We start from the raw sequence: 57311 nt of genomic DNA, 5'->3' as shown, positions 1-57311 counted from the left end.
GCGGCTGGGCGGGAGCTTCACGGCCTTTTCGAACCCCTCGATCCACAGCTCCCACAGAACGTCGCCGTTGCGATCGTCGATGGCGAAGTATGGCGCATAACTCTCCGGCTTCTCGAAAAGCTTTTTTGCGACATCATTGTAGTGCGCCATCACGAGCGTGAGCACTTTGTTCAGGTGGTCAGCCGTATCGAAGACGGGCGCCGCCTCGTCAGCAGTCTGGCCCCAGACGACGGAAAGCCATTCGCTTGGCGGGATCATCTCCGGACAAACAAGCACGCCGGCGACAAGACCATCGAGTTCTTCGAGCAGCATAGCCTCCTCGCCAAGGGCAAGGAGTTCATTCTCAAGCTGCCTGAGATGGCGCAGCTCTTTCCGCATGAGGCTTCCAATTCCAGGGAAGGAGATCGTCGATTCTATTGATCGGGTGATCGGCGATGGGGGCGATGATGTCCGCAAGCCAGGCTTCCGGATCGATGTCGTTGAAGCGTGCCGTTTCGATCAGCGTATACATGATCGCCGCGCGACGTCCGCCGTCGTCGGAGCCGGCAAATAGGTAATTCTTTCTGCCCAAAGTAAGGGGTCTGATTGCGCGTTCGGCGGCGTTGTTCGACATTTCGAGACGTCCGTTATGGACGTAGCGGGTCAAGGCCGTCCAACGGGAGGTCGCGTAGCGGATGGCCTTGGCGAAGTCGCTCTTGCCGCTGATCTTCGCCGGCGTCGCGTCCAGGAACGCGCGCAGTTCATCGAGAATGGGATTTGCGCGCTCTCGGCGCGCGTCGATGCGCTCGGATGGCGATCTACCCTTGATGTCGGCCTCGATGGCGAAGAGCCTCGCGATCATGTCGAGCGCCTGTGCTGCCGCCGGTGATTTTGTCTCGACATGCACGTCGTAGATTTTGCGCCTGGCATGCGCCCAGCACGCGACCTCTTTGAACGGCGCCGGCGCCCCCGTTTTTGGATCGGCCTCGTAGAGGTCGCCAAAGCCGGGATACCCGTCCGCGTGCAGATGCCCGCGGCAATCCTTCAGCAAGGCGCGGGCATGCTCCGCCTTGCGGTCCGCCGAATAGAGATAGAAGGCCGCCGGCGGCGCCGTCGACCCATAGGGCCTCTCATCGCGCACCGCCGTCCATAATCGGCCGGTCTTGGTCCTGCCGCGCCCCGGATCGAGCACGGGAACCGTCGTATCGTCCGCGTGAATGGCGGAGCCGGCGCGCACATGGCGCGCGATGCGCTCGGCGAGCGGCGCCAGTAGCGCCGCCATATGGCCGACCCAGCCGGCCATGACCGAGCGGTCGATCGTTACGCCTTCGCGCGCGTAAATGTCGGACTGACGATGCAAGGGGAGATGATCGCAATATTTGGCGACCAGCACATGGGCGAGCAGCGCCGGCCCTCGCCGTCCTTTTTCGATCGGCAGCGTTGGCATTGGCGCCTGAACGATCGTCTCGCAGGCGCGGCAGCTCATCTTCTCCCGCACATGCCGCACGCGCTTGAAGTGCGAAGCGACATATTCCAGCACATCCCGCTCGTCGGCGCCGATCCGGCCGAACTTCGTTCCGCCGCAGGTCGGGCAGACACAGGGCGCGTCATGCGTGATCGTCTCAAGCGGAAGATGATCGGGCAAAGGCGCACGAACCGACGGCTTTTTCGGCATCGATGATGAGGCGCCGCTGTCGGGCGCTTCGCTTTGCGCCTGCCGCTCGGCGTCGCTTTCCTCGATATCGCCGATCAGCAGTTCGAGTTGTTCGATGTCGCGGTCGAGCTTTTCCGACGATCGCCCGAAGCGCGCGCGTCGCAAAATGGCGAGCTGCATCTTCAGCTTTTCGATCAGCAGCGTTTTGGCGTGAACTTCCGCGGCGAGCGACGCCGCAAAGCGCCGTAGTTCGGCGGGATCTTCCGGCAAATCAGCAGTGGCGCACGACATGATTTTGTCTACCACAAAACACGCGTCGGCGCAGCTCAAGAATGCCTGGAATCTATAGGAATGCAGGGCGTTTCGGCGCGTCCGGCGCAAACGTCCGGCGCCAGTCGATTCCTTCGACCAAGAGCGCCAGTTGCGCCGCCGTCAGTTGCAGCGCGCCCTCGATAATCGGCGGCCACACGAACTTACCTTTCTCCAGACGCTTGGCGAACAGGCACAGGCCCGACCCGTCCCAGGTCAAAATCTTCACATAGTCGCCGCGCTTGCTCCTGAACACGAAGGCCGCGCCCGAATAAGGGTCAGCGCGTAGAACCTGCGCGACATCGGCGGCAAGTCCATCAAAGCCGCGGCGCATATCGACCGGCTTGCAGGCCAGATAGACCTTCACGCCCGGCGCGAACTGAAGCATCAAAGATCGCCCAGCGCGGACAGGACGCGACGCAGCGCTTCGGCGTCGACATCCGCGTCGAGCGACACGCGCGCGCCATTCGGCAGGCTGATCTCCATCGCCCCGCGTCGCGCGCTTCTTCGCGGCTCGCGAACCGGCTTCGTCGACGCCGCCAGCGGCGGCGCCAATGCTGGAGCCGTCACGGCGTTCAGTTCCACGAGCGTCACCGGGACAAACGCCGGCGCGTCGCTGTCTCCCACCACAGCAGAGGCGTCAGCCTTTTGCGCTGGCGCGCGCCGCCGATCAAGCCAACCCTCGCGGGCGCGGCGTATCCATTTGAAAACGAGATTGGCGTTCAGACCGTGACGACGCGCAACCGCCGCTACTGACGCCCCGGGCGCCAGCGCCTCACCGACAATGCGCTGACGTTCTTCCAGGCTCCACGATCGCCGTGCGCCGCCATCCTTCGCCGCCGCCATCTGGTGTCCACCTCCTTCCATGGTGGACACCTAATCAACTCCAATTGCACTGCGCTAGGCGGTCACCCGATCACGCTCTTATGTCCGCAGTCAACAAATTTGACGAGCAACTTCTCGCCACTGGAAGCAGCGTCAAAGGAAGGTTGTCGCGCAGGGGTGGGGACTGGATCTGAAAGACGTCGGTGATCAAGCTCTTATGCGCGGGTTGGTTACCGCATTCCCGAAAATGCGTCTGGGGCTGTCCCTATCTTACAACGGGCGTCGGCTGTCGCCGGCCACAAAGCGTGTGAGGGGTATTCCCCTTGCCGTGACCCAGTCCCCGCCCATGCGCGAGTGGAAAATCAATTGTCGCTTCTCAGGCGGTTTGCGTCTCCTTCGCGACGCACCACATGAAGCCAACAAGCTCCCGCGCGATCGCAGCGCAGATGACGGTCGTCTTTTTTCCACGTGCACCGAGTGCGCGGTATCGGGCTGTAAGGCGAGTCTGCGCTTTCCACGCGATCTCCCTTATGCGTGGTGGCGCGGCTTCCATTTTGTAGAGCTTCTCTTTGCCGACCCGTGGCGGATGGCGGTAGGTCCAGGCACTTTCGATCAGCAGATGCCGCACACGACCATTGCCTGCCTTGGTGATGCCGCCGCGCCGAACCGTGTCGCCCGTCGAGCGTTCACTTGGAGTGAGACCGAGATAGCCCATAAGCTGACGAGGATTGTCGAAGCGGCTTAGATCGCCGAGCTCCGTGGCACAGGTAACGGCCACGATTAGATCGATGCCGCGCAGCGTCTGGAGCGCCTGAACCACAGGCGCCAGCGACCATTCAGGTACGAACTCTTTGATCGCCGCTTCGAGCCGCTCCACGCGCTCTTTGGAGATTCTCACGGCTTCGACCATCTCCTGCAGCGCGATCTGATGGGCCGGATGATCGAATTTTTGTTCTTGCAGCCAGCGAAGATGACGAGCGCCCCAAGCGGTCTTGCGCGGAAAGATCCGACCGTGCCGGAGCATGAATGCGCTCACCTGTTGACGATGCACACACAGCGTTTCAACAGCGGCCGCTCTTGCGCGCACGAGATCGCGCATCGCTTCATGGCTTTCGTCCGGAACCCAAACGGCTGTCAGTTCGCCGGCCCGAAGCAGCTTAGCGAGCGCGACCGCGTCGCGACGGTTGGTCTTGACCCGATCGCCCGGCTTACGCGGAATGAGAGAGGGCGCCACTACGGAGCAAGGGAACCCCATTGAAACGATGAGTCGGTGCAGGCCATAGCCGGTCGGTTCTGCTTCATAACAAAAATGCGCCTGCGCGTGCTTGGCGGTAATGCGCTTGATCAAGCGTCGCATGCTGTCGACCGACGAATCCACCTCGCCGACATAACGCACTTCGCCATTGCGTCCCTCAGTGGCGACAGCAATCGCATTACGCGCCTTCGAAACGTCGATCCCAATGAAAATTTCTGTAGACTGCTCCATGGCCCGCCCTCCTGCGCTGAGGATCGGCTCGGACTACCGAGCAACCCTCGCTCGTACAGCGTAGGGCGAGCCACCTCAGTCGCAGTAGCGGACATACGGTCTTACGTCGAAAGAGTTCCTCGAAGCCGGCAAACGGCGCCTCGCCGGCGATACCGAGCGGGCGGCGACGACCGGCGAGGTGAAGGATCTGCGACGGCAGGCCAAGGAGCTGAAGGAAGTCGTCGCCGAGCAGGCGCTCGAACTGCGATTGCTTAAAAAAAGCATGATCGCGGATGGGGGAGACGAGGAATGAGATATCCTCCCTCCGAAAAGCTGGAGATCATCCGCCTTGTTGAGCAGTCGCATCTGCCGGCAAGGAAGACGCTGGAGTAGCTCGGCGTCTCACGCGCCAGCTTTTATCGCTGGTGTGATCTTTACCGATCCGGCGGATTGGAAGCTTTGGCCGACAAGCCGTCCCGACCGTCGCGCGTCTGGAACCGCATCCCCGATGAGAAGCGCGATGAGATCGTGCAGCTGGCGCTCGATGAGCCGGAACTGTCGCCGCGCGAACTTGCGGCGCGCTTCGTCGACACGAAAAACTATTTTGTGTCGGAAGCCTCGGTCTATCGTCTGCTCAAGGCGCATGATCTGATCACGAGCCCTGCCTTCATCGTCGTCAAGGCGGCGGACGAGTTCAAGGACAAGACCACGGCGCCAAACCAACTCTGGCAAACCGATTTCACCTATTTGAAAGTGATCGGCTGGGGCTGGTTCTATCTCAGCACGATCCTCGACGATTTCTCGCGCTATATCGTCGCCTGGAAGCTTTGCACGACGATGAAGGCTGATGATGTCACCGAGACGCTGAACCTGGCGCTGCAAGCCTCCGGTCTTGATCAGGTCCATGTCGTTCATCGGCCGCGTCTGCTCTCGGACAATGGCTCGTCCTATATCTCCGGCGATCTGGCGACATGGCTCAACGATCATAAAATCGAGCACATTCGCGGCGCGCCATTGCATCCCCAGACCCAAGACAAGATCGAGCGCTGGCATCAGACGCTCAAGAACCGCATCCTGCTCGAAAACTATTATCTACCCGGCGACCTGAAGGCGAAAATCGCCGCCTTCGTCGATCACTATAATCATCGCCGCTATCACGAGAGCCTGAACAATCTCGCGCCCGCCGACGTCTACTGCGGACGCGGCGCAAAAATCCTGCGTGAACGAGAAAGGATCAAACGTAGCACCATCCAAAATCGACGCTTGCAACATCAAATGACCGCCGCATAAACTCAATCGTCAGGTGAGCCGCATCCTCCGTTAAATCGCTGCCCCGCCTGTCTCAAATCATTCGACGAGGGACAATTACTGGTCGCGCTATGACAAAAGAGCAAAGCGCGCCGCTCGTGATTACGACCTGCCCGTCGACGAGGAGGAGGGCAGGGGAATCATCGAACTTCTCGCCAGTACGGATGGCTGGCGATATGGTCGCCGCCGCGCCCGAAAGGCATCGGTGAGTGGCCGTTGACACGACATACGAAAGAAGCTTCCATTCGTTGCGGACACGAATAGCTGTTTTCATTTTATCGTCGGCGTCGTCAAGACGTTTTCGCGCTCGGCACAATTCGAGCCCAGGGCTTCGCCCAACTTCATTGCAGGTTTTCTTCATGCCCGGTGTTGCTTGGCGATGCATTTTTAAGCTTCGTCTTTTTCCCGGGCTTTTTTGTGTGTCCTGCCGGTGCGACGAGCGCCTTCTCGGATCCGGCTGCGCTCAGCGGCGAAGACGTGATATTCGCCGCAGGCTCATCTGCCGCAGGCGCTTGTCGCTTGTCGCCACTCTCGGTCGGAGAGAGGCTCGGCGTGGCGCTATTGCGGTTTGGCGTTTCATTTGGAGGCGAAGCTACGGCCGCGGGCTCGCGGGTAGGCTCTAGCGGTCCGGTCGGTTGCGCCGAATCATGGTGTATAACCCCTGCATTGCTGTTGTCTGATCGAGAGCTCTCCGAGGTCGCACCGAGCCCGGCGTCAATCAGAGCACGGAATTGGATGGCTTCCTCTGGTGGTACCGCATAAACGGCAATTCCAAATCCGATTGCCCCAGCAATCATTGCGGTGATGATTATCAAAAGAAGCTCGCGTGGCATTTTATGTATCCTCGAAAATAAATCGTTCCGCAGGCGCACTTCTCATGCGTAGGCGCGTACACCCTCTTACATATTTCTTCCTAATAAAAAGACCTCTGCGAAACTCGCGAAGTCTATTTCAACTGGCGCTCGGGCGTCGTTCTCCTGCGACAAATGCCTCAAATGCGCATAGCGATCACTCGGCATACCTATACTCGACGCGGCCGATAACAGCCGTTCCGGAGGAACAAAGATGCTTGAAACGATCGCAATTATCCTCCTTGTCCTTTGGGTATCGGGCTTGGTTTCCTCTTACACATTGGGCGGGTTCATCCACATTCTCTTGGTGGTCGCGATCATCGTGATTGTTTTGCGTGTCACACAAGGTCGCAGCCCCCTTTAGGGGAAGACTTCGCAGCTTCCAAGAGGGTGTGGAGTGCCGCGTTTCGAAATATCCAGTTGTCTGCGCGGGTCAGTCGAAATAAGCGACCAAGTGGGCGAGGTTATTGCTTGACCGGATCTGCGCGTCGTGAACCGCCGGACCCTCCGAGCCAACGATAAAAGCCTTTCTTGGCAGTCTCGACGATCAGAAGATAGGCAATCACCATCGCCGCGAGTATGGCGTAAAATCGACCGGGTAACGACGCGAACCCGAAATATGGTCCCAAAGGGGTGAACGGTAGCACCGCTCCCATCGCCGCGATGGTGACGGATGTCGCGACCAGCACGGGATGTGCGCGGCTTCTGAAAGGATTGCCGCGCGTGCGGATGATAAAGATCACCAAAACCTGAGTGGACAGAGATTCAACAAACCAGCCCGTCTGAAACAGCGCTTCGTCCGCCTTTAACACGACCAGCATGACGTAAAATGTCAAAAAGTCGAATGCGGAACTGATCGGCCCGATGACAAGCATGAAATTGCGAATAAAGCTCATGTCCAAAACTTGCGGCCTGCGCACATCCTCAGGGTCTACTTCGTCGAGAGGGATAGGTACTTCGGAAATGTCGTAGAGAATGTTGTTGAGGAGGATCTGGGTCGGCAACATCGGCAGGAAGGGGAGAAACAACGCGGCTCCGGCCATGCTGAACATGTTACCGAAGTTCGAGCTGGTCCCCATCATGATATATTTCATGATATTCGCGAAGGTGCGGCGGCCTTCCAGCACACCGTCATACAGGACGTGTAGGTCCTGGTCTAGCAAGATCATGTCAGCCGCTTCCTTGGCGACGTCGACGGCAGAATCCACTGATAGGCCCACATCGGCGGAGTGCAACGATGGCGCGTCGTTTATGCCGTCGCCCAGATACCCAACGACATGACCGCGAGCTTTGAGTGCGAGAATCACCCGATCCTTCTGTGAGGGATTGACCCGACAAAATAGATTGGCCTGCTCTACCTTCACCCGCAAAGCAGAGTCATCCATCTCGGCGATTTCCTTCCCCGTCAGCACTCCCGTCACCGGTATGTTCAATGTGGCGCAAACATGCTGGGTGACCAATTCGCTATCGCCGGTGACGATCTTTACCGTCACGCCGCTTTGCGCGAGCGTCGCGAGCGCCTCGCCGGCGCTTGCCTTTGGCGGATCGAGAAACGCCGCAAAACCTGCGAACACCAATTCGGTCTCGTCGCCGACGACCGCGTGGGGGTGGTCGAGTGGAACGTCGCGCCAGGCAATTCCCAGGACGCGAAAGCCTTCCTTTTCGAGCGCGATGCGCTGAGCGTGTATCCGTGCGAGGGACGGGGCATCGAGAGTAGACTGTCGCGTGATCCCCTTTTCTTCATAGCGGTTGCATAGTGCGATGATTTCCTCAGACGCGCCCTTCACCACCAGCAATCGATCGCCGCTTTTCTCAACAAGAACAGACACACGGCGCCGTTCGAAGTCGAAAGGGACTTCGTCGATCTTTTTGCAAGCGCTCACGTCGATGTTTTCGTGGTCGAGGATCGCGTCATCGAGCGGGCTTTTCAGACCGGTCTCGAAAAAACTGTTGAGATAAGCGAGCTCCAACACGCGGTCGCTGGGCCGGCCTTCAGAGTCGACATGCTGCTCCAGCTTTATCTTCGCTTCCGTCAAGGTCCCGGTCTTGTCCGTGCACAGCACGTCCATCGACCCCAGATTCTGGATCGAGGCCAAACGTTTAACGATGACGCGTTTCTTCGCCATGTGCAGTGCCCCCCGTGACAGAGTGACCGAGACGACCATGGGTAGGAGTTCCGGGGTCAGGCCTACAGCAAGTGCGACGGCGAACAGAAAGGACTCGAGCCATGGCTTGTGGAGCAGCGCATTCACAAGCAGCACGAATAGCACCAGCAAGACGGTGAGGCGCATGATGAGCATGCCGAAGCGATGCGTGCCGATTTCGAAAGCGGTTGCCGGCGGTTGACGACTAATGCTGTCGGCAATGGCACCGATCGCCGTGCCGGCGCCCGTTTTTACCACACGCATTCTGGCGCTGCCGCTGATGACGCTTGTGCCCATGAACACGGCATTGGCGGCGTCCTGTAGTTCGGTCGCATTGGCCGATAGCGCGCCCGGGCGTTTTTCGACTGGATAGGGCTCACCGGTCAAGAGCGCCTGCTTGACGAACAAGTCGCGCGCTTCGAGGATTAAGCCGTCTGCCGGGATCATGTCTCCCGCTGAGAGCGCGACGAGATCGCCAGGAACAACGTCTGTGACTAGCGTCTGCAATGGCTTGCCGTCACGGATCACCGTGGCCCGCACCGACACCGATTGCCGCAAACTCTCCGCAGCTTTTCCCGCGTTGTACTCCTGAACGAAATCCAGCGTTACGCTAAACAGCACCAGTGCAAAGATGATCAGGAAATTGGTGACTTCGCCGGTGAGGGCGGAAATCGCGCTGGCCACGAGAAGCAGGACTACCAGAGGATTCTTGAACCGGGAGAGAAACTGCAGAATTAGCGACTGTTGTTGACGATCACGAAAAACGTTGGAACCAAATGCGGCGAGACGCCTATGCGCCTCGGCGCTTGTTAAGCCGGCTGAATCAGTTGGCGATTCCTCGTCGCGCGTTGCAAGGGGCTTCAGCCACCAAGCAGCCCTCTCAAGCGGCGCTTTGTGCTTCGCTTCAGACTTCTTCCACAGAAGGAAGCGATGCGTCATCCATAAGGCGACGAAAGCAACGAAATAGATGGCCGCGAAATAATACAAGAATCGGGGTGCGACCAATCCCGTTGGGATCGACGCGGCGGCGGCGCTGACGGTAGCCATTATCGGTCCCACCTTCGAAAAGCTCTAACCTCTATCTTAAGGCATGATCGCCAGTCGGCACATCGCGTGCGGCCCCCCGGGCGCCGACGATTCCAACTAATTGACCCGCCCGCAATTGCGCGTAACTTTCTTTTTCTGGCTCCAGCTCTGGGCGGGGAGTCAACTGCAAAAGATCATTGAAATCGCTCAGACGATTCTCGCAGACGCTAGCAAAAAATCTCAGTCTCGGGCCAGAACATCGGGAAGGGCGCCCGCTCGCGCGGCGCGCATGCGTCGCAATGGAAAAAACCTTATAGCATTTAAGAAAGAGGTGCGCGCGGAACGCAAGAATGGCGTGCCTGGCGCCGAAATCAGCAAACGATACAAGGTGAGCACCGCGTACATTTATCAGCTCTAGTTGCGTGTGCATCGTAGACGTCGCCGTGGCCTTCGACGCCGTGAATGTCACCGAGCGCAACAACAAGACCTGGTTGACAATGGATACAACGAAAGGCGCGCTGAAGAGTGCGGCAGGATTCAAATTCGACAAATCTCAGGATATGTGGACGCTCAGCCAGAAGTCAGTGTAGCGCCGTCCGCGACCTCGCCCTGTCACGCGGAGAGGCGGCGGACTATTAGCCGGCACTGGCAAGCTTATATTTGTTGCGCCTTCGAGAAGCCTCGTCAGCGGGGCTGTTTTCGAATGGTCAGATGCGCTTCTCCCATCGGAATGAACAATAACGACACCCTTAGCGAGTAAGTGGCTGTCCCGGGCTGCGTGAACAGGTAGGTCTCGTTGAAATTTAGTTCATGGGTTTTGCCATCCTTCGTCGAGACTCGGGCGCGGTAGGCGATCTCAATGTTGTTACCCTGAGCAACCACACTCGCCGGGCCCACGAGGTCGGCGCGTTGGCCGACATAACGCCCTTCGCCGATTTTCGTGAATCTCCAGACCTTGTATTGCTTCTCGCCGTCGGAATAGGTCGTGTCTTCAATCAGCTTGAATGAGTCTCCATCTGGCGCTCCGCGAATGTTGACCCGTACGCCACGCGTCGATCCGTCGTGGAAATTCTTGAATTCTCCCTTGGCGGTCAATCGCCCGCTGAAGAAGGTCGCCAAATCACGCGACTTCTCTTCTGCGAATGCCGGACATGAAATGATGGCGGCTAAGAGGGACGCACGGCTGAGGCGACGAACAAGACGAGTCCGCCACAGTTCGGGGTCGATCCCCACGTCGCTTGAATTGCCGATGAAGCTCATGAGCCAGCTAAACTCCCGCTGTCGACTCATTGCTCAGACAAACGTGGCAAAATTTTCCCGGTCCTGGTGGTTGGAGTCAAGCCCAAGGCGCAGGGGAGCATTGGAATGGGCGACGACAAATTGTTTTCGTCACTTCTTGGCGCTGACGAAGGAGTATTGCTTACATTGCCAGTCAAGAATCCGCCGACATATGGTTGTCACGGAATTCACCGACATCCTTTTCGTCCGTCGGGATGCGTAAACTCCTATCTAGGGCACGAGAAATCGGCGCTTGATACTTGGGCGCAAGATGGCAATTATGCACCTGACTTAGCATTACAGTTGCTTTTTGAGATGGGCTCGGCGCGCTTCGGCTTGATGTGCTCGTCGCCATAACGACCATGCGATGACAAACGCGGGACGAATTCGTTTTCGTGCGAGACGCGTTGCAATGCGTCGAATTTCCTGTATCGACCAACGGATCAGCTCGCCGTCGATGAAGGCCGCGCAGCTTTTGTCGTCATTACGCTCGGGATCTTTTTTGGGGACGGCGCAGCCGATGCATTGGCGTGAACACGTATCGTCGCCATCATGGCGAAAGCCAGCATGACGAGCGAGACATGACGTCGCCATCCATGCCAGGAGCGCGTCTCGTTGTGATCGAGGCCCAGCTCGGTCTTTGCGGTTTCAAAACTGTCCTCGATCGCCCACCGATGGCCTTCGATTTTCGCCAGCGCTTCGATCGTGGTTCCACTCGGCGCCCATGTCGTGAAGAAGGCGAGATCGCCGTCGACGATCTTGCGACGGATCAGCAGTTCGCGCGTCCAGACCTGGCTGTCGAGCGCCTCGTCGTATTCGACGCCCTCAAGATCGGCGAGCTCGAGATAGGCCCAATCATGCAGCCGCTCGCCTTTCGGGGTCATCGCAGAATCTTCCCAAAATCGTACGCTAAGGCGCTGATGATGGGGCTACAACCGCTGGGGTTGGTAGAAATGCCACAGGTTGATGCGGAGTAAAAAAACGCCCCGCCAGGTCATCCCTGGTCGGGGCGTTCTTGGCTACTTCTGCGCCGCTTCCAGATGCGTCAACGCCTCTTCGGCGTGTCCAGTCGCCGCGGCGGCGTCCTTTTTCTTGCCTTCCGCAATCGACGCCTTCAGATGCGTAATTCCTTCCTTGGTGTGCTCGTTCTTCTTGGCTTTTTCGGCCGCTTCAGCGTGTTTGAGCGCGGCTTCGGCATGCGTGACCAGCTTATCTGCCTTGCCTTGCTTGCCCTCGTCGATCGCTTGCTTGGTGTGGGTGATCGCTTCAGCCAAATGGTCCTCGGCGAGGGCGGCGCGCGGCGCTAACAGCGCGACGACCGCGAGGCCAAGGGAGAGCGCAAAAATTCTGCGGTTCATTGAAACATCCTCCTTAAACCCATTCCTCCCAGGAATGAGCGGGACGGATCATAATCCACGATTTGCTGGAGTCGACTGGGGCATTTGGCACGGCTGAGAACAGTGCGGCTACCAGCGGCAGGCGCACCAACGGCTGAAAGTCAGATCATCTTCACATTTGCCGGATCGTTGAAAAGTCGAAGTCCTCGTTCGGCGGATTTTCCCCGACTCGAATTGTCGTATCGCCCGTGAAGCGATATGGCGGAACCGGTAAATTATAGGGAGCGGGAACGTCACGAAATACGCGCCCCGCAAGATCGTATTTTGAGCCATGACATGCGCAAAAATATCCGCCCAACCAGTTTGTAGCCGGGTCTGAAGCGTTAGGAAGCGGATCAAATTGCGGGATGCAGCCTAAATGCGTGCATATCCCCACAAATACTCCGATTTCCGGCGTCAACGAGCGGTGCCAGTTTTTGGCGTAGGGAGGTTGCTGAAGATATTTCGAATCCGGATCAGCTAGCTCCATCAACAATTGGCGACTTCGAAGAACCTGCAGATTTTCCTGAGTTCGAAACACCACAAAGATCGGTTTTTTTCGCCATAGAATGACAACTTGTCCGCCCGGTTCCACTTGGCCGAGATCGATGTCTACCGGACCGCCGGCCGCGAGAGTTGAAGCATCGGGATTCATCTGGTCGATTAACGGCACTAAGGAGGCTGCCGCCCCCGCGACCCCTGTTACGGCCGTCGCGATATAAAGGAGATCGCGGCGCGTCGGCTTATCTACCGTGACGTTGGAAGGCGGTGGAGACGCATTGACCATGTCAAACCCCCTGGGCTTTGAGGCCTCGGCCACCCAATCCTTTGGACAATAGGGGTCAAAGCGACTTGTGGGGAGCTCCTCAGACGAATTCGCTCCCTGCCATGGCCGCCATTTCAATTCGGCGACGCGATGATGATGGCCGGGCGCTGCGAACTGATTTAACAGCCGCTCATGGGCTGGCGAGGGCAACACACCCGGACGAAGACGCTGAGCGCGAAAACCCTCTTCGCAGGCGCAAAGCTGCCGCGCTCCATATCCGCGAAAAGCGCATGCTTTCCCCCAACGAAGGTGCTGCTCAGCATTCGCAATTTTTTACTGGGTTCGCACGCGGGTGGGCGGGATGCTGCTGCTGACTGACGAGGCAACCCGCGTGTCGATGTCATCGGCGGGATCGTGCGTGTTTCCAAAAGAACGTGTTCGTAGTGGTGGAACGCCAACGGGTCTCGTCGCCAATGGCGACAACGATCAAGTTTGGAGAAGCCGTCCGTATAAGATCGAAAGCATGGCCGATGCTCCAGGACCAATCAGGAAGCGGCGCAAAAACCGCATTTAGCTCCCGCCGCTAATGGCGCAATAACGCCAGAAGAATGATGATCGGAATTGGAACGCCCAGCACCCAGAGCAGAATTGAACGTCCCTTGACTTACGCACCTCTTTGGAATGTGCTTCACCAGCGCGTCAGATGGCTGGCGTCGAACTGCTCGTCACGGTGACGGCCGCCGACGCCGGCTCCCCACCAAGCGGCCGCGGCGCCGAGAACCATCGAGGCGGCCGTCAAAAAGGCAAAAAGGATTCCGCCTTTGCTCGTGGTTTCGTTCGCGGCCCGCACGTTGTCGGCGGAAGTCTTCATCTGTTCGGAAAGCGCGTCGACACGTTTTTCGGCGTCAGCCTGCGTAAGATTCGCGCGCCCGGCAACGACGCGCACCAGATAGGCACGATCGTCGCTGCTTAGATTACCATTGGCTGCTCCTATCAATAAAATGCGCGAAATTTCTTGACGCGCTGTTTCTATTGATCCGCTATTGATCCCTGAGTCGTTTCCATCGCCCCACGCCGGGTTATCGACGCCAGAGTCAATCGGCTCGGCATTGGGCGCGACGCGCAAGGCAAGACTGATCGCGGCCTTGCGAGCGGTTTCACTCGCATCCCGCGCCTTGTCGGATGCAGTTTTCGCCTGCGCGAGAATCGAGTCGACTCGCCTTTCGGCGTCGGCCTGCGAAAGGTCGGTGCTTGCTCATCGGCCCTGCCGACCGTGATCGAGCGATTTCGCGCGCGTTACCTTGTGGGCGCCCGGTGTCGTCCAGATGGATATCGTTCCGGGAGGCGCCGTTATTGTCTTCGCTGAACGGTCCCGAGATAGCCGTGCTTTGCTCAAATCGAAGCGCGCCGGCTCGCCCACGTGTTCATGAGGGCCCACCCGCTCCAACGATCCGAATCGCTTTGCCTACTCCGTCTCTCCCCCTTGTGAACGCCCGCCTCCGGTTGCATGGCGTTTCGTCCTATGGCCGCAGTCGCCGCCCAAAACCCTGCGGCCGCGACGATTTTCCCCTTGGCGCTTAAGCGCCAATTCCTCGCGCACCAAAATCGCCGCGGCTGTCGATTTCGGTTTCAATGTGAGACTGCGAGCCATTCCGCATTTTTATTCGGTCTGAATCGAGACTCGAGTGTCAGATGAAACCGAATTGCTCGCGAGATCTCATTGACCGTCAGATGTGCTGCCGCGTTGAATTTGTTGATCATCAGTCACACACCTGCAGCGATGGAGCTTGGTCGATCGCCCATTCGAGGAATCTCAATTGAAACCGAAAATTTTGAACTCCGGTCTCAAATGAAGCCGAAACTGCAATGACACTGAGCGACGACAACTCCTTGGATAATCACAAGTGCCGGTCTCACATTGAAACCGAAATTAACAACTGCCAGGCACCGCACGACCATTCCCGACGTCCCGCTAGTCTGGCGCCGATAGCTCCAACTCGACGGCCGAAACGGATCCTGCGGCAAATCGCCAAGACGCCGCCTCCAGCTCCGTCTCCCGCGGGCGGAACACGTCTGGCTGGTCCTGATTGACACAGCTCCTAAGGTTCTCCGGCGTTATTCCGATAACGCGGCCGCCCTTCGTCCCTGGGAAGCTCGCCTGCACCGTCTGGTTGTAATGGATGTTAACGACGTGCAGGAACAGCTTGTTGCCGGTGCGGCTGGCCGCGATGTCGAGCCCAGCCGGCGCGGACTTCACCGCCACCCCATGCGTGCCACTGTGCTTCCGGAATAGCCGCGCGATCGACCCGGCCGGCATCATGTAGCTCCTTCCGCGCGGCGTCGGAACCATCACCGCCGTATTCGTCCACCGATTACCTTGTAAGTCGGCTGCGGTGGCGATGCGGACGCGCGCGCCGTGCCGCTGATAGATGTTTCATCGACCGGCCATGATACGCCGCCGAAAGCCACTCATTGAGGATCGGATTGGCGTTGTGGGGGCTCAGGCTGAGGTGCCCCTCCGTGATCGCGATCGGCTTTTTCGTCGCCTGCTCGATTTCCACCACGCGCCGCTCCACCGCATCCGACAGTTCAATCAGTTCCTCCCACGCCCGCGCAGGGTCCTGCTCATAGCGGAGGCCCTTGAGCACCGTGTCGTGCCTCTTGGGGTTTTGCCCCATCATGTGGATGGCGACGAAGTCGATGACTTCGCCCGCCTGCTTTTCCATCTCCGTTGCCCAGAGCTTCCCGTCGCGCCCACGGTCGCCCCACCCAATCAGCTTGATCGAAGAATCGACCTGCCGCATCGCCTTCGCAAACTCGATGGTATGTGCGATGGCTTCCTCCCTAGTGAAGCACGCCGCGCCATATGATGTCTCGTTACCTATCTGCCAGAGCTTCAGCTTCGAATACTGCACCCAGTCCGCCGCCTCTTTGGCGTCGCCGGCGCGCGAGGCAAAGCGCTTCTCGCCATCGCTGATGAAGTTCACGCAGAAGAAGGGCTCGGCGTTGACGCGGCGGCACAAATCGACGAATTCGTCCGTGCCTACGCGATTGGTCTCCCAGCCGCCCCAGACATAGTTGCGCATCGGCGGTCGCTTGACCGCCGGGCCGATCCCTTCACGCCACTTGTAGTAACGGCTGAAGAGACCGCCGAAGCGGATGGCTCCGGGCGCGAGGTCGCACACGGTGTCGACGAAGTCCTCACGCCAGTCGTCTGCGTCATAATCCCAACAGGCTTCGACTGAACTGTCAGTTGCGCCGAGCGGCTCCATGAATTGCATGTAGAGCCACGGGGAAATCTCAAAAAGCGGCTCCGGATCAACAACGATGGCATTGTCCTCAGTGGTGCGGGAGAACGTGGCCGTGGTGAACTCGCGACGCTGAAGCATCATTCATGATAACTCGATCAGAGACTTCGTCCACTCGCCGAAAGCGCCGCGTGTCGGGAGCCATCTTGGCTTGAGAATATCCGATTCCGAATCGAAAAAGCCATTAAACGGGGTCTGCCTCACTTTTCGTGCTGCGTGAGCGCCGATAGCGGGATCATACGCGCTCGCAGCAGCTCAGCGCTTGCGCGGCCATACATGGCCCGCTTGAGCGTTTTTAATCGATTGATCTGTCCCTCGGTTTGGCCATTGCTCCAAGGTTCCGCCACCGCATTGCGGACCGCTTGAATGTCGCTGCGTAACTTACAAGCGAAGCGTTGCATGGCGTAAATTCCTGATCGCTGAGCGTCGTCAAGCCATTTGTCGAGTCGCTTTACATCTTTGCTATGAAGAACGCCCCGAAATCGCATCGCGAGCGGGCGCATGGCAACAAAATCTGGTGAGGCGTTCTTCAGAGCTGCGACTTTGGCTGCTTGCCGCGCCGGCAGCATTCCGCACGGCTTTATGCAAAGCGCTGCGCCAACGATCGGCGAAATGGCCCAACCCGTCGCGGGATCGATCGCGCGAAGCGGAAGCGCCGTCGTAGTCACAGGTGAAACTGTCGGCGTGGGAGTGGTGATTGGCGCGAGCGCTGTACGCTCCGCGCTTCGCCACTTTCCTAAGAGGCGCTCCATATTGGAACGGCTGCCCCGATAGCCACGCTGCTGAATTTCCTCGAAGAGTTGTCTGCCACCCCCGCATCCTTTCGCCCAACGGTCCGCGAGATAATCCCGAAAATAGCGCGGCGATGTTGGCGTCGGCGCGCGCTCCTGGCGTTGAGGCATTTCGTTCGCGTGCGCCCACTTCCTGACGGTGCGCCAGTTAACGCCCATCTCCAGGGCGATGCCGCGAATGTTCCTTCCCTCAGCCTTCAAAATCTGGACCTTTTCAAACATCGCCTGTCGCGAACGTTGGTACGCAAGTCGCTTGAGATGGCGGTCCTCCGCGAACATTTGTCGCCCAGGTGTGCTGCAAGAAATCAAGCCAGAGTCTTCGCCTTCAGCTCTGGGCGAGGAGGGACGCGCCAGGCCTTTATCGGAACGACTCAGCTGGTGCTCGATCCGCTCGCGCAAATTCTGTAGTAGATGAAACCGATCGGCGACCTGGCGTGCTTGTGGCGCGCCGCGGCGTATTCCCTGCGCATAAAGTCCACAGCGGTCCCGGCTGACGACTTCTATATTTGGATGCTGGCGCAGCCAGTCCGCCGTTTCTTCTGCCGAGCGTCCGGGCAGGACGTCGACAACCTCACGTCATTCCAGATCCACCATCACAGTTCCGTAACTCTCTCCCTTGCGCCAGCTCCAATCGTCGATGCCCAACACACGAACGTCGTTGGTCCTGCGGGTCGCGCTTCGCTTCAACTGCCGCAAGAGGGTGTCGTCGCTCGCCGGCATGCCGAGGCGGTTTATCAGCCGCTCGCTTGGCTTACCGCCGGCGCCATGGGCAAATAACTGAAGAAGGCGGCCCACGCGTAACGTCCGGCGCGCATGTCGGGCGGCGACGCCGGGAAGTTGATCGGAAAATGTCTTTCGCGCGCACGACCTGTTCAGACAACGCCAACGCGTCATCAGAACCTTCAATGCGACGACCGTTCCTTGCGCCGCCAGGTCCTGTAAACAGCGCAAATATCGACTGTGCCGCCGTCGTGATCGCACTCCGCATCCGGGACAAGAGCCGATTTCCTGCGCGGCGGCCGAAATTACCCAACGATCGGCATCGCGCTCCACGGCCATAATTCTGACGCCTGGCCCAAGCGACCATGTTGATTTTGCTCGCATGCGGCTGAATACGGGCCACAAAGTCACCAACCGGTAAAAGCACGAAAAGTGAGGCAGACCCCGTTTAATGGCTTTCCCTCGCAACTTCAGCTTCGAGACGAGCTGTCTCACACAGGCGCTCGAATGCTCTTCGCCCTCGCAGGATCGTGTCATCCTGAACAGTGTTGAGGATTTCGGGATTAGCGATCACTCGCGAAACGCCCGCCAAAAGCGCCGGCCGGAAAGCGATCGGAAGAGCTGCGACAACCGCATGGTTGATCCTGCGCTTGATAGGCCGAGCAAGATTGTCAAACTCGGGAAAGATCGTTCCGAGCGCCCATCCGGCCGCGGGCTCACGGCCATTCGCGCCGCATGGCCGCCAAGTGTGCACGAGCAGCGCGCGCATGAGCGCGATCGGCGAATAGTCGAACGAGCCATCGCCGCGAAGAAAACGCTCGATGACCGCCTCGCCGGTTACAGCTTCCTTCCACACATGCGAGAATGGGCTGGTATCGCGCAATGTTTCGCCTGTATCGGGACGCTCGTTCGTATCCGACAATGGCGCGCCGCAAGCGGGGCAGGTGACGCGCCAGGCTTTTTGCCAATGCTTCGGGACCGCGCCGGATGCGCCCTCGCGCGCGTGCCGATCTGCGCAGGACCGGCAAATTTGCGGCGCTCTATCGCGGCAGATTAATTCAGCGGAACCGGCCGGCGTATCAATGAGCGTCATCGCGATGAGTGCGATCGGATCACACCGAAGTTTTTCAGATAGGCGTGCGACCTGCGCCAACCCCAGCCGATGGTCGAGAAGCGAGAGGTTACGCGTGCCGAGCATAAGCCATTTGGCGAAAAACGGCCCCGAGACCCCATAGTAGGCTGCATGCCTCGCCAACCACGACGAGAGCAACTCGTCGGCCACTGGTTTCAGCACCACTGGCAGCGGCCTATGAGCGTCATCGTCGTCGATCATTGGAAAGTCGCCTCGTCTTCACCCACAGGCTTGTAGCGCTCCAGCGCTTCGTCGGTGATCCGTTCGACCCCAGTTTCGATGGCTTCGATCGCCACGTCATTGAGCATGCGGAAAATCCGTGCGCTGACTCCACCGCTGACCAACAGAATGCGCCGCAAGCCTTTCACCGTCAGAACGCTCGGTTCCTTCAGTGGCAGGTTTCGCACGATGGCAAGAACGAGTTGCTCGAACTCTTTGTCCGCTATCCACCTGGTAAAGAGATGGAGTCGAAGCGCCGCGCCAATTGAACGTCGCCATTGATCGCCTGGCGCGCTTCCATGATCCCAAAACAAACCAGAGACAGTTTCAGTTCGTTGCTCAAATAGCGCAGCGTATTGAAAACGACGCGCTGGTCGCGCCAGGACGCCGCGAGAACATTATGGATCTCGTCAAAACCAACACCTGGACCCCGAGGTCATCCAGCAGGCGGACCGTGGTCCTTTCGAGTTCGACGATTGTAGCGCGTGGGTTCAGCGGCGCGCCCAGCACAGCAAGAATTTGCGCGAAGAGACGGCGCTCATTCGGCCGTCCCGCCAGTCGGTCCGGCTTCTCCTGCCCATCGGCGCTGCGCCATCGTGGTCGGATAGTTTCGCGCCCGTGACTTCGAGCCGGGCGGCGTCGTCCAGATGGATGTCGTTGCCAGATGCGCCGTTGTTGTCTCCGCCGAACGGTTCGGGCAGGAGCTGCAGTGAAATCGAAGCGCCAGCTCGCCGACGTTCGGAAGCTCGCTGTTTCGATGATACGTATTCGCGGCGTCTTTTGTCATCACTCTCTCTTGTGAACGCCCCGCGCCGGTTGCATGGCGTTTCGTCCTATGGCCGCAGTCGCCGCCCAAAACCCTGCGGCCGCGACAATTTTCCCCTTGGCGCTCAAGCGCCAATTCCTCGCGCATCAAAATTGCCGCAGCTTTCGGGTCCTCCGCTCTGCTCCGGCCTCGCGCCTTTCCGGCGCTTCTGTTATGGCGTCGACTTTTGCGGCCATCACCGACAGCCATCGCAACCGGGGCAAACGCCCCAACGATGGAGAGCATGATGAAGACCTTCGCGGAATTCCAGATCCTCGGCCGCATCGGCAAGGTTCGTGAAGTCGGGCAGACGACGCGCGTTTCGATCTGCGCCAACTACGCGTTCAAAGACCGCAACGGCGAGACGAAGGACCGGCCCCATTGGAACGAGATCACGATCTGGAGCGACAGCGCCCGCAAATACGTTCGCGACTGTGCGAAGCCCGGCGATCTCGTGGTGGCGCGCGGCACGATGAAGCAGGGCAGCTTCGAGAAGGACGGCGAAACGATCTACACCGTCGACCTCAACTGCGACGACTTCTCAATCCTTGCTTCTGCCAAGACTGACAAGTCCGATACGGACGAGGCTGACACGGCGCCCGAGACGCAAAAGAAAGGCGCCAAGCGCAAGTGACGCGAAGACCGGGGCGGCCGGCGCCGCCCCGACCGCTAACTTCAATCCAGCTCTGAAAACGGGCGAGCGGATAACTGGCCCGATTTTTCCGGCGAAGATCGTTTCCGAGGCGCGGGCTTAGGGCTTGGCATAACCGCGAGGACCCGCGCGTTCGTCCTTTTCCAGAGGCGGCTGCTCAGAAGTTTGTCAGGCAAACGTCCGGGGTCAGGGACTTTGGTCGCCGGGCGCGCGATAACTGCTCCTGCCGAGTTTCTCAGGCAAACCCGCTCGGATCGAAAGCCCTGGGCTCCCTTCTCGTTGCGGCGTTCGCAGGCAAATGTCGCAGACGCATTCGGCGACTCAGTGGGCGCGATAGGTCACCGCCTTGGCGCTCCGCGCGCCTCTGCTCCTCCTCTGAAGCATGTACGAAAGTTTGTCAGACAAACTTTCGAGCCAGGAGCTCCCTTGCTCTGCGGCTCAGCGATCTGTTCCGTGGAATGGACGATGGTCTTCCCGGAAGTTTGTCAGACAAACTTAGTCCCACCCCTGAGAAATTTCCCAGTCGCGCAATGGCCGTCAGATTTGTTTTCTCCGCTGCAACGATTCGCAACCGATTCGTCGAACCGGACGTGACCCAAGCCGAAGAGGGCTTCAGCTTCGTGAAAGTGCTCGTCGTGAACAACGAAAAGGGCGGCGTCGGAAAGAGCACGATCGCCGTTCACCTCGCCTGGTATTTTGCGGAGCATCGAAAGCGCGTCCTCTTTATCGATCTCGACCCGCAGAGCAACGGCACGACGACGCTCTCCGCTCAGATTCGCGAGCCCGAGGCCGCCGCGTTCTTCGCGCGGTCGGTCGCTGTTCCGCCGCTGTCGGCGCCCGGCATCCGCGTCGCGCCCGCCACTCCGGCCTTGCGCGGAATTCTCACGGTGGACGGAAAGCTCATTCAGCAGTTTCGTTCGAACATCGAGGACGCCTCACGCGCCTATGACGTCGCGGTGATCGACACGCCACCGACCTTCGGCGTGCGCAATCTCGCTGCGCTAGTAGCTGGCCATTTCGTGTTGGCGCCGATCGACCTCGACGATTACGCAATCGACGGGATCGAGACGCTTTTGAAGAATATTGTTGGCGTGAGGCAGAAGTACAATCCTAACCTCAATTTTCTCGGCTTGATCCCGAACCGCCTGCAGACGACATCCCCACGCCAGCGCGACAACCTGAAGAGCCTCATCCAAAAATTCGGAACGAAATATCTCTTCGACGGGGTGATCCCGCAGCGCTCGTCGATCGGCGAGGCTCTGGCGGAGAAGAAGCCGGTGTGGAGCCTGCCGAAAACAGCCGCACGCGAGGCCGGGCGAGAAATGCGGATGGTCTTCGACAAGCTCGCCGCCAAAATGGAGCTTGCATGAGCTACGCCAAAAAACTCGACGACGTTGCCTTGCTGCTCGACGAGCTCGAGGGCCTCGAACCGGCGGTCGGCTCTGGCGCGGCGCTCGAGATCGCTTTGAGCCAAATCGAGGAGGACCCAGGGCAGCCGCGTCGCAATTTCGACCAGGCCGCTCTCGAGGAGTTGGCCGCCTCGATCCGCGAACGCGGCCTTCTCCAACCGATCGGCGTCACCAAAAAGCAAGAAAGCGGCAAGCACCGCATCGTTTTTGGCGCGCGCCGATTCCGTGCGGCGAGTTTGGCCGGTCTGAGGACCATCAAAGCCATGATTCAGGCTGGGCAGGCGGATGATCCATATGACCAGATGGTCGAAAACATTCAGCGCGACGACCTTTCGGCCACGGAGATTGCCGCTTTCATCGAGGCGCGTCTTAGGGCGGGAGAAAAGCAAAAGGACATTGCGAGACGGCTCGCCAAGAGCAAGGGTTTCGTCGCCATGCACGCATCGATTGGCCAGATGCCGCAGGTGCTCCGAGATAAGCTTTCAGCGTCACCGCTTCGGGCGGTCTATGAACTCTATCAGCTGTGGAAGCGAGATGCGGCAAGAGTCGAGGAATTCTGCGCGCAGCATGAATCCTTTACGCGCCCGCAAGCCGAAGCGTTCATCGAAGCAGCGTCTGCGAAGCCGAACCAAAACGATGATGCAGAGCCGGCTACAGAACATATTTTCCGCGGAGAACCACCCCTACCTCAGCCGACGAAGGATGAGACGAAACACGGTGCAGCAGGGCTGCCTGAGGGTGAGTTCGTTCCGGCAGCGCAGCGAAAATCTGCATCGGAGGTCATCATGCGTGTGCGCCATGAGCAAAGAGGCGGTCGCTTAATCCTTGGGCGCGTTTCGAAAAGAGGCTCGCACTTCGGGATTGTCGTCTTCGATGACCACGGTGATGAAGCACAAGTGTTGCTCGCCGAACTCGCTCTCGTCGAGATTCGAATGCACGAGCCGCTCTGATGGCGGTCGATCAGATAGCGAACGGCAAAGCGGCTTTTCCATCCCGAAGGGACGAAACGAAGCGGAGCGCCCGGAGGCCGAACGCGCTCCTCAAATAGCGCCGTAGTGAGGCCGGAGGGTGTGGGAAAGGCGCGGGGCAAGAAGGGAAAAGGGCCCGGAGATCGCATCGATCTTCATGCCTGCTGCCGACGATCCGAACGAGCCGAAGAACTCGCCGCGACTCAAGGGTGACCCAATCGGAATCGAATGCTGAGACTCGAAAATGAAGCGCATCGTGTTTTTCGAAGGCGAGTGCAGGATAGGCTTGCCGCCAGCCGTTTTTAAACACTCGCCCTTTGAAGGGACAAAGCAAACGCATGGCGTTTCTGGGATTTCAGATCGACGATGCGCTCGCTGAAAAATTCGCAGCGATGGCGGCGACCGAAGGCGGCAAATCCGCCTTGATGCGGCGTCTCGTCGAGCGAGCAGTCGGCGACGGAAGAGCGCCAGCGCGTGCGATGATAGCGACAAGCGCGTCGCGCAAGGTGACGATCAGATTAAGCGAAAGCGAGCTGCATCTTCTGGCGACCATTTCCGCGCAGCGCGGGATGAACCGCACGCAATGGATCGCGTCTTTGGTGCGGGCGCGGCTCGGTTTTCCGGTGCAGCAGACGCATGACGAACGTCAGGCGCTACGAGCCGTGGCGCGGGAACTGAACCGCATAGGCGGCAACATCAACCAGATTGCCCACGCCGCCAATCTGAATCGGCTGATTGGGCAATCGGTGAGGATCGAGGCTGATGCGATCCGAGAAGCTTCGGCGCGGATCGAGGCCGCTCTCAACGAACTACGCGTTGCGCTCAGGCGAAACGCCGATTATTGGCAGGGTCGTTGATGAGCGGCGAGGGCGACGGCGACCTTGAACTTCCGCCGATCTCCTATGTCTGGCGAACGCCGGTTCGAAGACCGAAGCGTGCGAAATGGGAAACTCCTGATCCTATCGACTCCCGAAGGCTCACGCCCGCCATGCGGGCTAAGCTGCAGCGGATCGTCGCCAAAGCGCCTGAGGTGATGGTCAAGATCACCGGCAAGACCAAAACCGTCGCTCATCTGAAATCCCATCTCGAATATATCACCCGCAACGGCGAGCTGACGGCCGAAACGGAAACCGCCGCGGTGATGCATGGCAGGCAAGGTTTGCGCGACATCCAGGCGTGGTGGGCAGACGATGCGGAACTAGATGGCAGTCGGCGTCGGGATGGGCCGTTGTCTCATAACATCATTTTGTCGATGCCACCCGGAACCGACCCGATCGCCGTGAAAGACGCCGTCCGCGCCTTTGCGATCGAGACCTTCGGCGGTGAGCATGATTATGTCTTCGTGCAGCATCTCGATGATGAACATCCACACGTCCACCTTACTGTGCGCTCGCTCGGCTACGACGGGAGGCGGCTCAATCCTCGCAAGGCCGATCTCGCGACATGGCGCGAACAGTTTGCCGGCGAATTGCGATTGCGCGGCGTTGAGGCCGAAGCGACGCCGCGCCGCACGCGCGGCAAGGTCAGAAAAGCCGAGCGCGGCGTCGTCCACGCGATCAAACAGCGCGGAGAGTGGCCGCGCGTGGAGCGGCTCGCCCGCGAGGAGATCGTGAAAGAATCGCAGAGGGGAAAACGTTCGGCGCGCCCCTGGGAGGCAAAGACACGGGAAAGGCAAGCAGATGTCAGGGAGGCCTATCGCCGCCAGGCCGAGGACCTGCGGCGTTCTCAGAACGCCGCAGACTTCGAACTCGCAAAGCAAGTGGCGCAGTTCGTGGCGGACATGCCCGAGGTCGAAACGAAACGCGATTGGCTCTCGAATGAGCTCGCGAAGGCCATCGGCAAGACCCGGCCGCCGCGAGTTGGAAAAAACAAGGATAGGTGAGGGCCTCGGTCGGAAAGGCTATCGGTGCGCGCCGATCCCCTATGCAGTCGACGGTCACAGTCGTTCGTTGGATACAGCGAGGAAGTTGGTTAGGGGTCGGGCGAGGGAGTCTCGCCGATCAGTTGCGAGTCTTCCCTTATGGACGCGACCTTTGCTCGCTGGTTGCTCCTTCTTCGATTTCGGGGTCGCCGGACGCTTCGGGCCTCGCGCGTCCGCGTCATTCGGCCACCGCCTCTCCTGTGCGTCGCCAGGAAACTTCACGTTGTCGAACTTGGCCATCGCGTGGCGCTCCAAGACTTTCCCCCCGCGCCAGGTATGTAATGACGCGAGCCGGAATTTTCATTTGCCAGTCGTTCGGAAGATGCGCAGCGGCTCGCGCGTCCACTTAGCAGGCGCTCGCTTGAGATCCGCGGCGCGCTTTTCAGCGCGCCTTGGGCATGCGTGTGGGACTTTCACGGCGCTGATCGAACGACCGGCTCAATGGGGGTCAGGCCGCGTGATGAGTCGGCGCAATCGTCAGCTTGAGGCCAAGCGCCTTGATCACTTTCAGCACGGTCGCCAATTCTGGATTGCCCTCGGCGCTGAGCGCTTTGTAAAGGCTTTCCCGCGACAGACCGGCGTCTTGGGCGATCTGCGACATGCCCTTCGCGCGAGCAATTACGCCGAGCGCATGCGCGACGACCGCCGAATCATTGCTTTCCAATGCATCCTCCAGATAGGCCTCGATCGCTTCGGGGCTGTCGAGATATTCCGCGCTGTCGAACGCCGATGTTTTCGTGGCCATCGTCACTCATCCTCAATCTCTGCCGCCAGTGACTTCGCTTGCGCTATGTCTCTTTCTTGGCTGCCTTTGTCTCCGCCGCACAGCAAGACCAGGACCGTCTTTCCGCGTCGCACGAAGTAGACCCTGTAGCCTGGGCCGAAATGTATCCGCAGTTCGCTCACGCCCTCTCCAACGGGCGCGACGTCGCCAGGGTTGCCGAGCGCCAAGCGATCGATTCTCGCGATGATCTTCGCTTTGCCGCGCTGATCTCTCAGCCCTGTAAGCCAATTTTCAAATGCGTCCGTCTTCCGAACTTCGAGCACTTGGGCTGTATCCTATAGGATACTCGACAGGACGTCGAGAGCCAACTGAGGGGACGGTTTCATGGGTTTGCGGGAGCTGGCGCGCGAGATGGCGAATTCCGCGCGCTCGAACAAAGCCATGCGCCCGGCTGGTCGAGTTTTAGCGACGGGGCCGCCGACACGCCACGATAGGACACGCTGGGATCGAAGCGCGGCCCGAGTTACGTCGAGTCAGAGGCCGAGGAATGGAAACGCGGGCGTCAGCGCCGCGGCGAAGTCGCGCAGGTATTTCGTGACGTGCGCCCTTTCGGTGATCGTAAGCAAACCGGCCTTGTCGGCGCGCGTGAAGGGGATGTTCTCAGCGTCGAGTTTCGCGAACGTGCCGGCAGGCAGCGCGGGAAACTCGATTTCGACGCCGCCCATGGCGAGCAGTTTTTCGCGCGTCTTGCCGCCCTTCGCAACGCCCTTGGCGTCGGTGAAGCCGTACCAGAAGGGGAAGTCGTTTGGCGGTTTGCCGTGCTTGAGGTTGATCACTGCGACGTGATCGGCCCTGTCGCCGATCAAGCTCAACCAACGAGCGACGGATTGAGCGGCGCCGACGTCCGGCGAAATGACGTGAAGTAGCGTCAGCCTGTAGCCATGAGCTTCGAATGCGTCGAGAAGGCCGTCGAGTCCCTCGCCGCCGTCGACGATCCGCGTGAGATCGGCCAAGAGGCCGCCGGCGAGATCGTGAACGTAGAGCTTTTCACCAGACTCGATCGAGTCGAGCAGAATGTTGCGTTCAGCATCGGCCCGACCATTGTAATAGCCGACGCCTTCGACCGGATTCTGCACGCGTTCGACAGCGCCGGCGGCGTCGCGGCTGCCGAGAACGCGCGCCGTCGCGCCGACGCTTCCGTCGGCGTCATAGGCCGCGACCCGCTTGCCGTTGGTGCGGAGATGATCGACGAGCGTGCGCGTAAAAACGGATTTGCCCACGCCGCCTTTCTCATTGGCGACGAGGGCCACACGCTTGACGGCGGCGGGCAAGGCCGCCGCGCGAGGACGAGGTTTGACGGCGGCGGCAGTAGCAGTAGCCATGTCCGAATGTCCTTTACTGTCGGGGTTAATTATCGCGAGTTGGCGCGACGCTGAGTCTTGCTCGTTACACATCGTCATCGAAGCGATGCCCAAGAACGTCTTTCGCAGCTTTTCGAGCTTGCGCCGGAGGCTTCGTCGCCAATAGCGAAGGAGGCGTCGCCATCGTTCTCGCCGCATCGGCTGTCCTTGAGCCAGATTTAACTGTCGTCGTTTTTGATTTGGCGGCAACGAACGCGATTTTCTTTTTGCGTCGATTCGCGGGACGCGCGCGCGCCTCGTTGATGTATTTGTTCAATGTACGGGCGGCGATGACAAAGCCATTGCGGCGCATGATCTCAGCGAGTTCCGCGCTCGTATATCCTTTCGCGCGGAAAGCAAGCAGATCCGGCAGCAATTGCGCAACCGCGGCTTTGAGAGGGCTGCGAGAGCGTGCGTTTTTTTTCGGCGGCGCCGAGCGTAACGCCGATCGCAACGCTGAAACCTTATCGGAGGTCGCTAGCCTCGCTTCAACCGCATTGTCGTCCACAGCATCGCCTTCCTTCAACCTTTGCGCGATCGTCATGTTTCTTGCCCTATGCTCAGTTGAAGACGGCGGGAAATGCCAGCTCGGGGTGGCGCGACGATCACGAATCGAATCAAGATGACGTGCGACAAAAATATCGCGCCATTTGCGACGAGATCGCGGCGTGAATCATGAAATCTTCAAATATCGACGCCCTGCAGCGGCGTGCGTGGCGGGCGTTACCGATTCCTATAGGCACGCTCGGTGTGATCCGCGTCTCTGGTTCTTCCAGCGGACTTGCTTGGCGTCTCCCACGACTGCTTGGTTTTTCCCTCGACGATTTCCGCCCGATCGAAGCGGGCGCCACGACGTCGATGATGCGCCATGCGTTCGCGCGCCGCGTCGAGAATGCGCTTGCGCGCTTCGGCGTCTTTGGGGAAGGCCGCAAATGCGATGCGTTCGATTAGGGCGAGATGCGAGCGGGCGTTGCGGTCGTCAGCTCCGCCATCTGAATTCCGCTCAGGTACAGAGCGCCGAGCCGACGCTCCCGCGCTTCTCTGGTTGTGTTCGAAGGCATGCTGCTGGCGATGTTCAGATCGCCCTTGCATCTTCGTTAGCGCGGCGCGATCGAGTTCTGATGGCTCATAGCCTTTCGCCTCGATCCCGCGCGCGGAGGCGGCGAGCCAGGCCTCCCGCCGAAATTCTAACGAGCCCGACAGCTCGATCCTTTCCCAGCCGCGATGCGCGGCGATGGCGACGAGGTCACGGACGATTTCGACATTGGCGATGAGCGTCACCAGGCGGTCACGGCCGGCCTTCGCGATTAGATATTCGCCGTCGCGATCAGCGTAGATTCTCGCTTCCGTCGCGTCGATCCCCACGACGTAATATTTGCGGCGCAGATGCGCAGGTAGAAAATCGAATTCGGCTGCGCCGCCCGTCCCCGAAGCCGCGCGTCGATCAGTGGCGTCGCCCCGTTTGTCGTCGCTGTCTTGCGCAGCTCGCTTCAACTCGAACGCGCGGTCGCCATCTTTGTCGTTCTCAGCCACGGCTCATCTCCAGGCTTCGCTTGCGCCGCTGGCCGCGTCCTGCCGCGCCCTTGGCGCGCGCGTCTTCGCTCTCAAGGGGCTGCGAGGCGCTCGAATTCACGCTCGCCTCAGTGGCTTCCGAATTCGCGTTGTAGCGAGCGGCGCCGTCGATATAGCCCGCGACCCAGTCGTTCAGCGCCCCTTCCGAGACGTTCTCCAGATCGAGCGGCACGTCGCCGAGATTTGTGAGCGCGTCGGCGGGGATCGACGCGGGATCATCGATTTCCGCATCGGTCAACGGGCGGCGAATGACGATAGCGCGCAATTCGGCGACGTCCTGTTGCAATTGAAGCACCTGCGAGGCGAGCGCTTCATGGGTTGGCGCCGGCATCGGTTCGATGATCGGCGGCGGGAGGAGTCGGTCCGTAAAGCGGCGATCTTCGTAATAGACGAGCTTGTCGGCGAGGATCGGCGGAACGCCGGCCATCAACACGAAGGCCTTGGCTTTGGGCGTGAGTTTCAATTCCTGGGGCAAGAGGAGGGGACGCCGATGATCTGAGATCGTCTCGGAGCGGGAGCGATTGGAAAAGCCCCAAGGCCGCGATCGGCTCTTCGCTTCCACCGTCTGCGTTCCGAAACGCTCCGAAAGCTCGACGGCGACGTCGTGCTCCTTTGGGGTAAACACGATTTCGATGGCATGGTTGGTCAGAAAATTCTTGGCTTCGTCCGCGCCGTAGATCGCGCGCAATTGCGAGGGGCTCTGCAAGACGGTCAGCAGCCTAACGCCATAGCCGGCGATGAAGGCGACGCTCTTCGCCAGCACCCCGACATGGCCGAGAGAGGGAAATTCATCGAGAAGCAGCAGAAGCTGGCGCGAATGCGCCGGATTGTGTTGGGGTAGTTCGCGGGCGTTAAGATCGACCACCTGCTGGAAGAAGAGATTGAGGAGCGGCGCCAGCCGGTCGAGATTGTCGGGTGTCACCGCGAGATAGATCGAGATCGCCTCGGAGCGCAATTTGCTCAAATTGAAATCGCTCGCCGAGGTCGCGGCGTCGATGCGCGGATTGAGCCACAGCCCGAGGCGCGCGGTGACGGTCTTGCGCACCGATTGCAGCGTGTTTTCTGAAGCCGCGAGAAAATCATTGAGCGCCGCGACGCAAGAGGCCGAGAGCTGGTCTGGGCCGTCCTTCCGCCCGCTTAAAACGCGCTCGAAATGTGCCTTGACATCGGCAGCCGCTGTGAGCTGACGCAGAATTTCGCCGATGGTGAAAGGCAGTTGCGGCGTTTCGGCGATATAGCCACCAATGGCGATGAAGGCCGAACGCGCCGCTTCCGTCCAGAAGGGATCGCCGCGCGGTTCGGGGGGAAACAGCATGCCGGCGATCCGCTGCAGATCGTCATAGAGATCAGCCGGATCTCGGCGCACGCAAGAGAGCGGGTTATAGCGCGCCGTGCGGCCCTCGGGATCTACGGGATCGAAGAGATAGACCTTCTGGCCATGTGCGCCGCGAAAGCCCGCCGTCTTAATGAAATTCTCCTTCTTGACGTCGAGCACGACGACGCTGTCGCTCCAGGAGAGGAGATTGGGAATGACGACCCCGACGCCTTTGCCGGATCTCGTCGGGGCATAGACGATGACGTGCTCCGTTCCGCCGAAGGTCAGAAGCTTGCCATTCACCTGGGCGAGCAAGAGGCCGTTTTTTGCGCGTAGGCCCGCCGCTTTGATATCGTGCGGCGTGGCGAAGCGCGCGGCGCCATGGAGCGGCCTCGGCCTGGCGCGCAAGATCATGCCGAGCAGGGCGAATGTCGTGACAGCGCCAGCGATGAAGCCGATAGTCAGCCAGCGGTCGAGGCGTTTGTCGACTCCGAACTGCGGCGCCAGGGTCAAAATATCAAAGAGATGCAGGCCGCCGTCATGGGCGCGCAGGCCGATCAACAGCACGTTTGACGCGACAAGGAGAAAGATCGCCGCCGCCAAGAGCGAAAGACCTATCGCGAGCGCCAGCCGCGGCCAGGATCGCTCCCCTTCCGGGCGCGCGATCTTGCAGAAAGCGGAGAAACTTCTAAGCGATCTCGATTCAGAACGCATTTCGGCGCTTGGCCTCGGGATCATAGTGGATTTCCGTGATGCGGTAGCGACCATTGTTGCGACTCATCTGAACGACGATGTCGACCGTGAGATGCAAGAGTCGCCTGATGTCCTCGCGCGCGAGTTCGCGCCCCTCGGCGCTCTCCTTGACGAGCAGGGTGAGCTGCTCGAAGGCGAGCCGCGCGCTATCGGCATGGACCGTGGTGATTGAACCCGGATGACCCGAGTTGACGTTGCGCAGATAGTAGAAGGCCGTGCCGTCGCGCAGCTCCTGCAGCAGGATGCGGTCGGGGCGCATGCGCAAAGCCGATTCCAGCAATTCGCGCGGGCCGATCTTTGCGACGCCGGAGCCGTCCTTGGCGTAGAGCAGACGGACGTGGTTGGGCTGCGGAACGGAAAGCTCCGCCGTGTCCTCAATGGTGAGGATGCGCTCATTATCAGGGATCAAGGCCACGAGGCCTTTGGCGAGCGTCGTCTTGCCCGAGCCTGTCGCTCCCGAAATGACGATGTTGCGCCTGCTGGCGACGGCGCGTTCGAGGAATTCGCGCCAGCAGCCTTCGTCTCTGAGACGGACGAGCTTTTCTTCCTCGACGGATAGCCCGTCGCTCGCTTGGCGAACATCGGCAAAAAGCGAACGGCGTTCGAATTCTTCGAGGGTCATCGTTGCCGCGGCTGCTTTGCGGATCGTGAGGCTCGCCGTGCCCAAAGGCACGGCGGGCGGAATGACGATCTGGCAGCGCTCGCCCATCGGCAGAACGGTTGAGACAATTGGATGGTCGGCCGCGATATCCTGGCGCGTGAAGGCCGCCGCGGCGGTCGCGAGATTCATCAGATGAGAAAAGCTAAGACTTTTTCGCTCATGGCGCGTCCAAGCCTGCGGGCCTTCGGTGAAGACTTCGCCCGGTCTGTTGACAACGATTTCGGTCAATTCGGGATCGGCGAGGAGGTCGGCGATCGGCTCGAGCAATCGCAGCAGCACGCGGCGCTCTGCCGACGGCGCGGCGTCATCCAGCCTATCTGCAGGCAGGAAATCGACCAGAACGGCCGCTCCCTCGCCGCTCATGGTTTCGTGATCCGTTGCGGTCCGAGTACTCCGCCCGCAATTGTCCGGTCGAGAATTTGCGTACGACCTTCGATGATCCGCAGCCGATAAACGGAAGAGAAGTCGAGATCGCGGGCGACGAAGACTGAGACGAGTTCGCCTTGGTTCTTATAGAGCGTCGGCGGAATGTTGATCGATTGTTCGGTAGCGATCGACGCAGCGCCTTGTCCTGAGTTTTGGAGCGAATTGACTTGAACATTGGCCTGTGACAGCCGGGCGCCGGCGATTTGTCCGGCGTCGTTGACGATCGAGAGCAACAGAGCGCCACTGAACCGCTCGAAGAAATGATTGTCGATCTCGCCGTCGAATCCGGAGCGCCCGAGCGCATCGGTCGCCGGACTCGAGAGCGCAACGATCACGCCGGTCGGCGTCTTTGCCCGGGTCCACAACACGAACATGCGCCTTGAGCCGCGTCGCAGAGTGCTTCGGTATTCGCCGACGATTTGCGTCCCTTTCTCCATCAGCACGACTTGGCCGGAGTCGGACATGACGTCACGTTCAATAACGCACGAAACAAAACCGGCCACGTCCGACGACATGGCGGTCTCCAAGACGCAGGGGATGGCGGTTCCTTGCGTCACCACGAGATGACGATTGGGGAGACGCGCCGCCCGCACGCCTTCGATCGCGGTTGGCTTAAGGTTGCTCGCGAGTTCGTTGCGAGCTTCCGTAACGCCATAGCCGTTCGCGTAAATGGAGCCCGTCGGCTCAGTATCTATGCCGGGAAACGGGATCGTCGGCGCGCCGGATTTGGTTTGCTGTGGCCGATTGAAGACGAGCACAGGCGCGCGTCGCGCGCTGTCCATGAGCTCATCGGCTTTGGATCTCTCGACAACAGCCGGCGCCGCGACCGGAAGCGCTACCGGCTCCAGCCGAGCGACCGGCGGGTCGCGCGGACGTTCGAACGCATTCGCCACAGAAATCGTCGGCTTCTGTCGCGCCTCGGACTCGGTTGGCGCGCGCTTCCAGCTCGCCCACAGCACAAGGCCGCAGAGCGTGACGAGACCGACGACGCCCAATCCTTTGCGCCACGGCAGCGGCGCTTCTCCAACGGAAGAGACCGGCGTGATGCGACGCTCCTGATCGAGGGGGCCAGTTGGCGGATCTTCATTCATTGTTTTCGCCCTTGAACATGATTGTGATCGTCATCGCGTCCGCGCCGCGCGTCGTGGCAGCCGGGCGACGCTCGGGCTCGTCGTTCGCGTGATGTGGTTGACGCCCACTGGATCGAAGGCTTCATTGAAGATGCAGAGCACTTCCGCGCCTTGGCGCAGGCGCAATTCGTGCCCGACCGCATGGACCACGACGAGTTCGCCGCGCACATCTTTTGGCACGAGACTTTCGGTCCCATCAGCGGCGACGATGAAAATCGCCGGCACCTCTCGATTGCCCTCAAAGCGCAGCGTCGTCTCCTTGCCGTCGTCATAAACGGCGTCGGGCTCGAGATTCGGCGTCCCTTGCGCCGAATAGCTCCAATTGCGCGGCGCTGTGGCGTTGTGGAGCGCGAAGACTTCATCGACTGCGCGCGCCTCCATCTCGCTGTTCCTCGATGCGGCGGCGTAGCGGCGCGCTTCCGCCTCGTCTCCCGGATAGGCGAAGCGGACCATGAAGTAGCTTTCACCAAGCGAGCTTTCGGCGATTGACAGCTCGAATTGATAGGAGCGCTTGCGGCCGTCCCGGCGCGTCGTGACCACCTGCAGATTGGTCGGAGGGTGCCTTTCGCGCGGCTTTAGAAAGAGGATGTTGCCGGCCGGCGCGACTTCCCAGGAGACGGAATCGCCGATCGCGACATGAGCGATCTCTTCGTCCTCGGAAAAGACAACCTGGGTCGAGGCGCGGATGACGCCGTTGATTTTGACCACGTTGAAGGGGTCATAGGCGACCATTCGCATGCGCGCGTCGCGCGATCCAGCCATCGGTTGCTGCAGGGCGAGGCCCGGCAAAGGCGCGAGCAAAATCCCGCAAGCGATCATCGCCATGGCGCCAGCGAAGGAGAAGCGGTTCGTCATGGCGCGGTCTCTGGGTCGGAACGGTATTCGGAGACGAGAAAGCCGAGAGGGTTGATCAGGCGATCGGAGGAGGAGATCGTCGCCTTCTTCTCGAACGAGAAGGCGACCGTTGCGATCCAATGCGAAAGCTTGATCTCGTCGCCATGACGGACTTCGCGCAAATAGCGCACCGAGGCGAGGTTGGGACCCAGCAGCGAAATCGCCTTGATGCGGATTTCGGCGACGCCGCTCTTGCCATAGGCGACCTGCGGGCTGTCGGGATTTGAGCCCCGATAGAGGGTCGAAAAGCGTGTCTGCTCGCCTTGGGTCGAGAGCAGCGAAATGGTGCGGAAATTGGCGGGCGCCTCGACAAAACTGTAGCCTTCCCGCGCTCTCACATATTGCGCAAGAAAATATTTTGCGATCGCCTCGTCGTAGGCCTGCGGCTGGTCCTTCAGGGCGGAAACCACATCGACAATGCCGGTCGCGTTGTCGACGCGAATAACGAAGGGCTCGACGGTCTTGAGCGGAGTGAGCGCCGCGACCGCGCCGATCGAGACGAAAGCGAGAGCCGAGGCCGCCGCCGCGACGCCCCAGGCGATGCGCTTCGAGCGTTGCGCCGAGAGAAGGAGATCCTGCTCCCAGAGGCGAGCGCGTTCGAAATAGGCCTTCAAATCGCCGCGCTCAACCATGGTCTGCTTCCCCGCAACGCCGCGTCGAAGCGGCGATATCGAATATGGGGAGAGTGACGGTTCGCTCGCTCGCACGCGCCCTGTCGATTTCGCCCTTGCGGATGAGTGGTTCGCCAACAGCGGGTGGCGGAGCCGGCGGTTCAACCGGCGCAGCGTTCTCCCAATCCCAAAGCGACCGATTGAGCGGCCGCCGCGTCGAGCCGTCGCAGGACGGCGCGCTTACGCCTGTGAGACTTGCGCAACCGGTTAGAGGCGTGGCGAGCGCCAGCGCCAAGAATGCCATTCGTGCCGACATTGCGTCTCCGAAAACCGTGATCTTCAAGATGGCGAGTGTTCGTTATTCCGCGGGAACGTGACGGATGCTGCCGCCTCTCCGACGTCGCTGCAGCCCCTGGATCGTCCGTGTCGCGGCGACATGGGCGCCGGCATAAGCGCCGATCGTCGCCCCCAGGGTGGCGGTGGTTGCAGTGGCCGCCATCCAGCGGTTGAGCATGTGGGCGGCGAGCGATGCGCCCCCGCCGGCGAGCGCTCCGGCGATCTCCGGCAATTGCAGAGCGATATAGGCGGCAAGGCCGAGCACTGCGCTGATCGCCACGGCGCCGACGATCAACTGGCCGCCGGTCGTGGCGTTGGCGCCATATTTGTCGACGAAATGTCCGACGGTCGTCAGCATCAGCCCGATCAGCGCGACGACGAGGACGTGCAGGATCACGAAATTGGCGAGCTGGCGCGTCCAGGCTTCGCCAAATGTGCGCGTCGCTTCAAAAAGCATGAGCGCGATAAAGATCGGTCCGAGCGCCAACACCAGCGCGAGGCCGACCTTCGCATAGAGCATGATTGCGAACTGCAGGAAGCCGCTGACGGCGGTGAAGACCAATAGGATGGCGGCGATCAGAGCGGGCGCGATGTTGGTGATCCCAGCCTGCTCGTAAATCTGTGTCGCGACCTCAACGCCCTTGTTGAGCAATTGATCGAATGGCTGACCAGATTTCATATCGAGGCCGCCGCCGGCGATGGCGTTGCTAATTTCTTTGGGCAACGACTCGAAGAAGAGCCCAGTGACATATTGCTGGTAGGAGGCGGCGTTCGTCGCGAGCAGGATGACACCGACGATACGGATCGAACGCCAGGCGAAATCGAGGATCGGCTCCTGGATCGCGCCGCGCATGACCGCGACGCCGTAAACCACGATATACAGCATCACCGCGACTTGCAGCGGTCCGTCGACATAGGACGAGACGTTCTGAACGGCGTTCGAGACGAACTGCGTGATTGGTTGCTCGAACTCTTTCAAGAACTCGTCGAAGACCTGAATCGCCATCTGCTTTTCCCTTAGCGCTTCAGGCTTTGAATGGCCCGTTCTCTACCGAGCATCATCAGCCGCTCCTTGGCGTAGCCGGCGTTGACGCATTCGCCTGTGGCGCCGAGCCCGCCCGGATCATTGCGGCACCTGGCCCAGGCCTCGTCGAGCGCCTCTGGATTTTCGAGGAACTCGAGCACGGTGCGCGCTTTCGGCGGTTGGGGCGACGTAGATCGAGATGGCGACTTGTCATTGGCCTTGTCGCCGCAAGCCGCGAGAATGACGAGCGAGCCAAATACAAGGAGAGATCGCTTCACCTCAGGGCTCCTTTCATTTCTTGGACGAGCTGGCGACCGTGTTCGCGCTCGCGCTCGAAATCCATGTCCGCTTGCGCGCGCTGAATCATCGCGAGGCCTTGCAGGCGCAGCACGTCGTTTTGTAGCAACGCCTGTTCGGCCTGGAGGCGCGCCGAGAGATCGAGTACTTCCTTGGCGTCCTTGGAGCCGCTGATCTGGCGGCGGAGTTCCTCAAGCTGATCGATGCGCCGAGAGGCCGTGTCATAGACGGCTTGACCGAGCGAGTGTTTCGCGCCCGTTTGGCGAGCAATACGATCGAGCTCTGAGGCGTAGAAGGAGTTTCCCGGATTTTCTGTATAGAGGCGGTTTTGCGAAAGATAGCTGTCGATGGAAGAGGCGAAGCCGCCCGAGCCGGATCCTTTGATCAGTCCCTCGATCTGCGAGAATTCCCCCGGCAGATATTTCCGAAACTCCGATGAGTTCAGGAGGCTCGCGACGTCATTGGCGTTCGTCAGCCTATTGAAGGAGTCATAGAGCTGCTTCGCCTGCGCGAGCTGATCCTGCGCGACTTTCAGTTGCGAAGAGAGAGTCTCGACCTCTTTCTTCATCTCGATCAATTGATCGAACTGGCGGGCGAACACGCTCGGATCGAAAACGACCTGACTTGAGGCCGGAAAGGGCAGGGAGGCTATGATCACGAGAGGAATGAATCGAGCAGGCGGCTTCATGCGAGCCCCTTTCGTCGCTGATGAAAGAGTGGGAGCCATTTGGTCGGATCGTCGCCAACTTCGACGCGCAGGCGATCGACGAGCTCGACGGTCGCCGTGCGGCCGGAGAGGACGGCGAGCAAGTCATCCATGCCCTTGAGATCGAGCTCGGCGACCACCGCATCGTGGCCTTGCTTCAAGAGGAAGCGACGGCTCTCGGTCGAAAGCTCTTCGCGGATCAGCCGAAATTCCGTTTTGGTTAGATGAAAGCCGTCGACATAGTCGCGCGCCTGGCCACGGGCGTTCGGAAAGAAGATCTGGGTTGGGCATTGCTCGACGATTGTATGGGCGATCGGGGAGGCGAGCGCGTCGCGCGGCGACTGGGTGCCGAACACCATGACGCCGTTCTTCTTGCGGATGGTCTTGAGCCCGTCATTGGCGAGATCACGAAAGGCTTCGTCGCCGAGCGCCTTCCAAAATTCGTCGATCGCGATGACGATGCGGCGCCCGTCGATCAGCTCCTCTACTCGCCGAAACAAGACCATCATCAACGGCGTGCGGATGACAGGGTCGTCGAGGACTTCGGTCATGTCGAAGCCAAAGGCGTGAGAATCGATGCTGATTACGTCTTCGTCAGCGTCGAGAGCCCAGCCCAGCGCGCCGCCTTTACACCAACGCTCCAACCGGGTGCCGATCCCTTCCGTGTCGCGCTGGCCGAGAAAGACGCGCAGCGCCGAGAAGGATCGTTCATGGCGCGGCATGTCGCGCAGCGCCAAGAGGCCATTGTCGATCCTCTGCTCGTCACCGACCGACAGCGGCCTTCCCTCGACGCTGACGAGTTTGCCCACCAACGCACCGAGGAAGGCGAGGTTCGACGGCGTCAGATCGAAGCTCTTCAAGGGCGCGCAGCCCGTGGGCCTGCCGCTCTTCAGGGCGAGGTAAGAGCCGCCGATCGCCCGGATGAAGAGCTCGGCGCCACGATCCTTGTCGAAGAGGACGAGCTGGCAATCGAGCTTCTCCGCCTGCGCCAGAGCGAAAGTCAGGAACGCGGTCTTGCCCGACCCCGAGGGGCCGCAGATGAAGGTGTTGCCCAAATCTCCGACATGAAACGAGAAATGAAACGGCGACCCCGAGGCAATTTTCAGCGCTGCGACGGCCGGCCCCCAATGATTGCCCTCGGCCTTGCCTGAAGGATAGGCGTGGAAGGGTGAGAGTCCCGCGAAATTGCGCGAAGTGATCGCGCCGGCCCGCGCCCGGTATTTGAACAGGCCCGGCAATTGCGCCCAGAAGGCCGCCTCTAACCCGAGGTCTTCGCGCGCCACAACCGCGCCGACGTCGGCGAGAATGCGCCGCGCCTGGCTCATCTTGTCGAGGAGAGCCCTTGGTTCCTCGGCAAGGACCAGAAGCGACAGATGGTGCTCGCCCATCACGAATCGGTTCGACTCCAGATCATCGAGCGCCGCGTCGAGATCGCCAATCTGCGAGGCGGCGGGATCGTTGGTGGAGAGAAGCTGGTTCTGTTTGCGTGTCATCACCGTCTTCGCTTCCGCCTTGCCAAGAAAGGCGAAGCTCTGCGCGAGCACAAGTTCGAACGGCGCGGAGAGAAGGCCGTCGAGCAGGCCGGACCTGGTCGTCGCCGGATAATCCTTAAACGCAAGCATGCCTGCGAAACGTGAACCGCCGGGGGCGCGGATTTCGATCGTCTCGCCCCCGAAGATCAGGCGGTTGACATAGAGCGCCGGCCCGATCGGGCCTTGGACGAGCGGGAAGGGGAGCTGATCGCACGCGACGAGCTCCTGGAGGAAGGCGCCGGTTTCGGAAAAGATGATGCCGCGCCGTTCGATGAAGCCGAGGCGACGCGGGCCATAACGATCAAACGCCGCCATCAGATCGCGCGAGACGTCATCGAGCTTCTTAAGCCCAAATGTGTCAACCTCGATGCCGGCGTGCTGCGCGCGAGCAAGGCGGGAAAAGAACAGCGACGCGCGCTCGGTCGCGTCGCGTCCCGGATGCCAGACGAGCGTCAGGTAGAGCTCGTTTCCATAGAGCGTCTCGGAGATGAGCCGCGCCCGATAAGTCTCGTTGAGCTCGCGCGCGAACGTCGATCGAAAGGCGCCCTCAGGATACTCCGTGGCCCTCCGACGGATGACATGCGTCCAAAGCGCCAGCCGCTCGTCAGCGATATTGCGCAGCGTCAGATTGAGCTTGGCGTGGAGGTCGTTGAGATCGGCTGCGTCGGATGTCTCGAAGGAGACGCCAGAAAGTCGAATCGTGGTGATCAGCGCCCGCGTCGAGAGCGAGACCACGTGCTCGGTGGCATGGCGCAGATAGGGCAGGTGGGCGCCAGACTCCACCTCTCGCGCTTTGATACGCGCAGCGACGCTAGCCATGGATGAGCTCCTCGGTGCGGAAGCGGCGTACGAGCCGCAATGGCGTGCAGGAGGAGCCGCCCCAAAGATTCGCATTGCGATAACGGCCACGTGTCTCGAACCAGGCGAAAAGAATCCGGAATTGATTGGCGTCACGCCGGCAGACGAGCCGGCAGGCGAAGTGGATCGGCAAGGCGACGAGGCCATAAAGCAGGCTGCCAGCCAAGACGAATAAGATCGACGAGAAGATGATGTTGAGGCCCATGGCCTCCATCGTCACGCCGAGGATCATCGCTGGGCGCGTACAGGCGAGGAAAAGCGTGTCCTCGACGAGGCGTTCGTCGCTCATGAAGCGTTCCGATCGAAGAGATGGAAGTAAATAGGCGCAGCTCTGCGCCTATCGGCCAGTCAGCGTCGAGACGATCTCAGCGGCGCCGAACAGGATGGCGACGCCGAGAATGACGTAGCCGGCGCGCCTCAAATCGAGATAGCCGAACATCCAGGACATGCCGGTAATGATAATGGCGAGCGTAGCGAGCAGCTTGGCCACATTGCCGGTAAGCGCATCGACGATGTTCTGGAGAACGCGTTCGACATTGGCGCTTTGCGCCAATGCGGGTTCATTGAGAATGAGCGTGGCGGCAGTGCTTGAGAGCAAATTGAACGAGAGACGACGAGCGAAGGAGGGCGTCATAAATTTCGAACTCCATTTGAGATGGCCAGATAGGTTTGCGGGCGGCCCTTACCGTGGGGAGGGAGACGACTCATAGACGAGGAGCGATTTTCCGGAGTCGCCACCAAACACGTCCCATTTCTTTTTGGGCGTCTCGTGCGACTCCGTGGGAGCGGCGAACTCTTCTCGAGGAATTGGCAACTCTTCCCGATGACCAGATTCGCCATCAGCCGATAGCGACACGCCGGCATTCAAATCGATCGCTGCTTTCGACCTTGCAAAATGCTTCGGATCTTCGTGGAGAATCTGCGCGGCGCCGCGCAGCGACGGGCAGCTCTCGAAGGCGTCCGCGACGCCGATTCCCGCCTTATTGAGATCGCCAAATGTCAGACCAGCGAGACCCAGACGCACGTCTTGATTGCCGACCTTCGCCTGCATCGCGAGAGCAATCGCCTCGTCCTTCGAGGTCGCTAGTATTTTGATTGGCCTGCGGCCATCGATTGTGAGCGAAAGAGGCTCGAAGCCGCTCGCAGCGCGCACAATCCCGATCAGCGGCCTTATATCGACGCCCGGCGCGCAACCCTCGGCGAGCGCCATGAACGCTGAGAAGTCCATTTCGTTGCCTCCGCGACGTCAGGCGGCGTCGCGCTGCGCTTTTCGTCCGCGCAGTCGTGGACGGATGTTGGCGTCGGCGCTGAAACGGCGGCGGCTTTGTGAGGCGAAGCGCATGGTTCAAATCTTCCGAATCGCGGATGAATTCGGGCGCAGGGAACCAGAAGCGCGGTGGCGATAAACCTGCGAAATTTCACAGGAGTTTTATAAGCGTGTTCACAAAATCGCCGCATCGTGGTCACAGACACCAGTCCGAAATTGGCGGCGGTCTTCAAAAGCATTGTGGAGGCCGTTGCTCGAACAGGGGGCGGGGGGCGCGTCGAATCAACGGCGAAAGGCCCAAAAAATGCGGCGAGTTGAAAATGCATTTCAGGAATTCATCGACGGCGTCAGCACAGCGTCAGACAAGGCGGCGTTTCGCGCGGTTGCCGAGCGGGCGACCCAGAAATTGGGCTTTCGCAGTTTTGCTTACCTCGGACTCGCCGAGCATGGTCACACATTGATTTCGACATATCCGAAGCAATGGACCACGCGCTATTGGAGCCAACGCTACGATCTGATTGATCCGGTTCTCATCCGAGCGCGTCGCGACCGTGATCCTTTCCACTGGAGCGGCCCGCAGATGGCGAGGGGTCGAGGAGACCAAGTTAAGCGCTTTATATGCGAGGCGGCGGAGTTCGGAATCGAACGTGGCGTCACTATCCCGATTCCGGCTGGGTTCGATCGGTTCGCGCTTTTCACTTTCGCAGCCGATAAGCAAGGTTCAGATCTCCACGAAAAGATTTCGAAGGCAAGGGACATTTTGCAACTCATGGGCATGTATTTTCACGCCCATGTCGAAGCCACGTTGAAAACTCCTGTCGGCCTTGATCCGTCGTCGCCTTTGAGCCAACGCGAGGCGGAATGTCTCGCTTGGACGTCACGCGGCCGCACCATGGATCAGATCGGTCAGATCCTCGGCGTTAAGACGCGCACCATCGCCTTTCATCTCGACAGTGCGCGCGCCAAACTCGACGCTGAAAACGTCGCGCATGTCGTGGCGCTGGCGTTGAGGCGCGGGCTGATTCCCTAACCGGAAGCAGGGCGAAGGCGAACTCGCGCCGACAAGCGAGGCTGGGTAGCTTTGCGTTGATACAAAATCGGGTGATGCAAGAGACAGGACGCCCTCCCTGTCTCTCCCTGCAGATCACTCTTCCGGACTGCCGCCCGCATTCTTCACGTTCGAATCGGTCGCCTTCGGAATTGGGAGGTAGCCCAATGCGTCGTCGAAGGCGACAAGAGTGGTGAAAGCTGATTTCAACTCCGCCGTCGCCTCACTCATTGCGAAGCGGATGTTGTGCAGCCGGGAAATGGCGTCCTGCCCAGCTTCGATGAGATTCGATCTCGCGATCGGAGTGGCGGGGTTGGAAGTCGACTTTTCGAGGCGGCCGTGCCATTCGACAAGCGCTTGGTGCGCCGTCGCCTCTTCCTTTTCCAACGCTTCGACCCTGGCGAGCGCTTCGCGATAACGGAGCAAGGCTTCGAGAGCTCTCTTTTCGAAATCGGCATTCTCGCTCATGCGCTCGCTTCTCTGACCGGGCCGAAGAGGCTGCCATTTACATCCTGAACCCGTAAAAGGATTTTTAACGCTGTGCCGCGGGCTCGAGGTTCACAAATCCCGTCGGCGCGAGAGCGGCGCGATCGAAACTCATGGGTTGGAACGACCATCAGTCATTCGCGCCATCCTGGAGATGGGTAGACTGTCACTTTTGTCATCAAGCAAGCGAACACCATTGCGGCCTGCTCGCTCAGGGTGCGCCTAACGCGCATCCGCTACCAGTCGGTTCCCGGTCCGAACGGCTCTGGGTAGGCTCGGGCACTCCTGCGCCCGTTCCTGTCCTATCAGCCTGACCACCCAGTCCAGGTGATGTGGCAGCACTCTCATGCGCGCTTGCTGAAGAGCGGCAAACACTGCTTCGGCGAGACCAGAATCTCCAAGTGACGTTCTGACATTCGCGTGAACGAACAGATCAACGGTGCATCCGATGCGGATCAGCGGATATCGTTCGCCGCAGATGCGATTGGCTTTTCGTTCATCGATTAACGCCGTTGCGCCGGTTTCTGCGGCGTACGAGATGGTCGCAGCTTCGCCGTCGTCGAGCGTGTCAACGCCGCATCCGATCACCAGCGATTCAAAGTGACGTTCCTGTGATTCCGAGAGCGGAACGACAGCGATCAGCCCGGCTTTTTGGAGCTCGACAATCAGTTCAGAATCCCGGCGTCCGGAACGCCGGTCGTCAGCCAGTTCAGCCATCACGACCTCGGTGATGGCAATCCGGTTTGGCAGCGCACGCAGAATCCGCGCAGCGCATCCTGTCGCATTCATGTTGATTGCGGTGCTGGCATCCATAACGATTACGGCGGTTGAATCAGTCAGGCAGGAGAGCCCCATCGGCCTCGCTCCCTTCGATTTCCAGGCCGTCAAACATCCGGCGCAGTTCAATCCGGTCGATATGCAGCATACGCGAGAGCTGGCCTTCGGTCAGAAGTCCACGCCTCCAGGCTTCTCCGGCAAGCAACCCGAGCCGCAGCGTCGTGGGCCGGTCAGCATCTGCCTTGTGGGCATCCGAGCTGGAAAGGTCGCCAAGAACCTGATGCGCCTGCTCATCGGAAATGCCGCCATACAGCTCAAACCACTCCCAGGTCCCGTCCTTGGTCAGCCCAAGCTCTTCGAGCCGGCGCACCATTGCTTCGCGCGATACGCCGAAAATATGCGCCAGGATGATTATGTGACGGCGCGTGAGCTTGGATGATCCCACCGTCACTTCGCGGAACTTCTGCATGACCGTTCGCGCCGGCGTCAAAAACGCACGAGCAAACGCAATCGCGTAACGTTCCTCGCGGGAATTCGTCGAACCGCCGTCCAGAATTTCCGCACGCCGCCGCGTGGAAACAAGGTGCGCCAATTCGTGAGCAGCAGTTTGCGCGCGGCGCTCGCGCGGGTGGTTTGCATTAAGAAGAATGCAGGCGCCGAGGGAATCGTCGTAAGCAAAAAGACCGGAAATGCGCCCGTCGATACGACGAACATAGACTCGAACCCCAAGCTCCATTTCAAGAAGCGTCACAATGTCCAGGATGGGACTTAGCCCGAGCCCGAGCCATTGCCGCAGTTCGAGCGCATCTTGTTCGGCCTGCGTCCGCACATCGCCGTGCAGGATCGTCCGCTCCGGCGGGTAGTTCCTTGCGCGCTTTACCCCGAGCAGATTTTCAAGCTCGACTTCCGCTTTTGCGAGATCGCAAAGAAGCTGCGCCGCATTCGCAACCGCATCGTCAAGCTGAATGCCGAGTTTGCGAAATTGCGGCGCCAGATCGACCTGGATCGCTTCCGTCCGTAGCAAGGCATTGACGGACGTGCGGTATAATTTTGCAAGCTGTTGCAGCTCGCCAAGCCGAACGCGCCTTTGCCCTTTCTCGATGGCGATAAGGGTCGTCCGGGCGATATTGAGGGCGGTTGCGGCATCAGCCTGCTTGAGCCGCGCCGACTCGCGCGCAAGGCGTAAACGCTCCCCCACTTCAACAGAAGGCATATCTTCAAGCAGCGTGGTCATACGCGCGCTCAGTCCATCTGGACACAAATGAATCAAGTCCCAGGAATTCCATGAAGTCTTTCCACTCCTTTTCGTGTTGGATCAGCATGCGTTCAATTCCCGCACGCGCTTCGTGCTGCGGCAGTTCAAGAGATCGCGCGAGCTGACGGGCGGTTGATTCAAGTGCGGGCGCGTGAATCCGCGACTGCCGCAGGCCGGCCAGATGATCGAGGTGCAACGCGCCTGCAATGGCATAGTTGCGCTGGGCGGCGATCTTCTTGAATCCAGCCGCCGCCCCGTCCTCAAATGATCCGGCACGCAAGTCTTCCCAAATGTAAGTCTCGGGCGCTTCGGATAATCCCGCGGCGTGCACGCTCAGGCGACGTAACATACAGGCCGCGCAAATGCCGCACTGACGCCTATGCCCGTTGACGGAAACATAGCGGTTGTCCTGCCAGCAGGACCGCGTCTCCTTCCAGTCCGCCGCCTGCGCGCTTCCCGAAACATATTTCAGCAGCGTTTCGCCCTTGGTGAACCAAAGGCGCGGAAATTCGAATCGAACGTCGTGGCCGAGAAGCGACTTCAGGAAGACGCTCATTTTCGCGGTAAAGGCCGGATGGTTGCGATAATCCTCATAAGCCTGACCGACGGGCGCCAGTGAGGGGCCGAGGGCACCCTGGCCGCTTTCGGGCACGAAGACGCGGTCAGCTTTCGCCATATAAGCGGCGAGCCCGCTGAGGAGCGCGAATTTGAAACCGCGCGAACGCGCGCTCGATTCAACAAAGCGATGTTCGCCGCGCCGCACGTAGTAAGGCACGCCCGCGAACGGACTCCTACGGCCCGATGAATCGCTGGGCCGATCGTCCGACTTCGTGCCAAGCCGCACGCGGATGAGGCGGTCACTAAATTCCCGCGACATAAGGCCGGCAACCGCCCGCGAATCCAATCCTTCGCTGAAGGGGATAATGGCTAATGATTCCGCCGGTGGAAGATTGAAAAGCCCCTGGCGCGGCGGGTTAATTGCGTTCTTGCGTTCCGCGAATTCGACGCGCCAGCGATCTCCGGTCAGAAATTCAAGTGCGTCATGAAGACTCTCCGTCACATCCCTCTGCTTCCACACTGCAGGAGAGTGGACAGGGATTCGCAGTTCGATATCGCGCGACCACTGAAACGACGGACGCCGCTTGATCCTGTCGCAGAACTCGACAGCCGCGGCCAGAAGCAGCGCATCGAATACAAGCGGGTCCCACTTCGCAAAGAAATACGACGCGAGCGGCTCCGCCGAGAACCGCAGATTTTCCTCGATGCGGCATTTGATCCAGCCCGGGCGCGAACGCGCATCGCTGTCGACAACGGCGACACGGATCGCGGATTCATCGTCCTCACATCTTTTCGGCATCAGAACCTCACCCCGTCATCAAGTCCTTGCAGCTTCGGCGTCGGGGACGCCGCCGCGTCGCGATCAATCCCGAGCAGTCGGCGAGCCGTTTGTGCAATCGGCGCACTGGATATGCCGTCTTCCATTCTTTTCCCCACCTTTAACGCGCGGGCCTCTTTGGTCCTCCGCAAGTAGTGTTCTTCAACCTGGCGTACGCCTCTGGCGCCACGATCGAGCAGGGCCTTGGTGGCGCCGTCCAGCAACGCGTCCTCACCGCTCCGGCCGCCCGCGACGGCCTGCGCGACGGCGTCCACGACGGCATGCCAAAGGGAATTGCCGGGGCTGAGCCGCTTCAGCGATTCCAGTTCGGCACTGTTCGCACCGGCAAACAGTGAGGGCTGATTGCTATCGCCGAGGAGTTTGCCGAGCACGCCAAGATGGGGGGCAACATCTTCCCGCCAGTCGCCTTCCAGGGCGGGAATCGCGAGGTCCGCAAGTTGTTCGGGCTCGAAAGCCGCCTTGTCCGCGCACTTCGCGAACTTCTTCCAACCGACCCGCATTGGCAGGCTTTTATGAGGACCGTCGCTCATTCCGATTCTCCATGTCATAATTATCTTATAAAATATCTGACAATGTCAAATTTGGACTTCTGGTTTGAAAGTCATCCGTTGTGACTAAGGATATTTGACAGAACACTAGATTTTCAAACTAGCAAAGAGTTTAAGATTCTTATATATCGTCAAATATGGTTGGACAAAAATCGAAACGCTCAAACCTAGAGCAGGAGCTTCCGGAAGGCCTTCTCATCGATGCCGGCTGGCTTAAGCGGCAAGGCTATTCGCGCCAGCTTTGGAACCATTACGTCGCGACAGGATGGCTGGAGCAGCCGGCCGCACGCGTTTTTCGTCGCCCGCGTGGCGCTCTGAGCTGGCAACAGGTTGTCATTTCACTTCAAACCTTGCTCGCACATCCGCTTGTGGTCGGCGGCCGTACGGCGCTCGAATTGGAGGGCTACGCCCATTACCTGTCACAAACCACCAAGGAAGTGCACCTCTACGGTCTCAAGGCTCCGCCGGCATGGCTTCACAAGCTACCGCTCGCGGTCCGGTTCATCTGGCATAACGACCGCAGGCTTTTTTCTGGCGAAGCCGCCCTTCGCACGTTGCCCGGCCTGACCTGGAATACCGAACGTGAAAGCAGCACCGCCGCTCCCGTCGATATGAGCCTCACTGTCCAGCCTTGGGGCCAGTGGGACTGGCCGCTGACCATATCGGCGCCCGAACGCGCCATCCTCGAATTGCTTGATGAACTCCCTGCACATGAGAGTTTCCATCAGGTGGATAAGCTGATGGAAGGCCTTACAAATCTGAGCCCGCGCCGGCTCCAAAAACTTCTTCCCGATTGCCGCAGCATAAAGGTTAAGCGCCTTTTTTTCTTCTTTGCCGACCGCCACCATCACGCATGGCTGAAATATCTGGACAAAAACAAAATCGATCTCGGGAAAGGAAAGCGCATGCTGGTGAAGGGCGGCAAGCTCGATCACGCCTATCAGATCACCGTGCCGGAGGACCTGGATGGCGTTCTCTGAAGAATATCGAAGGCAGGTTGCGCTTCTGATACGCACGCTTCCGCAAGTCGCGCAGGAAGAATGTTTTGCATTGAAGGGCGGAACCGCCATCAATCTCTTCGTACGCGACATGCCGCGGCTGTCGGTCGACATAGACCTCACTTATCTTCCGGTTGCCGGACGCGAAGAGTCGCTTGCAGCTATCGACGCCGCCATGAAGCGCATTGCCGCCCGCATAAAACAAAATATTCCCGGCAGTCAGGTCGCTGAGTCTCAAATCGAAGGGACAGCGACGAAGTTGAATGTCCGGTCCGAGGGCGTGCAGACAAAGATCGAAGTCACTCCCGTCATGCGCGGCTGCGCTTATGAGGCGCAAACCCAAGGCGTATCTCAGGCTGTCGAACAGCAATTCGGGTTCGCCGAAATTCAGCTGCTTTCATTTGAAGATTTGTACGGCGGCAAGATTGTCGCCGCGTTCGACCGTCAGCACCCCCGCGATCTCTTCGATGTGCGCGATCTGCTTGCCGGCGAGGGCATCAGTGACGCCCTGCGCCGCGCCTTTATCGTCTATCTGCTAAGTCACGACCGGCCCATGGGAGAGGTGCTCGCATCCCGACAGAAAGACATATCTCAGGAATATGAACGCGGGTTTCAAGGCATGACGGCGCAGCCGGTCCCCCTTGCCGAGCTGCTCGCGGCCCGCAAGGAGTTGGTCGCCCGCATCGTCGGCGACATGCGGGACCCCCACCGTCGATTCCTTTTGTCATTCGAGCGCGGCGAACCCGATTGGTCGTTGCTGGATGTGGCTGGCGCGAAGGATTTGCCCGCGATCAAATGGCGCCAGATAAACCTGGATAAGATTTCAAAAGAGAAGCGGCAACAGCTCGTCGCGGAGCTTGAAACTGCCCTGCTTCGCGCAGGCGGCGGATAAGACCTTCAGCTAGCTGATTCTCCAACGACCATCCGGCACGTCATAGAAACTCGGCGACAGATCGCCGCCGCGGACGGGAGCTGGCCGCACCAGCGCTCAGCGCATGATCTGCGCGTTGTAGTGCTCGTTGCGAAGCTCGATGAGCCTTCGGGGAATTGGGCAGCTTGGTTACCACTGAAGCCCCGGTGCGGCCAACACCAGATGAACCACAACACAAATCTCCAACTATCACCGAAGGTCAGTCCTCAAGGAGTCGAGTCCCGTCAATCCGTATGACTCCGGCGGGAGCGAGCAAGTCTTCAATCCAAGACACAGGCTGTCCGCGTTCGGTGCAAAGCATAAAGAACGCTCGCTGCTTCGCTCGCGTGAATGCAACGAAAAAAGAATTCAATTCCTCTTGCCGGTCCGGCGTAAGACTCCACCAAGTTCTATTGTCCAATCCATAAAATAACATAGTGTGAAATTCGAGCCCCTTGCTCTTGTGAATGGTCATTAGGGCGACCTGGCCCAAGCCCTCGAACTCGTCTAACGCCTCTTGCCAGGTGGCCACCCTCTCAGCGCATTCGGATAATAGTATTGTAAATCCCTCCCAAATCCGGTCGAAGTCCCGTTGCCGTTGATAATCCGGAAAAGACTGGCGTACTAGCCTTGCATCCACGAATTCGAGGACTGAGCGCGATACTTCGATCGCTGATGCCGCAGCCGGTTCAAGGCGCAGCATGGTCCGCCGGAGCTCTCGAACGAAATCCGAAAGCCGATGCTGCAACTGCGGTTGCCGCAGTTCGTCCTGCGGGTCAGACGCTTCAAGAAACTGCATGTTTGCCAAAGCGGCGTTCCAGTGCTCGGGGCTTCTGTTCATAGCGCCTAGCCGCAACAAGGGTAGACAGATGGCCGTTAGCTCTTCGCCTAACAAGTCCTGGATCGATACGTCGCCGACATTCCTAGCTTCATTGCGCAATCTGATCCCATATTTTGAAAAAGCAGATTCGAGCTGGTGTTCGACCTGATCGGCGCGCATGCGCACCAGAATAGCGATCTCGTGCGGCTCGACATTACCGGATTGAATTTCGTTATCAGTCCACTCCGCCAGATACGCTGCTTCCTGCTCGGCATCTTCAAATTCCCAGATTGCAGCTATGTCGCCGTCAACTTCACGGTTAGCCCGTGCTTCAGGAGGTTCGGCATTCGGATCAATTCGGCTGGCGATAACATGCTGAATGCGAACTAGGTCCTCATGCGACCGCCAGTTTGACAAGAGATTTATTCGTCTCGCTCCAAAGTCACGCTCAAACTGATCGAATGCATCGGGCATAGCTCCGGCCCAAACCATGATTCGCTGTTTGTCGTCCCCGACCGCGGTGAATACGGCGGCGCTTCCATCGAACGCCGTGTGCAGCAACTCAAACTGAGCAAAGGTCGTGTCTTGAAACTCATCAAGGAACACGGCCGGATATGTGAGGTGCAGCGCACGCCGAATTTGGGTGTTTTCCCGCAGGAGGAGATCGACCAGCCGACTAATCATGGCAAAGGATAATTGGACATCGTCAGCGTCCGCACAGTGCGTGCGCCAGTACTGGGCCACAGCTCGACTTCGAATATTACCGTCTGATTCATCGATAGGCAGCGGCGTCCTCGCGACGGCTCTCTCTAACTGATCGGGACCGAGAGCGTGGAAGCGGTGCCGTTCCAAGAAATCGCTGAAATCCTGCCGTCGCGGAAAAATGATTCGGTAGCCCGCGGGAGGCGCGAGAGGGGCAGGAATTGCAGCTCGGAATCGGTCCAGAAGGCTCTTGGCAAAACCGTCAAAAGTAAAGGAGTTAAATCTTCTAGCCTGCTCAGGCGGACATCGCTTCTGCACGCGTGTAGTCAGATTTCTTGCAGCGTCGCGCTTGAAGCTGATAGCAAGTATCCGTTTCGGACCGGGGCAGAGTCCAGTCTGCAAGAGATATGTTGCTTTCTGAGCAAGAAACTCCGTCTTGCCCGCGCCGGCGCCGGCAGTAACGAGGACGCTGCGGTTCACTTCCCACAACGCCTCCCACGCGCGCGGTTCAAGATCGGGGACGGCCTGCGGTCGCCAGTCTTCGGGACGAACGAGGGTCATTCATCGTCATCCTCAAGACCCAGTGATTCCTTTACATGCGAGATCAATGCCCTCAATTCAGCTGGCGCCCCGTTAGCAAGGTCCTCATTTTTGATCTCGCTCAATGCGCTTAAATGCGTTTCGGGCTTGCTGCGACTCAAGAACAAGTATGGGTACCAAGTGAATTCTGAATCGTAATCGTCGTCATACAGATCCGGGTCTCCTCCCGTCTTGAGAGCCACGGCCTTCTTTTCTCGGATAGCTGCTTCGCTAGCACGCGGCCCTCTGCCGCCAGGATTTGGCCTTTTGTATTCATCCGGGAACGCGCGCAGCATCGAAAAATCGAGGTCGAGCGGATATGAAAAGAAGACGGCTTCGTCCTTCAGCGCTTGAAGCCAATCGTTGTCTTCATAGCCGTTAAGCAATTCGTTATCCGCGAGTTCGTCGACGGCATCCGGATCGACGGAGCCCACGGTCACGGCAAAATTGCTGCTCAGATCGTTTCCATTATCCCGCAGCGCTGTCACGACCTTCTGAACTATTTTTGCGCCGCCGTGAGCACGGCCAAGATCAAGATCAAGCAATGTGGCGTGTGGTATTCTAAGGTCATTCAGGAGCGCCCAAAAGTGATCAATGTATCGCCCCGCTAACGGAACAATCGGAACGAATGAGGGATCGAGGGGAATACCCATAGCCTCCGAGATGCGCGGAATCACAACCCGCTCTGACTCGCCTTCTCCCAAAATCACGAAGCGCGCGAAATAGAGCTCGGGGTAGGCTCTCACAGCCAGGCGAACGTACCGGCGTGCTTCATCATTATCTTTTGGAAGCGTAAGTCGGCGCACCGAAGAATGGCGTGTCGTGCGGTTAAGCCGGAAGTAACGCACCTCTTCCGGCTCCACGCGGCTAAGGATCGCGGGGGAATGGCTTGATAGCAAGACTTGCGCTGTCTCAAGGGCTCCAATTTCCCGAGCCTGTTTAACAATGCGAGACAGGAAGAACGGCGAAAGACTATTCTCGGGTTCCTCAATCGCAAGAATTGTGAGATGTGCCCTTCGCAGCTTGTCATGATCGAAACAACAGTCGGCTTGTGGCTCCGCAAACGCGTCTCGCTCAACTTCCAGCGTCGCGGCAGTTAGGGCAATGTGAAACAACGAACGCTGTCCATCGCTCAGGTCAGCGAGTGAGCGCTCTCGTCCAGCTTCATCAGGCGAGAAGGCGAATTCGGCCCGACGCACCAACTCTTCGAAGCGGGTTTCAACAAGCCGCAGGAGGGGAGTAGTGTCGGTGTCGGCTTCATGAACCTGCTTCCAGCGTTCTTCAAGACGCTCGATCACGAATCGCGCGGGATCTTCACGCTCAAACCGTCTCTGGATGTTTGCCGCGCTGCGCGCGCTTCGGTCCTTGAATCCCTCCGACCATCGAGCGGCCTGCCAAAGTCGGCCTTTCAGGAGAGCGGTTACTTGTGTAGCCGCATCGCGGGCCGCGGGCACATAAATCAACTGAATCGCACCGCGCTCAACGGCCTGGACTCTCTTACAGTCGTCCCAGTCAAACTCGTCATCAAGGGTCGTGACCCATCGAATATCTTCATCGATGCTTCCGTCTGGGGTACCATCGTCAGTCCACGCCGCCCGCAACACCATCCTTACCTTAAGCGGACCGTCAGGAGCCGAGGCAGCCATTTGGTGGAAGAGCTCGGGCACCGCATCGGCAACAGCGTCCTCGTCCAGCCCCTCTAGTTCGGGGAACGCGAAAATTGCCTCGATTGAAAGAGTGGTGCCGGATTCGAGCTCTTGCCTGCCGGCAGGCACATGAAAATCTTGTCGGCGAACAGCGCGCTGGCCGGGCGTCACACCAAACAGGCGCGACAACGCCTGAAATGCAGCGGTCTTTCCGGATCCGTTCCCTCCCACGAAGGTAGTTATCCCAGGCCGGAATCTGATTGCTGTTCGTCCTGGCCCGAAGCATCGAAAATTTTTAAATGAAATGCGCTCAATTTTCATGAGTTTGTCTTCGGTATTCTTGGCTACCGCTCGCCGCGGCGGCTGCACCAGACGAAGCATCGCTTCCCCCTGGCGATCGTTCAATAACATGGAACGCTGAAAATATATGCTGTAAGTGCAGTATTTTATACAGGATAATCCGGCATTATACCTGCGCTCGCTGATTTCAGCCGAATGTTAATGTCTGACAAGATCATCAGAAATCATCTTTCTATGCCCAGTTCCCCAGCAGTGAACGCGTTCGCGGCCACCGACTGGTAAAGCGCGTCGAGTTCGGCACCAACCGCAAGAAGCGCGGCAATGCGTTGGATAATTTGGCGGAACCATTTGCGCTCGTCGTCGGTGAGTGGATTGTCGTTGCGCCGGTCTGCTTGTCGATAGCCGAGCCATTTCTTGAGCACAGGATAGCCGCCAAGTTGATAGGTCCAGACGGCTTCAGGCACGTTGGCGAAATAGGCGTCGTCATTAATATAGAGATCACCAGTGTGTTCTCCCCATGCGTCGAGCGGCGCTTCGTCCATGGCGAAATCGCGAGGCTTCCATCGACCCTTGCCACCACCCCAATAGGTGACGGTGATTCTCAGATCAGTCTGCCGAAGCTTGCCGCCCCCGTTGCGCTTCAGCGGGCCAAGTGGGGCCGCGCGCTCGCGGCCAAGGATTCCTTCGATTACATTGCGGGCGTCGCGGTTGGCGTCAAGAAGGCGCGTCACCTGTTCGCCCTTATCGACCAGTCGCGCGAACAATTCGGGGTCTTTGGGAATCGGCAAATGCGCCCAGTCGGCGGAGAGCGCGCTCTTATGTTCAGCCTGATAGGCGGGCGCGTGAAGAATGGCGAAGGCGACGCGGAAGAGCTTGCCGACGAACGCGTGGGCGTCGGCGTCTCGGCGTTCGCCCTTCAAGCCAAAATGCGCGCGGAGAACGCGCCATGTTTTCTCGCCGATGTTGGCGTCTCGATCCGACAAAAGATCGTCGCCGCGTGTTTCGCGCGGGAACACCACACAGCCGCGTTCGTGGACGTGGAGATTGGGCAAAGTCGTCGCGAAGACGGGGCGTGTTTCCGATTCCTTGCGCGGCTCAGGGACCGTAATGAACAGTTCGTTGGAACTCATGTTCGCCGCCAAATCAGGGCGGGCTTCGTTCAGCCACTTGTATCGATCGACGTAATAGATGCTCCTTTGGTCCAAGGGGAATGCGAGAAACTCAACAACGGCGTCAGCGCGAAAGTGGCCCTCAGATTTCAGTTTTTCCCATACTTTCTTAGGGTCATATCGAGCGCGTTCCGCCGCAAGCTCGGGACATCTTGAAGCCGCGGCGTCGAATGAAGTTGACTCGAAATATCCCTTCAATCGTTCTTCGATTTCACGGCGCGTGTATCCGATAATTCCGCCATCAATGCCGCGATTGTGGTTCACTCCCTGATAGGACGTGGGAAACAGTTCATCCAAGGCGGGCCACGCCTCATATCCGCCTTCGACCATCGTCGGCGACAGACGCCAGCGGTTTTCGAGCGTCGGCTTGATCGTCTCGTAGGGCGTCGACGCCTTTCCGACGCCGGTGGGCAAGGCGGCGATCAACTCGGCGCGCTTATCTTTCGCCAATCCCCAAAAGTCGCGATAGGACACCTCGGTCTTCGTCGGCGCGGTCTTGACCTCGGCGCGCTTGACGAGCGTGACTATGGCGGTTCCCGGCTGGATGCCGCGCGGGTCCATCTCGGTCGTGAATGCGCTCTGATCCGCCGTCCCCGCGCCGGGCAGTCCGGCGGGAATGAGCTTGCCCGTGCGGTATTTGTCGCCGTTGAGATTGTCGATCCAAATCCGGTGGAAGTTCGACAACAACGACTTGCGCATGATCGGATGCGAACGCCCGGTCAGATAAGAAGAATTGGAGATGTAGGAGACGATGCCGAACTCCGCCGCTTCGCCGATGCGTTCCTCAGCCAGCCGAAAGAAGCGGATGTAAAGGTCGTCGAGAAGCTGCTTGCGGACGCCATATTCGACAAAGAGCGCGCTCCTGCCGCGCTGTTTCTTCTTCGGCCGGCCAAATTCGTTGCGCTTCACCTGTTTCGTCTTGGCGTCCACCTCATCGACAAGCTCGATGCCCTTGTAATGGGCGACGAGTTCCGCTTCGTCATCCTGTGTTGCACCGGCGAAGCGGTCGTAAGGCGGATTGCCGATGACGACGATGATTTTGGCTTTGTGTTTCACTTCTTGCGATGCGTCGAACTCGTCGCGCATTTCGGGAAAGCTGAGCTTGATGTCGCCGCTGTCGCGCCAACCTGCCAAAGAGTTGGTGAGAAAAATCATCAGGCGCTTGTCGTCCTCCGGCTTCGCGCCAAGACTGTCGAGCAGGAGATAGAGTTGCAATTGCGCGATCGCAAAGGGCGCGGTCAGGATTTCGAAGCCGATCACCCGTTCGTGGAAGGCGCGGGACAACTCTAGGCCGATGGCGGCCTCGTCGCCATCTGCCTTGGCCTCTTCGGCAATACAACGCGCGACTTCGAGGAGATAGGCGCCGGTGCCGCAACAGGGGTCGAGAACGACGACTTCCGGGTCGGCGAGGCCGCGCGGACGCTTGAGGTCCTTTTTCAGGATGTGGTGAACCCGGCACACCTGGTAGTGCACGATGTCGGGCGGTGTATACCAGACGCCGAGGTCCTCGCGGAGTTTGGGGTCGAAGGCTTCAAGAAAGGGCTCGTAGAAATAGGTGATCGCCGCCGCCGAGGTCTGTTCGTCGATCGTCGGGAAGGTCATGCGCGTTCGAAACAGCGGGCGGTCTACTCGGTTCAACGTGGCGATGGCGCGGGCGATATGATCTTCGAGGCCGAGCGCCTTCAGCCGCTTGGGATGGCGGATGTCGTGGAGCAGCGCGTCGAGAAACGGAATCGGAAGATAGGCGTGGGCGTCGTCGATTTCGAAGCGCGCGTCGGCTGCGGCGGCCTTGTCCCACAGCACCCAGGCGGCGAATAGCGAATAGAATGCCGTCTGCACCAGGGAAGATCGGAAGAACCGATCGCCCTTCTCGTCGTCGATGTTGAACGAGAGGCCCAGCGCCTGACGGTAGTCGTCAAGCAACGGCTTCACCGCTTTGAGGTCTTCGGGAAGCTGGTCTTTCGCGTCTCGCGCTTGTCGCGCCAGCACTTTCGCGAGATCGGCCGGGTTGGCGAGCGGCGCGTAGTCGGTGACGGAGCGCTCGACGATTTCCAGCAAGTCGGCGAGGGCTGCGCCATCGACCTTGGCGCGCGGCGCCGCGCCGGCAACGGCGCCCCAAAGGTCGACGGTTTTGATGAGCGCGCGCTTATCGGGCGGCACGGCGCCGGTTTTGGGTCGATCGTAGCCCGGAACGCAGGCGAGCAGGCCGAAGCTTCGGACATTCGAGAGCAGGACAACGCCAGTCTGCACAAGATAGCGGCCAATCTGATCGTTCTGTTCCGTTGACACCGCGAGGTCTTCAAGCGTGACGTCTGCACGTTTCACTTCGCCATAAACTCCGACGAATATTTTGTCGTCGCCCAGAACGAAGTCTGGCATGTCGCGCGCCTTGCCCTTGGCCTCGGACGTGTTCACTCGAACCTCGAAGGGAAGGAGCCGTTCCTTTAAAACCGCCGCGAGGAGGTTCCTGATGGCGGGATAGAAGGTATTCTCGGTAGAGGACGGCTGAGAATCGAGACGGCGCGTCTCCGACACATAGTCGATCAACGCTGGAAGAATCGTTTGCATAAACTTGCGCTCGAATCAGAATGGCGGCGCTTTCGGAAGCCGACAAAACAAGAGCACACGAATGCCGTAATGAGAAGGCGCCGAGCGGTGAACTATGCCGGCGAAACCCAAGGCGGCAACGCTTTAACCCATTGAGATTATTTCATATCTTAAGTCGCTGCGTACCCGACCTGGATTGATCACAACGTAAGGATTTCGTGGCGAATTTGCCGGACCGCGTAAAAGCACAGAGACCGCTGCCCTGTTGCTCAAGAGGGAAAGGGCCCTTCGGGCTTCGTGACGAGGAATCGGGCGAGAGAGAGGCTTTCGCCAGCCCGTCGCGGAGATGGAAACATGTCGAAGATTACGCTGGTGGGAGCGAGGGATATCGCGCTTGATCGGCTTCTGGCGTCGGACGCCAATGTGCGCCGGATCAAAGCGGGGATAAGCGTTGAAGAACTGGCGGAGGACATTGCCCGCCGCGGATTGCTGCAGTCGCTGAGCGTGCGGCCTGTGCTCGATGGCGCTGGCGCTGAGACAGGAAAATTCGCCGTAAGCGCCGGCGGGCGGCGTCTCGCGGCACTCAAATTCCTCGTCAAGCAGAAGCGCCTCGCCAAGAATGCGCCCGTCCCCTGCATCGTGAAGACGGAGGGGATCGAGGAGGAAGATTCCCTCGCCGAAAATACAATGCGCGAAGCCCTGCATCCGCTCGACCAATTCCGGGCGTTCAAGAATTTGCAGGACGCAGGTTTGAGCATCGACGAGATCGCCGCGCGGTTTTTCGTTGGAGCGCAGGTCGTGCGCCAGCGCCTCAAACTGGCCGCAGCGAGCCCGAAGATCCTCGATCTCTATGTCGCGGAAGAATTGACGCTGGAACAACTCATGGCCTTCTGCGTCACCGACGATCATGCGCGACAGGAAGAGGTGTGGGAGTCGCTATCGCGTTCTTACAACAAAGAGCCTTATACAGTCCGCCGTATGCTCACCGAAGGCGCGGTCAAGGCCGGCGACAAGCGCGCGGTATTTGTCGGCGTCGAGGCCTATGAGGCGGCGTGCGGCGTGATTTTGCGCGATCTCTTCCAGCACGATCATGGCGGCTGGTTGCAGGATGTCGCGTTGCTCGACCGGCTCGCGCGGGAAAAGCTCTCGAAGGCGGCCGAGAACCTTCGCGCTGAGGGCTGGAAATGGGCGGAATTCGCGTGCGAATTCCCCTATGGCCATACGAATGGCCTGCGTCGCTTGCCGTCGACGGCGCCGCAAATTTCGGACGAAGAGAAGGAACGCTACGACGCGGCGCTCGAAGAATATGACACGCTCTCTGACGAGCACGCTGGTTCCGACGAACTCCCGGAAGATATCGATCGGAGAATGGGCGAACTCGAAGAGATTATCGACGCCATCGAGCGGCGTCCAGCGATCTTCGATCCGGCCGATATGGCGAGCGGCGGAGTTTTCGTCAGTATCGATCATAATGGCGTGCTGAAAATCGAGCGAGGCTACATCCGTCCCGAAGACGAGGCGCAGGTCGAACAGCGAAACGAAGCGAATTCTCAACAGTCCGGATCTGGCGAGATTCATCCGGATTCGACGCAGGAGTCGACAGAGGGCGTTTCGCCCGGCGACGGGGACATTGAGGGAGAAGCCTCTCCCAAACTGTCCGATCGTCTGCGTACGGAACTCTCCGCGTATCGGACGATGGCGCTACGATTGAGGCTGTC

At 59.5% G+C, this 57311-nt stretch carries 52 protein-coding genes and 3 pseudogenes (1 of these 55 running past the window's edge); 13 read left to right on the top strand and 42 right to left on the bottom strand.

The genetic code is table 11. The features are described from left to right. The 5 genes from FEV16_RS14350 to FEV16_RS14330 form a co-directional block, all read right to left on the bottom strand. Positions 1-378: the 5' portion of a UPF0149 family protein gene (locus tag FEV16_RS14350; RefSeq protein ID WP_138168310.1), read on the bottom strand. It extends 111 nt beyond the left edge of the window; the window shows 378 of its 489 coding nt (coding positions 1-378); it begins with the start codon at positions 376-378; its stop codon lies beyond the left edge, outside the window. Further along, on the bottom strand, positions 344-1924 hold the full coding sequence (locus FEV16_RS14345; RefSeq protein ID WP_138168309.1) for an IS66 family transposase: 1581 nt from the start codon (positions 1922-1924) through the stop codon (positions 344-346). Before FEV16_RS14345 ends, FEV16_RS14350 begins: the two co-directional genes overlap by 35 nt. Before the next feature lie 52 nt (positions 1925-1976). Further along, a complete protein-coding gene (gene tnpB, locus FEV16_RS14340) occupies positions 1977-2330 on the bottom strand; it encodes an IS66 family insertion sequence element accessory protein TnpB (protein WP_138168308.1) in 354 nt (117 codons plus the stop codon). Next, on the bottom strand, positions 2330-2788 hold the full coding sequence (locus FEV16_RS14335; RefSeq protein WP_138168307.1) for a transposase: 459 nt from the start codon (positions 2786-2788) through the stop codon (positions 2330-2332). Before FEV16_RS14335 ends, tnpB begins: the two co-directional genes overlap by 1 nt. A gap of 355 nt (positions 2789-3143) precedes the next feature. Further along, a complete protein-coding gene (locus tag FEV16_RS14330; protein ID WP_138168306.1) occupies positions 3144-4253 on the bottom strand; it encodes an IS110 family transposase in 1110 nt (369 codons plus the stop codon). Positions 4254-4347: 94 nt separating this feature from the next. Here FEV16_RS14330 and FEV16_RS14325 point away from each other — a divergent pair. Further along, positions 4348-5522, top strand: a pseudogene (locus FEV16_RS14325) (IS3 family transposase); the annotation flags it as partial. A gap of 359 nt (positions 5523-5881) precedes the next feature. Here FEV16_RS14325 and FEV16_RS14320 read toward each other — a convergent pair. Continuing rightward, the gene (locus FEV16_RS14320) at positions 5882-6373 is read right to left on the bottom strand and encodes a hypothetical protein (protein ID WP_138168305.1); all 492 of its coding nucleotides are present in this window, start codon (positions 6371-6373) and stop codon (positions 5882-5884) included. Between the two features lie 232 nt (positions 6374-6605). Here FEV16_RS14320 and FEV16_RS14315 point away from each other — a divergent pair, with 232 nt between their 5' ends. Next, positions 6606-6755 (top strand): lmo0937 family membrane protein, encoded by a 150-nt coding sequence (locus FEV16_RS14315; protein ID WP_138168304.1) that lies wholly within the window; start codon positions 6606-6608, stop codon positions 6753-6755. 100 nt (positions 6756-6855) lie between these two features. Here FEV16_RS14315 and mgtA read toward each other — a convergent pair whose 3' ends face one another. Next, on the bottom strand, positions 6856-9582 hold the full coding sequence (gene mgtA / locus FEV16_RS14310) for a magnesium-translocating P-type ATPase (RefSeq protein WP_210234898.1): 2727 nt from the start codon (positions 9580-9582) through the stop codon (positions 6856-6858). A gap of 100 nt (positions 9583-9682) precedes the next feature. Here mgtA and FEV16_RS14305 point away from each other — a divergent pair, with 100 nt between their 5' ends. Together FEV16_RS14305 and FEV16_RS16970 are read left to right on the top strand one after the other, a co-directional pair. After that, entirely contained in the window at positions 9683-9979 is a 297-nt protein-coding gene (locus tag FEV16_RS14305; protein WP_138168303.1) for a hypothetical protein, read from the top strand. Positions 9980-9983: 4 nt separating this feature from the next. Next, positions 9984-10151: a hypothetical protein gene (locus FEV16_RS16970; protein WP_171015241.1), complete on the top strand. Its 168-nt coding sequence runs from the start codon at positions 9984-9986 to the stop codon at positions 10149-10151. A 94-nt stretch (positions 10152-10245) separates the two neighbouring features. Here the strand turns inward: FEV16_RS16970 and FEV16_RS14300 are convergent, their stop codons facing one another. The 10 genes and pseudogenes from FEV16_RS14300 to FEV16_RS17065 form a co-directional block, all read right to left on the bottom strand. Beyond that, positions 10246-10821: a DUF3833 family protein gene (locus tag FEV16_RS14300; protein WP_171015240.1), complete on the bottom strand. Its 576-nt coding sequence runs from the start codon at positions 10819-10821 to the stop codon at positions 10246-10248. 461 nt (positions 10822-11282) lie between these two features. Then, positions 11283-11714 (bottom strand): annotated as a pseudogene (locus tag FEV16_RS14295) (IS701 family transposase); the annotation flags it as partial. A gap of 144 nt (positions 11715-11858) precedes the next feature. Next, on the bottom strand, positions 11859-12197 hold the full coding sequence (smbP, locus tag FEV16_RS14290; RefSeq protein WP_138168301.1) for a small metal-binding protein SmbP: 339 nt from the start codon (positions 12195-12197) through the stop codon (positions 11859-11861). 151 nt (positions 12198-12348) lie between these two features. After that, positions 12349-13002: a ubiquinol-cytochrome c reductase iron-sulfur subunit gene (gene petA, locus FEV16_RS14285; RefSeq protein WP_138168300.1), complete on the bottom strand. Its 654-nt coding sequence runs from the start codon at positions 13000-13002 to the stop codon at positions 12349-12351. A gap of 667 nt (positions 13003-13669) precedes the next feature. Then, positions 13670-13927 (bottom strand): hypothetical protein, encoded by a 258-nt coding sequence (locus FEV16_RS17075; RefSeq protein ID WP_210234897.1) that lies wholly within the window; start codon positions 13925-13927, stop codon positions 13670-13672. A 1026-nt stretch (positions 13928-14953) separates the two neighbouring features. Beyond that, positions 14954-15301, bottom strand: a complete 348-nt coding sequence (locus tag FEV16_RS17070; protein ID WP_210234896.1) for a hypothetical protein — start codon at positions 15299-15301, stop codon at positions 14954-14956. A gap of 52 nt (positions 15302-15353) precedes the next feature. Further along, a complete protein-coding gene (locus tag FEV16_RS14275) occupies positions 15354-16373 on the bottom strand; it encodes a hypothetical protein (RefSeq protein ID WP_210234895.1) in 1020 nt (339 codons plus the stop codon). Positions 16374-16489: 116 nt separating this feature from the next. Continuing rightward, positions 16490-18139 (bottom strand): annotated as a pseudogene (locus FEV16_RS14270) (ISL3 family transposase). 109 nt (positions 18140-18248) lie between these two features. Then, a complete protein-coding gene (locus tag FEV16_RS14265; protein ID WP_138168299.1) occupies positions 18249-19133 on the bottom strand; it encodes a TniQ family protein in 885 nt (294 codons plus the stop codon). After that, a complete protein-coding gene (locus FEV16_RS17065; protein ID WP_210234894.1) occupies positions 19130-19339 on the bottom strand; it encodes a hypothetical protein in 210 nt (69 codons plus the stop codon). Before FEV16_RS17065 ends, FEV16_RS14265 begins: the two co-directional genes overlap by 4 nt. A gap of 861 nt (positions 19340-20200) precedes the next feature. Between FEV16_RS17065 and FEV16_RS14250 the strand changes: the two genes are divergently transcribed. The 5 genes from FEV16_RS14250 to FEV16_RS14230 all read left to right on the top strand — a co-directional run bounded on the left by FEV16_RS14250 (position 20201) and on the right by FEV16_RS14230 (position 24867). Next, positions 20201-20590 (top strand): single-stranded DNA-binding protein, encoded by a 390-nt coding sequence (locus tag FEV16_RS14250; protein WP_246657348.1) that lies wholly within the window; start codon positions 20201-20203, stop codon positions 20588-20590. Positions 20591-21198: 608 nt separating this feature from the next. Further along, positions 21199-21978: a ParA family protein gene (locus FEV16_RS14245; RefSeq protein ID WP_246657347.1), complete on the top strand. Its 780-nt coding sequence runs from the start codon at positions 21199-21201 to the stop codon at positions 21976-21978. After that, on the top strand, positions 21975-22967 hold the full coding sequence (locus FEV16_RS14240; protein WP_138168296.1) for a ParB/RepB/Spo0J family partition protein: 993 nt from the start codon (positions 21975-21977) through the stop codon (positions 22965-22967). The genes FEV16_RS14245 and FEV16_RS14240 overlap by 4 nt, the downstream gene beginning before the upstream one ends. Before the next feature lie 356 nt (positions 22968-23323). After that, entirely contained in the window at positions 23324-23842 is a 519-nt protein-coding gene (gene mobC / locus FEV16_RS14235) for a plasmid mobilization relaxosome protein MobC (RefSeq protein ID WP_138168295.1), read from the top strand. Further along, the gene (locus FEV16_RS14230) at positions 23842-24867 is read left to right on the top strand and encodes a relaxase/mobilization nuclease domain-containing protein (RefSeq protein ID WP_138168294.1); all 1026 of its coding nucleotides are present in this window, start codon (positions 23842-23844) and stop codon (positions 24865-24867) included. Before mobC ends, FEV16_RS14230 begins: the two co-directional genes overlap by 1 nt. 487 nt (positions 24868-25354) lie before the next feature. On the opposite strand, the gene FEV16_RS14225 is transcribed toward FEV16_RS14230, so the two are convergent. The 17 genes from FEV16_RS14225 to FEV16_RS14145 form a co-directional block, all read right to left on the bottom strand. Next, positions 25355-25651 (bottom strand): addiction module antidote protein, encoded by a 297-nt coding sequence (locus FEV16_RS14225; protein ID WP_138168293.1) that lies wholly within the window; start codon positions 25649-25651, stop codon positions 25355-25357. 2 nt (positions 25652-25653) lie between these two features. Further along, positions 25654-25953: a type II toxin-antitoxin system RelE/ParE family toxin gene (locus FEV16_RS14220; RefSeq protein ID WP_138168292.1), complete on the bottom strand. Its 300-nt coding sequence runs from the start codon at positions 25951-25953 to the stop codon at positions 25654-25656. Between the two features lie 210 nt (positions 25954-26163). Beyond that, the gene (locus FEV16_RS14215; RefSeq protein ID WP_138168291.1) at positions 26164-27012 is read right to left on the bottom strand and encodes a P-loop NTPase; all 849 of its coding nucleotides are present in this window, start codon (positions 27010-27012) and stop codon (positions 26164-26166) included. Between the two features lie 741 nt (positions 27013-27753). Further along, on the bottom strand, positions 27754-28563 hold the full coding sequence (locus tag FEV16_RS14210; protein ID WP_138168290.1) for an LPD7 domain-containing protein: 810 nt from the start codon (positions 28561-28563) through the stop codon (positions 27754-27756). Then, entirely contained in the window at positions 28556-30631 is a 2076-nt protein-coding gene (locus tag FEV16_RS14205; protein ID WP_138168289.1) for a type IV secretory system conjugative DNA transfer family protein, read from the bottom strand. The genes FEV16_RS14210 and FEV16_RS14205 overlap by 8 nt, the downstream gene beginning before the upstream one ends. Beyond that, positions 30621-31694, bottom strand: coding sequence for a P-type DNA transfer ATPase VirB11 (gene virB11 / locus FEV16_RS14200; protein ID WP_138168288.1), 1074 nt, complete (start codon positions 31692-31694; stop codon positions 30621-30623). The genes FEV16_RS14205 and virB11 overlap by 11 nt, the downstream gene beginning before the upstream one ends. Next, on the bottom strand, positions 31691-32848 hold the full coding sequence (virB10, locus tag FEV16_RS14195) for a type IV secretion system protein VirB10 (protein WP_138168287.1): 1158 nt from the start codon (positions 32846-32848) through the stop codon (positions 31691-31693). The genes virB11 and virB10 overlap by 4 nt, the downstream gene beginning before the upstream one ends. Before the next feature lie 30 nt (positions 32849-32878). After that, entirely contained in the window at positions 32879-33742 is an 864-nt protein-coding gene (virB9, locus tag FEV16_RS14190) for a P-type conjugative transfer protein VirB9 (RefSeq protein ID WP_138168286.1), read from the bottom strand. Continuing rightward, a complete protein-coding gene (locus FEV16_RS14185; RefSeq protein WP_138168285.1) occupies positions 33739-34413 on the bottom strand; it encodes a virB8 family protein in 675 nt (224 codons plus the stop codon). The genes virB9 and FEV16_RS14185 overlap by 4 nt, the downstream gene beginning before the upstream one ends. Continuing rightward, complete coding sequence (locus tag FEV16_RS14180; RefSeq protein ID WP_246657346.1) at positions 34406-34708, bottom strand: hypothetical protein; 303 nt, start codon at positions 34706-34708, stop codon at positions 34406-34408. Before FEV16_RS14180 ends, FEV16_RS14185 begins: the two co-directional genes overlap by 8 nt. Before the next feature lie 42 nt (positions 34709-34750). Continuing rightward, on the bottom strand, positions 34751-35734 hold the full coding sequence (locus FEV16_RS14175) for a type IV secretion system protein (protein ID WP_138168284.1): 984 nt from the start codon (positions 35732-35734) through the stop codon (positions 34751-34753). An 11-nt stretch (positions 35735-35745) separates the two neighbouring features. After that, positions 35746-36030, bottom strand: coding sequence for an EexN family lipoprotein (locus FEV16_RS14170; RefSeq protein WP_171015238.1), 285 nt, complete (start codon positions 36028-36030; stop codon positions 35746-35748). Further along, positions 36027-36737, bottom strand: a complete 711-nt coding sequence (gene virB5, locus FEV16_RS14165) for a P-type DNA transfer protein VirB5 (RefSeq protein WP_138168283.1) — start codon at positions 36735-36737, stop codon at positions 36027-36029. Before virB5 ends, FEV16_RS14170 begins: the two co-directional genes overlap by 4 nt. Next, positions 36734-39106 (bottom strand): VirB4 family type IV secretion/conjugal transfer ATPase, encoded by a 2373-nt coding sequence (locus tag FEV16_RS14160; RefSeq protein WP_138168282.1) that lies wholly within the window; start codon positions 39104-39106, stop codon positions 36734-36736. The genes virB5 and FEV16_RS14160 overlap by 4 nt, the downstream gene beginning before the upstream one ends. After that, positions 39099-39434 (bottom strand): type IV secretion system protein VirB3, encoded by a 336-nt coding sequence (locus FEV16_RS14155; protein ID WP_138168281.1) that lies wholly within the window; start codon positions 39432-39434, stop codon positions 39099-39101. The genes FEV16_RS14160 and FEV16_RS14155 overlap by 8 nt, the downstream gene beginning before the upstream one ends. A gap of 48 nt (positions 39435-39482) precedes the next feature. Further along, entirely contained in the window at positions 39483-39779 is a 297-nt protein-coding gene (locus tag FEV16_RS14150; RefSeq protein ID WP_138168280.1) for a TrbC/VirB2 family protein, read from the bottom strand. Between the two features lie 48 nt (positions 39780-39827). Beyond that, positions 39828-40373: a lytic transglycosylase domain-containing protein gene (locus FEV16_RS14145; protein ID WP_138168279.1), complete on the bottom strand. Its 546-nt coding sequence runs from the start codon at positions 40371-40373 to the stop codon at positions 39828-39830. Positions 40374-40716: 343 nt separating this feature from the next. Between FEV16_RS14145 and FEV16_RS14140 the strand changes: the two genes are divergently transcribed. Then, positions 40717-41442, top strand: a complete 726-nt coding sequence (locus FEV16_RS14140) for an autoinducer binding domain-containing protein (RefSeq protein ID WP_138168278.1) — start codon at positions 40717-40719, stop codon at positions 41440-41442. 114 nt (positions 41443-41556) lie between these two features. Here FEV16_RS14140 and FEV16_RS14135 read toward each other — a convergent pair whose 3' ends face one another. The 5 genes from FEV16_RS14135 to FEV16_RS14115 form a co-directional block, all read right to left on the bottom strand. Next, positions 41557-41928 carry a hypothetical protein gene (locus FEV16_RS14135; protein ID WP_138168277.1) on the bottom strand — a complete coding sequence of 124 codons (372 nt, stop codon included), beginning with the start codon at positions 41926-41928 and terminating at the stop codon, positions 41557-41559. A 240-nt stretch (positions 41929-42168) separates the two neighbouring features. Beyond that, positions 42169-42801, bottom strand: a complete 633-nt coding sequence (locus tag FEV16_RS14130) for a hypothetical protein (RefSeq protein ID WP_138168276.1) — start codon at positions 42799-42801, stop codon at positions 42169-42171. Next, complete coding sequence (locus tag FEV16_RS14125) at positions 42779-43957, bottom strand: XRE family transcriptional regulator (protein ID WP_138168275.1); 1179 nt, start codon at positions 43955-43957, stop codon at positions 42779-42781. Before FEV16_RS14125 ends, FEV16_RS14130 begins: the two co-directional genes overlap by 23 nt. Further along, a complete protein-coding gene (locus FEV16_RS14120; protein ID WP_138168274.1) occupies positions 43941-45335 on the bottom strand; it encodes a 7-cyano-7-deazaguanine synthase in 1395 nt (464 codons plus the stop codon). The genes FEV16_RS14125 and FEV16_RS14120 overlap by 17 nt, the downstream gene beginning before the upstream one ends. Next, positions 45335-45904 (bottom strand): hypothetical protein, encoded by a 570-nt coding sequence (locus FEV16_RS14115; protein ID WP_138168273.1) that lies wholly within the window; start codon positions 45902-45904, stop codon positions 45335-45337. The genes FEV16_RS14120 and FEV16_RS14115 overlap by 1 nt, the downstream gene beginning before the upstream one ends. A 155-nt stretch (positions 45905-46059) precedes the next feature. On the opposite strand from FEV16_RS14115, the gene FEV16_RS14110 reads away from it, so the two are divergent. Both FEV16_RS14110 and FEV16_RS14105 read left to right on the top strand, forming a co-directional pair. Next, positions 46060-46902 carry a type IV toxin-antitoxin system AbiEi family antitoxin domain-containing protein gene (locus FEV16_RS14110; RefSeq protein WP_138168272.1) on the top strand — a complete coding sequence of 281 codons (843 nt, stop codon included), beginning with the start codon at positions 46060-46062 and terminating at the stop codon, positions 46900-46902. Then, positions 46889-47812, top strand: a complete 924-nt coding sequence (locus FEV16_RS14105) for a nucleotidyl transferase AbiEii/AbiGii toxin family protein (RefSeq protein WP_138168271.1) — start codon at positions 46889-46891, stop codon at positions 47810-47812. Before FEV16_RS14110 ends, FEV16_RS14105 begins: the two co-directional genes overlap by 14 nt. A 238-nt stretch (positions 47813-48050) precedes the next feature. On the opposite strand, the gene FEV16_RS14100 is transcribed toward FEV16_RS14105, so the two are convergent. The 3 genes from FEV16_RS14100 to FEV16_RS14090 form a co-directional block, all read right to left on the bottom strand. Next, positions 48051-49913 (bottom strand): ATP-dependent helicase, encoded by a 1863-nt coding sequence (locus FEV16_RS14100; protein ID WP_138168270.1) that lies wholly within the window; start codon positions 49911-49913, stop codon positions 48051-48053. Continuing rightward, on the bottom strand, positions 49910-51898 hold the full coding sequence (locus FEV16_RS14095) for an AAA family ATPase (RefSeq protein WP_138168269.1): 1989 nt from the start codon (positions 51896-51898) through the stop codon (positions 49910-49912). Before FEV16_RS14095 ends, FEV16_RS14100 begins: the two co-directional genes overlap by 4 nt. Before the next feature lie 203 nt (positions 51899-52101). After that, the gene (locus FEV16_RS14090; RefSeq protein ID WP_138168268.1) at positions 52102-55614 is read right to left on the bottom strand and encodes a type ISP restriction/modification enzyme; all 3513 of its coding nucleotides are present in this window, start codon (positions 55612-55614) and stop codon (positions 52102-52104) included. Between the two features lie 333 nt (positions 55615-55947). Between FEV16_RS14090 and FEV16_RS14085 the strand changes: the two genes are divergently transcribed. After that, positions 55948-57311 (top strand): ParB/RepB/Spo0J family partition protein (locus FEV16_RS14085; RefSeq protein WP_138168267.1); only part of this gene is annotated, 1364 nt, incomplete at its 3' end.

Origin of the sequence: Methylocystis sp. B8 (genome assembly GCF_005771425.1) — a bacterium.
In the GTDB taxonomy this organism is placed as follows: Bacteria; Pseudomonadota; Alphaproteobacteria; order Rhizobiales; family Beijerinckiaceae; genus Methylocystis.
This window is presented reverse-complemented; position numbering and strand designations above follow the sequence as displayed.

Bases quoted from the DNA above. Each gene is read 5' to 3' on its own strand.
- FEV16_RS14345 (WP_138168309.1), bottom strand. From the start codon at position 1,924: ATGTCGTGCGCCACTGCTGATTTGCCGGAAGATCCCGCCGAACTACGG.
- tnpB (WP_138168308.1), bottom strand. From the start codon at position 2,330: ATGCTTCAGTTCGCGCCGGGCGTGAAGGTCTATCTGGCCTGCAAGCCG.
- FEV16_RS14335 (WP_138168307.1), bottom strand. From the start codon at position 2,788: ATGGCGGCGGCGAAGGATGGCGGCGCACGGCGATCGTGGAGCCTGGAA.
- FEV16_RS14330 (WP_138168306.1), bottom strand. From the start codon at position 4,253: ATGGAGCAGTCTACAGAAATTTTCATTGGGATCGACGTTTCGAAGGCG.
- FEV16_RS14320 (WP_138168305.1), bottom strand. From the start codon at position 6,373: ATGCCACGCGAGCTTCTTTTGATAATCATCACCGCAATGATTGCTGGG.
- FEV16_RS14315 (WP_138168304.1), top strand. From the start codon at position 6,606: ATGCTTGAAACGATCGCAATTATCCTCCTTGTCCTTTGGGTATCGGGC.
- mgtA (WP_210234898.1), bottom strand. From the start codon at position 9,582: ATGGCTACCGTCAGCGCCGCCGCCGCGTCGATCCCAACGGGATTGGTC.
- FEV16_RS14300 (WP_171015240.1), bottom strand. From the start codon at position 10,821: ATGAGCTTCATCGGCAATTCAAGCGACGTGGGGATCGACCCCGAACTG.
- smbP (WP_138168301.1), bottom strand. From the start codon at position 12,197: ATGAACCGCAGAATTTTTGCGCTCTCCCTTGGCCTCGCGGTCGTCGCG.
- petA (WP_138168300.1), bottom strand. From the start codon at position 13,002: ATGGTCAATGCGTCTCCACCGCCTTCCAACGTCACGGTAGATAAGCCG.
- FEV16_RS17070 (WP_210234896.1), bottom strand. From the start codon at position 15,301: ATGATGCCGGCCGGGTCGATCGCGCGGCTATTCCGGAAGCACAGTGGC.
- FEV16_RS14275 (WP_210234895.1), bottom strand. From the start codon at position 16,373: ATGATGCTTCAGCGTCGCGAGTTCACCACGGCCACGTTCTCCCGCACC.
- FEV16_RS14265 (WP_138168299.1), bottom strand. From the start codon at position 19,133: ATGATCGACGACGATGACGCTCATAGGCCGCTGCCAGTGGTGCTGAAA.
- FEV16_RS14250 (WP_246657348.1), top strand. From the start codon at position 20,201: ATGATGAAGACCTTCGCGGAATTCCAGATCCTCGGCCGCATCGGCAAG.
- FEV16_RS14240 (WP_138168296.1), top strand. From the start codon at position 21,975: ATGAGCTACGCCAAAAAACTCGACGACGTTGCCTTGCTGCTCGACGAG.
- mobC (WP_138168295.1), top strand. From the start codon at position 23,324: ATGGCGTTTCTGGGATTTCAGATCGACGATGCGCTCGCTGAAAAATTC.
- FEV16_RS14230 (WP_138168294.1), top strand. From the start codon at position 23,842: ATGAGCGGCGAGGGCGACGGCGACCTTGAACTTCCGCCGATCTCCTAT.
- FEV16_RS14225 (WP_138168293.1), bottom strand. From the start codon at position 25,651: ATGGCCACGAAAACATCGGCGTTCGACAGCGCGGAATATCTCGACAGC.
- FEV16_RS14215 (WP_138168291.1), bottom strand. From the start codon at position 27,012: ATGGCTACTGCTACTGCCGCCGCCGTCAAACCTCGTCCTCGCGCGGCG.
- FEV16_RS14205 (WP_138168289.1), bottom strand. From the start codon at position 30,631: ATGCGTTCTGAATCGAGATCGCTTAGAAGTTTCTCCGCTTTCTGCAAG.
- virB11 (WP_138168288.1), bottom strand. From the start codon at position 31,694: ATGAGCGGCGAGGGAGCGGCCGTTCTGGTCGATTTCCTGCCTGCAGAT.
- virB10 (WP_138168287.1), bottom strand. From the start codon at position 32,848: ATGAATGAAGATCCGCCAACTGGCCCCCTCGATCAGGAGCGTCGCATC.
- virB9 (WP_138168286.1), bottom strand. From the start codon at position 33,742: ATGACGAACCGCTTCTCCTTCGCTGGCGCCATGGCGATGATCGCTTGC.
- FEV16_RS14185 (WP_138168285.1), bottom strand. From the start codon at position 34,413: ATGGTTGAGCGCGGCGATTTGAAGGCCTATTTCGAACGCGCTCGCCTC.
- FEV16_RS14180 (WP_246657346.1), bottom strand. From the start codon at position 34,708: ATGTCGGCACGAATGGCATTCTTGGCGCTGGCGCTCGCCACGCCTCTA.
- FEV16_RS14175 (WP_138168284.1), bottom strand. From the start codon at position 35,734: ATGGCGATTCAGGTCTTCGACGAGTTCTTGAAAGAGTTCGAGCAACCA.
- virB5 (WP_138168283.1), bottom strand. From the start codon at position 36,737: ATGAAGCCGCCTGCTCGATTCATTCCTCTCGTGATCATAGCCTCCCTG.
- FEV16_RS14160 (WP_138168282.1), bottom strand. From the start codon at position 39,106: ATGGCTAGCGTCGCTGCGCGTATCAAAGCGCGAGAGGTGGAGTCTGGC.
- FEV16_RS14155 (WP_138168281.1), bottom strand. From the start codon at position 39,434: ATGAGCGACGAACGCCTCGTCGAGGACACGCTTTTCCTCGCCTGTACG.
- FEV16_RS14150 (WP_138168280.1), bottom strand. From the start codon at position 39,779: ATGACGCCCTCCTTCGCTCGTCGTCTCTCGTTCAATTTGCTCTCAAGC.
- FEV16_RS14145 (WP_138168279.1), bottom strand. From the start codon at position 40,373: ATGGACTTCTCAGCGTTCATGGCGCTCGCCGAGGGTTGCGCGCCGGGC.
- FEV16_RS14140 (WP_138168278.1), top strand. From the start codon at position 40,717: ATGCGGCGAGTTGAAAATGCATTTCAGGAATTCATCGACGGCGTCAGC.
- FEV16_RS14135 (WP_138168277.1), bottom strand. From the start codon at position 41,928: ATGAGCGAGAATGCCGATTTCGAAAAGAGAGCTCTCGAAGCCTTGCTC.
- FEV16_RS14130 (WP_138168276.1), bottom strand. From the start codon at position 42,801: ATGGGGCTCTCCTGCCTGACTGATTCAACCGCCGTAATCGTTATGGAT.
- FEV16_RS14125 (WP_138168275.1), bottom strand. From the start codon at position 43,957: ATGACCACGCTGCTTGAAGATATGCCTTCTGTTGAAGTGGGGGAGCGT.
- FEV16_RS14120 (WP_138168274.1), bottom strand. From the start codon at position 45,335: ATGCCGAAAAGATGTGAGGACGATGAATCCGCGATCCGTGTCGCCGTT.
- FEV16_RS14115 (WP_138168273.1), bottom strand. From the start codon at position 45,904: ATGAGCGACGGTCCTCATAAAAGCCTGCCAATGCGGGTCGGTTGGAAG.
- FEV16_RS14110 (WP_138168272.1), top strand. From the start codon at position 46,060: ATGGTTGGACAAAAATCGAAACGCTCAAACCTAGAGCAGGAGCTTCCG.
- FEV16_RS14105 (WP_138168271.1), top strand. From the start codon at position 46,889: ATGGCGTTCTCTGAAGAATATCGAAGGCAGGTTGCGCTTCTGATACGC.
- FEV16_RS14100 (WP_138168270.1), bottom strand. From the start codon at position 49,913: ATGACCCTCGTTCGTCCCGAAGACTGGCGACCGCAGGCCGTCCCCGAT.
- FEV16_RS14095 (WP_138168269.1), bottom strand. From the start codon at position 51,898: ATGAAAATTGAGCGCATTTCATTTAAAAATTTTCGATGCTTCGGGCCA.
- FEV16_RS14090 (WP_138168268.1), bottom strand. From the start codon at position 55,614: ATGCAAACGATTCTTCCAGCGTTGATCGACTATGTGTCGGAGACGCGC.